Origin of the sequence: Streptomyces sp. TLI_55 (genome assembly GCF_900206255.1) — a bacterium.
GTDB lineage: Bacteria > Actinomycetota > Actinomycetes > Streptomycetales > Streptomycetaceae > Streptomyces > Streptomyces aquilus.
This window is the reverse complement of sequence record NZ_OAOJ01000002.1, coordinates 402,565-459,388: the sequence shown is the minus strand read 5'-3', so window position 1 is coordinate 459,388 and position 56,824 is coordinate 402,565. Positions and strand designations below refer to the sequence as shown.

Here is a 56,824-nt window from a genome sequence, read left to right as displayed (position 1 = left end):
GGTCGGCAAACCCGGTCCGGAAATCCCCGCCAGCAGTGCTTCCCTCAAAGAAGCACTTTCTATCTTAGGTGATGTTTCAGCGGCGCAGGGACGGTGCTGCTTGCTCGCGCCAGGTGATCTGCTGGGGCTGCGTTGCGCCCGGCCGAGCGCCGGCGCCTGACGGGTCCACGCTGGGAGCGCATCGATTGCGCTTCACGATGAACCGTCAAGCGGACGGAGCCTGGGGCGCGGCCGGATAGGGAAGCGCTCTTGGCGGGGAGGTTCAGCGGCGCGCCCTGCTGCGCCGGCTGCGTCCGGTGTCGAGCGCGGAGGCTCCGCCGACGCGCAACGAGAAGAGGACGGCGCCCTGATCCCCCGAGGCGCGCCCGCTCCCGTCCCCGCCCTTCCCTTTCCCTTTGTCCTTGTTCGTTCGGGGCGTGGGGGTGTGCAGAGGGGGATGTCGGGCTGCAGACCACGGCTGGTCAGGGTGGTGAGCTGCGGATACACCGTCAGGCCCGGTAGTGGCGCGGGCAGTTGTCGGCGGGGTTGTGGGAGGGGTTTGTGGTCGGGGTTATGGGCCCGGTTGTGGGAGGGGTTATCGCATCGTGACCGTGGTCGGGCTTTCGTGGTCGGTGGTCTGGTCGGAGGTGACTGCTGCCGTGGGTTCCGCACGCGACGCCGGACTCGGGGGGCGTCGCCATCGAAGTGGAGGCGCGGGGATGTTGGATGTGGATGCTGGCAGCGGCGATCGGCTGGCGCTGGCGGTACTGGCGCAGTATCGGATGGCGACAACCGAGCAGATGCATGTGTTGATCGCGCCGGATGTGCGGATCGAGCAGACCCGCCGTCGGTTGGTGAAGTTGAGCAAGGAAGGCCTCGTGGACCGGATCACGCTGCCTCGGGCGGGCCGTACCCGTGTCTGGTTCCTCACCGACTATGGCGCCGAGATCGCCTCGGAGTGGCCGGAGCTGCGTGAGTGGAAGTCGGCGAAGCTGGGTGCCGACCGCACCGCTGCCCGGCTGAAGGCCGCACACACGCTCACCGTCACGCAGACCGGGCTGGCGTTCGTCCAGGACGCCCGCCGCCGCGGGGGTGTGTGCCGGCCGCTGGACTGGATCCCGGAGGCGTACCAGCCGCTTGGTGGTGGGGAGGGGGTGATACCGGATGCGCTGCTCTACTACCGCATCGATCGAGACAGGAATGAGGACTGGCCGATGCTGCGCGCGTTCGTCGAGGTCGACCGAGCCACCATGGGCCCGGAACGCCTCGCTGCGAAAATTCACACCTATCAGCGGCTGTTTGAGTACGTGCCGGTGTCTGTGGGCCGGTCCCGGGCCGGGCAGGAGCCGCCGGAGGAGGGCTGGCAGCGCCGCTACCGCGTGTTCCCGCGGCTGCTGTTCGTCCTGGATGGCACCGGCCCCGCAGGCGTCGAGAACCGCGTCAGCGCCCTCGCCGCCGGGGCCGCAGTGGCCCGGCCTGCCTTCCGTGCCGAGGTGCCGATGCTGGCCGCCTCCCTGACCGACATCCTGCGAGACGGGCCCTCCGCGCCCGTCTGGCGGCCCCTTAACGCCCCGGAGCAGCGGGTCAGCTGGCACGTGAAGTGAGTGGCTGGGCGCCCACCGCCGCCCGGCGGGGCGCCCAGTCGTGCCGCGTCTGCTGCCTGGTGGCCCAACCCCGCGCCTTCGCGACAACCGCCCCCCGGCCCCGTTCGAGACCCCGGGGCGGGCGGCGGGGACCGTGCCTGGCGGATCGGGTTCAGGAGGTGAGTGCTTGGGCCTCGCCGACGGCGATGGTCTGGTCTGTGGTACGGGTCTCGGTCCACTCGCCTTGGTCGGCGATGGCGCCTTCGGCTTGCCAGGTGATGGTCCAGGTGGACGTCGCGGTCACGGTGTATCGGTGGGAGGGGGTGCTGCTCGAGGGCCGCTGGTAGAGGTGACCGCAGTCCGGAGATGCTGCCTTGCCCTGGGAGGGCTGGTAGCGGGTTCCTGGGCCGTGACAGACCACGGGGGTCTGGCCGTCGCCCATGTCCCAGCGGATGGAGGTCACTTCGGCGGTCGCGGTGACGGTCACGGCGCCTGCGGTGGCCGTGGCGGTAGCCGGACCGTAGGTGGTCTCGGTGGGCTCCACCCACATCCAGGTCGGCATCCCCACCAGGTAGACGCCTGCGGGGCGAGGGCTGGCGATCTTCGGGCCGGTGAGTTTCATGGAGTCGACCGCCTGCGCGGCGAGGACCTCGGGGTCGATGGCGGGTGCGGCGGGGGCCTGCTCGCCGTCGAGGATCCACACCACGCCGATGCGGCCGGTGTCGGGGCACAGCACCTGGTAGGCGGCTCCTGGCCCCTGTGCCAGACCGTCTTTCACCGCCTGGTTGGTGGCCGGGGGCTGCGGATCGAGTTTGGTGTACGTGCACTTCGGCGTCCCACCGCCCCCGCCCGCCCTGCTGTTGTCTGTGCCGGTGTCGGCGGGGGCTGCGCCGGTGCTGCCAGGCTGTGCAGCGTTGTCGGAGGCGCACACTGTGACCACCACGACCGAGGTCCCGCAGTCAGGGTCGGCGCCCGGCCCGTCCGCCGCCGTGGCCGGTGTGGTCAAAGCCGTGGTGTATCCGAGTAAGAGCGCGGCCGCGCCGGCCGCGGCGGCGGTGCGGGTCAGCATGTGCGGTCTCCGTGCGGGGTGTAGTCGGTCACCATCCATCGCCCCTGCCAGCGCTGCACGGTCGCGGTGGCCTGGTAGCGCAGCGGCTGCGCGGTCGGTAGCGGCAGTACGTCCCCGGTCTTGACGCGTTTGGTCTCCCAGCGGGACAGATCCAGGCAGTCCGTCACCGTCGCGGTGGGCTGCGCGGCTTTGAGGTCCAGCTGGCTCACCGCCGGGGTGTGGCCGAGCTCGCCGGTCACGACGGTGCCGGCCTTCTTCATGTGGGCCAGGTCCAGGCGGAAGGTGCCCAGCGCGTCCAGGGAGGCGTAGCGGGCCAGGTCGGTGCCCTTGTCGGAGGCCTTGCGGTAGGCCTTCATCTGTTCCTCCCACATGCGGCCGTAGGTGGTCAGCACGGCCTTCTTCGCGGCCGCGTCCGGCGCGGCGGCCGGCGACGCGGAGTCCGCGCCGGGCCCGGCGGTCGTGGGAGCGGGCTTCGGGGAGCTCCCGGCGTCGCCGCGATCGCCGTCGTCGCTGCTGCATCCCGCAAGAACTGTGGCGAGCATGAGTACGCACGCGCAAAGAGTGTGGGCGTGTGGTCGGGCCATCGTGCGCATGGATCCCCCTGTGTGCCAGCTACGCGGTGATCGTCACCGTAGCCGCTCACGCCCCCTTGGCCACAAGGAGATTCAACGCCAATCCCTGACCCGACCAGGGCTTACGCCACCCCCGACCACAGACCCGACCACGGCCCTGCCGACCCCGACCACCGACCAGACCATGCAGGTCACCGACTTGTGCAGTCGTCACGGCCGAAAGGCTGAGCACGTCGGCTGGTCACTGCGCAGCGCACGAAGCCAGCCACCCCCCTCATTGCGCAGACTGCGCACCGCCCCCACCGCCGGGCCTCTACGACGCACATGCGCAAGAGAGGCTATGCAGCAGTCGCAACAGCGAATGCGCAGCCCCCACAGCCACTGCGCAACAGCCCGCGGCCTGCAGTGCGCAGGCCCACCCGACGCCACACGCGCCATCGGGTGGGGCGGCTAACGGGATGGACGAATCGTGCCGCCCGCTCCGCGCAGCGCCAGCGGACGTGAGAGATGAACATGCCGGTCAATACCAGAGTCGGTTTCCGCATGTTGACTGTGGACTGGAGCTTTCCAGTTCCGCCTCATGGCCTGGCCCTGGCCGACTGTCAGACGGTCGAGACCCGTCTCACGGATTGTCTCCACCAGCAGGACCGAACCTGCCTGCGAGACCACCTGCCGGACGTCCCTCCGGACACGGACACGAGGGTAGGACGCGATAATCTCTCTCACCTGGAAAGTGCTCCTTTCCTTGCAGCTAACAGGACCCCCAGAAGGTCCTATCGTTGCAGTTCAGGCACACTTTCCGCGTCTGATCAGGTCTTGGACAGCCCACCTCGTGAAAGCGCGCGGCTAGTGGGCGTTGCGTCGCACAATTGATCAACTCCGGTCCCATCGATACCGCAGTCTCAGCGTTCGGAAGCGTCTCGCCAGTAGTCCGTCAGCATCTCGCTCGGCCAAGAAGGCTGCGTGACAGGGCCGCGAGGAAGCATCTCCTCGAACACCGCCACCAGGTCCACCACCTCCGTGCCCTCATCTGCATCGAGATCGGTCACATGCAGATCGCGCCCATCAACACGGAGAAGCCGAGGAAAGGATGTCGCGAGCCGAGCTGGCCGGCGGTGGTTGTGGTGCACGAAGGTCCCGGTCGCCGGCCACTCCGGATTGTCCCGCGGGCTGCGGGCATGCAGGGCTACGTCGTCAGGCGACCCGAAGTTGAAGAACCAGGTGACCTGGAGGTGCGAGAACTCCTCAATGCCCTGCAGGGTCTCCACGGGGTAGTCCGGCCGCAACCGAATGATGGATTCGACGCCGCCCTTGAAGTCGTCGAGTTTCCCGGAGTGGCCTCCAACGACGGTGGCGATCACAGGCACTTCGATGGACTTTGCGGGCACGACTTTCCCCTTCTCGGTTTCGAGCAGAGCGGGAGGCACGGCTGCACCGTGCTCGTCCTCGCCACCACGGCGCCGTCAGGCTACTCGTTCGAGTACGGCCTTCGCTCGCTCGTCGATCTCCAATGCCGCGTGGATCCCGCGGTTCCGGAAGGGAGACAACACCCTGCGCATGTTCACGACGGCCTCACGTGCTCGTCCCGACTGGACGCCTTCCATTGCGTCGAGTGCCTGTGCCCAGGTGTGGCAGGCTACCTCGACGTTGCCCTGCTTGGCCTGGACGGTGCCCATGTAGCCCAGTGTCACTGCGTGGGTGCGGCTGAACGTGTCAGCCTTCCTTGTCAGCACGCTGTTGTTGAACTCGCGGAGCGCTCCTTCGAGATCGCCGAGGGTCCACAGCGTGCGTGCCGTCTCATGAGCCAGCGAGGCTTGTTGGAAGAACCACACCCGGTGGGGATCTTCGTCTCCGGGCTGTGCCGCAGCGAGGTCCTCCTCAGCGCGGAGGAGGGCCGCGACCGCCGCGCGCCTCTGTCCGTCGGTCGCGAGGCTCCGTGCCTGCACGACACCGAGCAGCGCGCGCTCTCGGGGCGTGGCCAGGGTGTACCGCTTTCGGTCCACAGAGGCCGCCGCGAGTCTCACTCCTGCCCTGGGATGGCCCAAGTCGGTTGCCTGATGGGCCATGGCACGCAAAATGTGGCCCGCCAGCGGGGCTTCGTCGGCTTCGGCAGCGAGCTTCAGGGCAAGGGTGAAGTAGCGGCGCGCTGCCTCGTGTTGAGAGGCATCGAAGCTCATCCATGCAGCCACGTACACGGCTTCGGAGGCGGCAGCGAGAAGGTCTCGACGTGTCTCTTCGCTTGTGAAGACCCCACCCACGTATCCGGCGACGTCGTCGAGGATGTACTGCCGCAGGGCTGTGCGGCCGTCCATCCCGCCGTGTCGTTGGTCTCGCTTGGAGAAGAACTCGGTCATCTCGCGGACGGCGGAGACCTCGCTTGCGCCGATCCGACGGCTTGTTGCTGCTGGACGGGATCTGGCTTGTTGTGGGGCGTCGTCCCACCACTGCTGTCCGGGCAGCACCAGGCCACCTACCGAGTAGGCGGCGCCGGCCAGCAGTTGGCGGCGTTCCAAGTCCACGTCGCTTCTCCCGAGATCCACCAGCGCGGTCAGCGTATCGACGTGCCACTCGGATGCTGGGTCGGGGTCGCCGGGCGATGCCGAAAGCCCAATTTCCGCCAGGGTGATCGGGCGTTGCAGCCGTCGAGACAACGTCTCACACAAGATACGGGGTGCCCTGCCGCTGGGACGGGTGCCAGAGATCCACATCGCGATATGCGAACGGCTCGTGGCCAACAGCTCATCCGCACCCACCTCGGCGGCCACCCTGACCACCGCTGCGGCGAGTTTGGGCTGCGACCAGCCTGTCTCCGCGATCACGGCGGCCAGTTGTTCGTTTCTGTGTGCCATCCGGCGCCCCCGTTCACAAGAGAACGATCTTTGACGGGTTTGACGGCATCGCGGACTGGCCGGGGCTACCAACCCGTGGTCATTCGAGGTTCGCTCAAGGTCCAAGAAACCATCATCTGCCTTTGCCCGGGAGGAAATCCGGTGAAGACCAGCCACACGTCTGGTGCCGACGCCAGGACTTATCCCGGCGCTTCGACCACCGCTACGGCGGTCGCGGGGGCGTTGGAGGGCTGGGAACCACTGCCTGCCCAGGGACGTGCTGTCAGGAGCCGGGCATGAATCAGCCTCAGGTCCGCGACGACTGCGCCGACACACCGGAGCACCAGAAGAGTCTGACGCTGCCCGCTGACGACAGTGCCCCTCGGATGGCTCGTTCCTTCACCCGGGATGCGCTCAGCGCCTGGGGGCTAGAGGACCTCCTGGACAATGCCGTGCTCATCGTCAGCGAACTCACCACCAACGCCGAGCGGTATGGCCGGGCCTCCCAGGCTCCTGAGAGTGACCGGCCCAAAGGACAGGACGAGCGCGACGAGGAGATCACGCTGACGCTCCTGGTCCAGGCGGATGTGGTGACGATCGAGGTGGAGGACAACTCCCCTCACGTCCCGGTTGAGCGGGCTGCCGACGAAGACGCGATCAACGGGCGTGGCCTCCACCTCGTGTCGGCGATGGCCGACAGCTGGACTACCTGCCCCACCGAAGACGGAACCGGCAAGCGGGTGTTCGCCTTCATCAAGCGCCCCGAGCCGACTCCCGCTACCTGAACCTCGCCATCCCCTGTCCTCATTGGAGACCCTCGCCGTGCCCCCTCAATTACGTCCGTCTGCGTCGTCCCCTGTAACGGGGAGCAAGGCCGCCTCAGGCTCCGAGCCACCGCGTAGCCTCCTCTTCGATTTGGACGGCGTCCTCGTCCACACGCTTCCCGTGATGGAGAGCGCGTGGCACGCGGTGCAGGAAGCTCACGGTCTCGACGTGCCGTTCGCGGAGTACCGGGAGCACCTCGGCCGCCCCTTCGACGTCATCATGGAATGTCTCGGCCTGCTCAACGCCGAGGCGATTCACCGGACATACACGGAAGCGTCAACGGCCGCGGCACACCTGGCCCGAGGGTTCGATGGCATCACGGACGTGCTCCTCACCGCCGCTGACGCCGGCTGGTCGCTTGGGGTCGTTACGTCCAAGCCGTTGCTCCAGGCAAAGCCTCTTCTGGCGGAGCTGGGCTGCCAGTTCGCCGCGGTCCGAGGGCCCGACAGCCAGCGGCGGGGCAAGCCGGCGCCGGATCCCATCCTGCTCGCCTTGGTCGACCTCGGCGTAGACCCAGCCAACGCCACCTACGTGGGCGATATGGCGGTCGACCAGGAAGCCGCCTGCCGAGCCGGCGTCCCCTACATCCACGCGGGATGGGGCTACGGCCGCCCCATCGGTCCGTCACCCGTCGTCGCCGACTCGCCCAGGGAACTGTTGCACCTCCTTGGCATCGTCACCCCTGCGGCACCGTTCGTCGAAGGGGGGCTGCTGTGAGGGCAGTTGGACCAGCTGCGCTCGGCCTCGTCCGGACCGGCGGCGCTGACCAGCCGGTGTGGGCCTTGGTGGGAGAGGGCGCGCTCACACACCGTCGGGAGGAGCAGATCTCCGTACGAGACCTGGAGGCTGTACCTCTGGGCTCGGGCGAGGTGGACGAGCACGTCGAACGGGTCATGGACGCCCTGGAAGCCCACTGTGCGCATCTGTCGGCGACGCCGGGCGGCGCAGGATGGCTCTACCTGCAGCATGTCCCGGTCCGGCGTCTGGTGACGCAGCTGGTGCGCAAGCTGATGGCGCTCAGTGCCTGGGAGCCGTTCGAGACGGCCCCCGGACCGATTGCTCTCGTGCCGTATCAGGGGCTCGTCGGTGTGCGGTCGACCAGTTCGCGGGAGTACCGGTCCTACACCGTCAGCTGGTCCGGTGTGGCCTTCGTACTGGGTGCGCCGGCCCCGCACAACCCGCTGCGATCCGCACCGTTGCGCACCCTTCCCGCACCTCAGGTGGGACCCGGTGAACCGTCGGCTTCCGTGGGCCTGGGCTGTGACGTGGTGGCGGTGTCCTGGTCGTCTCGGCACGCGGCCACGTTGCTCCCCGTGCTCGACGCGCTTGCGCGTGAGGGGCAGCGGAGCCTGCTGATCGATCTCGCCACCGATGCGGCGGAGCGGAGTCCGGCTCCAGATTCCGAGGCAGTGGCGCTGTGCTCGCCGTCCCCTGATCTGTTCGGGCTCGACGGTGCCGTGGAAGGGCTGCGGTCGCAGGAGGACGGCGCCGTCGTTCGGGTGAGGGAGCACACGGTCCTGCTGGGCCGGCTGGTCCGGCTCCTTTCTGCGGTGCTGGAGACGAGCGGGGGGTGCACCCAGCCCTCGTGGAACTCCGTTGTGGCAGCGGAAGCCTGGCTGGACGACATCCTTGCCGCGGCCCGGCCGCACACGATGCTGGTCAGCAACGACACCAGTCCGCTGGGAGCGCTCGCCGTGCACGCGGCCGAGCGGCACGGCGTCACGACGGTGCACGTTCAGCACGGTGCGTGGACCGCCGAGTCGGTCGCGTGGCCCACCCTGCACAGCCGGCACATCGTCGTCATGGGGGAACGCGACGTCGCCCTCGCGCACACTTGGGCACAGCATCCCGACGCCGAGGTGCACGTCCTGGGCCAGCCCCGTTTCGACGGCCTGGCGCATCTCGACCGTGAGGCCCAACGGCGCTATCTGGCACAGCTGATGGAGACCGCCACGGGCAGCGAGCCCGCCCGGATCCTCGTGTGGGCCTGCCAGCCCCTCGGCCCTGACCGCCTGCGCGCCCAGACTGACCTGCTCATGGACGGTCTCCGTGACGCCGAGGGCGACTGGGGACTGGTCATCGCCCCTCACCCCGCGCAGGGCGCCGACGCGTTCTCCAGCCTGCCCCGGAACGATGACGGGCCGCTCGTGGCCGTGGCCGACCCGCACGTGGGTGCACGGGGGTGCTTGGCCGGTGCCGATGCTCTGGCGAGCGCGTACTCGACGTGCGGTATCGAGGCGGCGCTTGTGAACGTGCCGGTCCTCGAAATCGGTGCGGCCGGCGAGCGCACGCTCGGGCTGGCCGACCACGGCCTCGCCTCGCGCTGTACCAATGCCGACGCGGTCGCTGGCGCCCTCTCCTTGCTGGCCCGCACGGACCAGCCCCTGTCTCGGCCGGTGCCGGACGCGGTGTGCCGGTGGCGCGGCCACAGCGCCAGCGACATCGCGCACCTCATCCTCAGCCGCGCCCACAGTTCTACGGCAGGCCCCCATCCCGTCCACCACGATGTCCCGGGCGCTGATCATGCGCAGGCGCGGGGCGAAGGAGTCCGTACCCGATGACCCAGTTGACCGGCGACAGCGTGGCGGAACTCTTCGCCGGGGCCGTCACTCTGGCCAAGGCCGGGGAGAAGGTGGCCCCTCGCGGTATGGCCACCCGCGAAGTCCTCGATGTCCACATGCGGTTGACGCAGCCCCGGGCTCGTCTGCTGCACGCGCCCCCGGCCCGGATCCTCAACCCGGCGTTCGCGGTGGCGGAGACCGTCTGGCACCTGTCCGGGTCGGACGACCCGTGGATCTTCGACTACAACGCCCGGCTGCGGCGGTACGCGGATGACGGCGTCCTGCGGGGCGCGTACGGACCCCGGATGCGGCACTGGGCGGGCCGTGTGGACCAGCTGTACCGCGTCGTCGACATTCTCAAGGAGGACGCCGACTCCCGCCGGGCTCTGATCCAGCTGTACGACCCGGCCCTGGATTCCGCCGGGCACAAGGATGTGCCGTGCACGCTCGGCTTCGCCTTCCGCCTGCGCGCCGGCCGCCTGCACATGACGACCACGATGCGCGGCCAGGACGTGTGGATCGGCATGCCCTACGACCTGTTCTTCTACACCGTCCTGCACGAGCTGGTGGCCGGATGGCTCGGCGCCGACCTCGGCGACTTCCACCACCAGGTGGGCTCCCTGCACATCTACGACAACCACCTGGATGACGCCGAGCAGCTCACCTCGCTCGCCGCGAGCGAGATCATGCCCGACCTGACTACGCCGTGGGACGGCTTCGACCAGCTGCTCCGGCACGTCCAAGCCGGAGAACTGACGGGGCATCCGGGCTGGGACGCCATGTCCGAGACGATGGACAGCTACCGGTGGTGGAGGAACGGCGCGTATGGCGAGGCGTGGCGGCAGGCAGGCCGCGTTGGCGGCCCGCTCGGTCAGGCATTGACGTCCTGGTACAGCGAGTTGGAGCGCCGCGCCGGATCCCAGTCGTCCGCCGACGCGGCAGCAGGGGTCAGGTGAGCTGCGCCATGGATCACCTTCCGTCCGTCATCCTTGGCCTGTGCTCCTACACCCATGACTCGGCCGCAGCCCTGCTGGTCGACGGGGACCTGGTCGGATTCGTCGAGGAAGAGCGCCTGTCCGAGGACAAGCACACCAAGGCGTATCCGCGCCATGCCGTCGCATGGCTACTGAAGGAGGCCGGGCTCACCGCCGGCGACGTCGACGCGGTCGCCTACAACTTCCAGCCCTCCCGCTACCTCGCCGAGTCCCCGCTCGCACTGCGCCTGGTCCTGGAGGTGACGACCCGCGAGCGGGCGCTGCCCAGGGCCCACGGCTTCGCCAAGGTGGCATGGCGCACCCAGCACCGCGTCCACACCCTCGGCCGGATGTTCCCCTCCGCCCGCATCACACCGGTTCTGCACCACCGGGCTCATCAGATGGCCGCCTTCGCCGCGTCCGGCTGGGCGGAATCCGCAGTGCTGGTCGTCGACAGCCTCGGCGAACGGCAGACCACCACCTTCGGCCACGGTCACAGCGCGCTGCGCCCGCACACCCGCATCGTGGAGGCCCTCAACGATCCGGCGTCGCTGGGCTACGTCTACGGCGCGGTCACCGAACACCTGGGGTGGCGCCGCGGGGACGAGGAGGGCACCGTAATGGCCCTCGCCGCACTCGGTGACCCCACGCGGTTCCGGCACCTGTTCGCGCAAGCTGTCCGCACCACACCGACCGGCTTCGTCCTCGACCCGGCCTACTTCCCCCCGCGCACCCTGTCCTCCGGCCATCCCCGGACCTCGCAGCGCTTCATCGCCGAGACGTGCCCCGCGCGCCACCCGCAGGAGCCGATCGCGGACGTGCACCGGGATCTGGCCGCGGCCCTCCAGGAACGCACCGAGAAGGTCATGCTGCACCTGGCCCGGCGAGCCAGGATGATCACCGGTTCCCGCCGCCTGTGTGTCGGGGGCGGAGTCGCCACGAACTGCGTGAGCATCGGCCGGATCATCGAGGCCGGCATCTTCGACGAGGTCTTCGTTCCCCCCGCCCCGGGAGATGCCGGGACGGCGATCGGCGCCGCGCTCGCCCTGCACATGGACAGCGGAAACCGGCGCCCCGTCACCGGCGTCGCCCGCGCCTGCTACCTCGGCCCGTCCTTCGCCGACGAGGCCGTCGACCTCACCCCGTGGCCCGGGCTGCAGCAGAAGATGCTGGGCATCGAGACCGCCGAGTTCCTCGCCGACCAGCTCGCCCACAACATGATCGTCGGCCTGTTCCAGGGCCGGGTGGAAGCCGGCCCCCGCGCCCTGGGGAACCGGTCCATCCTCGCCTCGCCCCTCCAACCGGGAGTGGTGGAGCGGCTGAACGCCACCGTGAAATACCGCGAGCCGTTTCGGCCCTTCGCTCCGATGGTCCTGGCCGAGCGCGCCGCGGAGTTCTTCACGCTCGGCCAGGAGGCGCCCTACATGTCGATGGCCTCCGGCGTGACGGACACCGCGCGCGAGCGGGTGCCCGCCATCGTCCACGCCAACGGCACCGCCCGCCTGCAGACCGTCACCGCCACGCAGAACCCGTTCATGCACCAGGTGCTGACCGCCTTCGCCCGCCGCACCGGCATCCCCGTCCTGATCAATACCTCGCTCAACGTCAAGGGCAAGCCCATCTGCGGGACCCCGGCCATGGCCTTGAACTGCCTGGCCGACTCCGGTCTGGACGCCCTGCTGCTGGAAAGCCGGTGGATCACCAAATGAGAAACCTGACGATCGGATACAGCTTCTGGGGCTTCCTCGGCCACGGCATCACCGACACCCCGGACGGAGGCCGCAGCCACCGCCGCCCCTTCATCGACGCCCTCCGCGCCGCCGGGCACGAGATCGTCTTCCTCCAGGCCAACCGCGACCTGCTGGAAGCCGGCGACCCTCTCGGCGGCACCTACGTCTTCGACAGCGGACTCCCGCAGATCGATGCCCTGTTCCTCGAATGGCGCTGGGCGATCAAGGGACGCAACACGACACCGTGCCACGCCGAGGGCCACACCTGTGACCTGCACCGACAGGCCGAACTCCTCACCCAGTACACCGCGCGGAGCAGGACGCCGACCGTGATCTGGGACAAGGACCGCACACTGCGGCCGGGCAGCATGTGGCGTGCCACCCCGCAGACCGCCGTGTGCGAAGCGGCCCTGGACCCCTCACCGGGCGCCCACCGCCTGCTCTTCCCGATCGACGACCAGCTCCTGGAGTGCGCTGACCCGGCCGCACTCGCCGCCCAGCCGCGTGACCTGGCACTGGCCTATGTCGGCAACCAGTACGACCGCGACGAGCACTTCGACCGCTACTTCGCCCCGGCCGCCGCCCAGGTGGCGCACCTCGTCGGCGGCAAGTGGACCCAGACCAGCCGCTGGCCGCACGTCCGCTTCCTCGGACGCATCCCCTTCCCCGCAGTCCACCGGCTGTACGGCAGGTCCCTGGCCACCGTTCTCCTGCTGCCCGAGCGCTACGCCGCGGTCGGCCAGATGACCCAGCGGATCTTCGAAGCGGTGCTCGCCGGCTGCCTCCCGCTGGCCCCGGCCGACATCCACCGCATTGAGGAGTTCGTGCCCGCCGAGCTGATCGTGTCCTCCGGCCGAGAGGTAGCCGAACGGCTCACCGTGCTCCAGGAGATCGCAGGCAGCCGACAGCACGCGGACCTGATCCGGGCCTGTCTCGACCGCCTGGACCTGTTCCGCCTCAGCCGACAGGTCGACGCGCTGGAAGGCGTACTGGGCACGATCACCCGTGACGCGGCCGGGCAAGGAGCGGCCTGATGCGACAGATCCACCAGGCGAGCATGCCTGGATCACCCGGAGGCGTCCCGGCGGCCGGTCCGCTCAGGCACGCACGCGACTCTAAGCTGGAGCACCATGAAGAAGGTCGCCATCGTCGGCTGCGGAGGCAGCGGCAAGTCCTACTTGGCCCGGGAGCTGGGGAAGATCCTCGACGCCCCGGTGACACATCTGGACGCCGCGTACTTCGACGACGAGTGGAACGCGCTGCCGATGGACGCGTTCGCCGAACTGCAGCGGAAGCTCGTGGCCGAGCCGCGCTGGGTGATCGACGGCAACTACAACTCCACGCTCCAGATCCGGCTGGAGTCCTGCGACACCCTGGTCCTGATGGACGTGCCCACGATTTCCGCGCTGTACGGGATCTTCTCCCGGCAGCTGCGGCACGGAGCCGGTCACAAGGGCAACGGGGTGCACAACCGGATCCACTGGGGTGTGATCAAGTACGTGGCAACGTACCGCCGCAAGATGCGACCCCGCGTCCTGGCCAAGATCGACGAGTTCGCTGCCGGGCGGGCCGACGTCGTGCTACTGACCGGCCGGCGACAGACACGCCGCTGGCTGAACCAGGTGGCCGCCGACCACAGCTGAGCCCTCCGCGCCCCCGAGGGGAGGGCGCGGCATGATCCCGGTCAATCCCTTCCTCGATCCCGCACGGCAGGCCGAACTCTACGGCGATCCCTCGCGCCTGTCCGGCCGGTCCAACGCCCTGATGCGAGCCAAGACCTCCGGTTGGCCCGTGCCGGACACGATCATCCAGCTCGTGAAAGCGCACCATCGGCGAGCCGAGCGTCTCGGCGTGGTCCTGGACATCGGCTGCGGCCGAGGAACGAGCACCAAGGCCCTCGCCGAACTCCTGGCCCCGAGCCGCGTCGTCGGTCTCGACGCCTCATCGGCCCTGATCGAGCAGGCCCGCACCCGCATCCGGCACCTGCCCGGCGTGCAAGTGAGCTTCCTCCAAGGCGACTTCCACCAACTGCCCCTACCCACCGCCTCGTGCGATCTGGCCGTCGCCGCGTTCTGCCTCTACCACTCCGCCTGCCCGCAGACCGCGGTCGCAGAGATCAACCGAGTACTCGACGCCGACGGACTGGCCGTGCTGGTCACCAAGTCCCTCGACAGCTACCGGGAGTTGGACCAGCTGGTCGCCGCCGCCGGCCTCGACCCGCGCGCCGAGCACCGCGAGAGCCTGTACGTTGCCGCACACAGCCACAACGTCACCAGTCTCGCCGCGACGGCCCTCGACGTGGTGACCACCGAGAGCGAAGAGCACCAGTTCACCTTCGACGGTCACGACCACGTCGCGGAGTACGTGGCCACCAACCCGAAGTACCACCTGGCTCCCAGCCTGTACGGCAATCCGCACGCGGTGGCCGCTTTCCTGCACGAGTTCTTGCCGGATCGTCCGCTGACCACCCGCTCCACCATCACCTACGTCGTGGCCAGGCCGGGAGGTGAACCAGTGTGAGGAGCAGGTATTTCACCAAGCACTACACGGACTCCACCCGGGTTTCCGCTGCCGTACGTCACCACTGGTGGCTCGTCGAGCACGCCCTCCCCTTGCGTCTGCCGACGCTGGGGGTGACCGGGCCGTACAGCGTGAGCTACCAATGGATCGAGGGGCGTCCGGCGCGGCCGAAGGACCTGCCCCGCCTGGCGCAACTGCTGGGCAACGCCCACGGCGCCGCCTGGACCAGGGACCTGCATGCGGCCGACCTCTGTGAACCGCATCGCTTCGAGGACGGCACAGCGTTCGCCGACTACGTCACCCCGCGCCGCGCCGCGCTGCAGCGGCGGCTGGAGCAGGGGCACCTGCCCGGCAAGGCCGCCCTGCACGCGATGTGGTCGCTGCTGGACAAGACCGCTGAGGGACCAGCCGTCTTCTACAAGGACAGCAACCCCCGCAACTTCCTCATCACCGAAACCGGCACGGTGTTCACCATCGACACCGACGACCTCACCCTGGCCCCGCCGGCGTACGACCTGGCGAAGCTGGTCACGACGCTCGTGATGACCTACGGGCCGCTGCGGCCCACCGCCATCGACGCCGCCCTGGTCCTCTACAACGAGGCCGCCGCGCGCCACAACGTACGGCTCGGTGGCACGGACCGCGACCGCCTCGACGACTTTCTCGCCCTGCACGCCGTACTGACCGCCCCGTACCTGGGGCGCCACGGCTACCTCCACAGCTGGCCTGCCGACTTCCCCCGACTCCGAGGCTGATCATGATCACCACCGAACTCGTCTTCGTCCGTCACGGCGAGGCCCAGTGCAATGTCGACGGTCTGGTCGGAGGGCCGCGCACCTGCACCGGGCTGACCAACCGCGGCTACGACCAGGTCGAGCGAGCCGCCCACCGGCTCGCTGCCGAGCACCACCAGCGGCCGTTCGACGCGCTGTACTGCGGACCGCGCCTGCGCCTGATCCAAACCGGTGAGATCTTCAGCCAAGCCCTTCGCCTCCCCCTGTCCACGGACGTACGGCTCGACGGGCCCGTCCACGGCGATGCCGACGGCAAGCCCTGGCCGGAGGTGAAGACAGCCGCGGACGGCGGACCACACGCCCACCCCGACACCCCCTGGGCTTTGGGATCCGACACCTGGAACGGGTACCTCGCCCGAGCCGGCGGCCTCCTGTCGCAGCTGATAGCCGAGCACGAAGGCGACCGCGTCCTGTTCGCCGCACACGGGGAGACCGTGATCGCCGCCCACACCCTGCTCCTGGGCATCCCTCTCGGCGCTCCGGCGGGTTTCACCGTCACCCACGGCTCGATCACCTGCTGGCAGCATCACCGCAACCGGCTGGACCAGACCCGATGGATCCTGGACCGGCACAACGACACCTCGCACCAGCTCCTCCCAGCGACCGAGGAGGCTTCGTGATCACGGCGTTCGTCGATCCGCGCCTCGACCTGGCCCGCCACACGGTCGGAACTGTCCGCGTTCAGCCCGATCCCAGCCTGCCGCCCCGGATACTCCAGTTGGTGGACGGCCGGGGACGCCGCTACTTCGCCAAACAGCACACCGACCGCACCCGGTACGCCCAGGAGGTCAAGGCGTACGGCACCTGGGCACGCCACCTGGCCATCCATGCACCGGAGTTGGTCGGCTGTAACAACGGTACGCACACGCTGCTGGTGACCGCGCTGGCCGGCACCCGGGCCGATGCCGTCGCCCCCGGCTCCCCAGACGAGGAGCGTGCGCATCACGAGGCCGGCCGCGTTCTGCGTCTGCTGCACCAAGCCACCCTCGTCCCGCGCTCCGGCGCCGTCGGCCCCGACCTGGCCGGCCGCCTGGCCCGCTGGATCGACCGGGCCGAGCAGGCCGGCCTCCTCTTCCCCAGCGAGCGCGCAGTCCTGTCCGCACACGAAGAAGTGCTGACGAACACGCTCATGGACAGTGCCGCCTGCCACCTCGACTACCAGCCACGGAACTGGATCCTGGGCGAGGTCTTCGGCCTGTGCGATCTGGAACACATGCGCCGTGACGCCCGGATCAGGGACTTCGCCCGCATGGAGTTCCGCCGCTGGCAGGCAGATCCCCGCCTGCGGGACGCGTTCTATGCCGGATACGGCAGACACCCCACCGACACCGAGCAGCGCCTCCTCGAATCCTTCGGAGCCATCGAGGCCGTCACCGCCCTGGTCCGAGGCCACGAGCAGGACAATCTCGCCCTCCTGACCCACGGCCGCACCGTGCTGGCCCGGCTGCACTAAACCGTCAACATCACCGCTCCTGGAGACTCCCCGTGACACAGCAGCTAAGCCCGCAGCACCCCAACATCCCGCGCCGCGCCGTCGTGACCGGCGTTGCCGGTTTCATCGGCTCCCACCTCGCGCACGCCCTCTCCCAGGCGGGGACCACCGTCATCGGGGTCGACCGCCGCGACCCCGCCACCGACCCGACCGCCGCGGCCAACCTCGCCCAACTCCGGTCGTTCCCGGGCTATGTGCACGTCACCGCCGACCTGATCGGCTGCGCCATCGAGCCCCTCCTGATCGACGCGGACGCCGTCTTCCACCTCGCCGGGATCCCCGGCGTCCGTCCCTCGTGGGGGCCGAAGTTCACCGACTATGTCGCCTCCAACATCATTGCCACCAAACGGCTGTTGGACGCCGCCGCCCGCCAGGGCGTGCCCCGGCTCGTCGTCGCCTCCTCCTCCAGCGTCTACGGCGCAACCGACGGCAGCCACAGCACTGAGAGCGACCACCCACGGCCCGTATCGCCCTACGCCGTCACCAAGCTCGCCGAGGAACAGCTCTGCCTCGCCCACGCCGCCCAACTCCACAACCCCACCAACGTCGTCGCCCTGCGCTACTTCACCGTCTACGGCCCCCGCCAGCGCACCGACATGTTCACCCACCGCGCCCTGCTGGCCGCGCTGACCGGACAGCCGCTGCGCCTGTACGGCGACGGCCACCAGCGCCGGGACTTCACCTACATCAGCGACGCCGTCTCCGCGACCATCGCCGCGGCCACCACCCCCAAGGCAGGCGGAGTGATCAACGTGGGCGGAGGCGCCAACGCCTCCCTCCTCGAAGTCATCGGCATCGCGAGCAGCCTCGCCGGCCGCGACATCGATCTGCACCACGAAAGTCCCCGGCACGGCGACGTCCACATCACCCGCGCCCACCCCGGCCGCGCCCACGAGGTCCTGGGCTGGAAGCCCCAGGTCGACCTCCCTACCGGCATGCGCTCCCACATGGAGTTCCTGGCATCCGAAGCCGCCGTGTACGGCCGAGCCGCCTAATTCGGCGCGGTCAGAAGGGAGTTGCTATGGAGAGTCCTGAGCGAGCACGGCTCGATGCCTTCTTCCGGCACGTCATCGAGCAGTTCCCGGCCGGCGGTCCGGTCACGACGCTCATCGTCACGCACCTGCTCTGCGAGCGACCGGCGTTCCTGCGCGCGATGGCCGCCACCTCGACGATCGCCGCCGTGCTGCCCAAGCCCAAGTCCATCGACCAGCACACCCTCGAAACGGTCCAGGCCCTCTACCCCGTCTACGACCTCAGCCGCGATCTGTTTGCCGACCCGACCCGCGCCCTGGACTACATCGAGGAGAGCGCAGCCGGGCAGGACCTCGTCCTGGCAGACATCGGCGGCTACTTCGCCCCCAGCATCGGCACGCTCGTCGAGAAATTCTCCGGCCGCATCCTGGGCGTGGTGGAGGACACCGAGAACGGACACCAGCGCTACGCGGCCCTCGACCAGCTGGACTGTCCCGTCATCTCGGTGGCCCGCTCACCGCTGAAGGACTGCGAGGACCACCTCGTAGGCAGGTCCATCGTCTTCTCCACCGACGCTCTGGTCCGCGCCCGTGGCGACATCCTGACCAGCCGTAACGCCTGCGTCTTGGGCTTCGGCAAGGTCGGCCGCTCCATCGCGCAGACTCTGCGCGGGCACGACCTGAGGGTCACGGTCTACGACAAGGACCCCATCAGGCGCGTGCAGGCCCGCTCGCACGGCTTCCGTACGACCGCGACCACGACCGAGGCAGTCAGGGACGCCGAACTCGTCCTGTGCGCCACCGGAAACCTCGCCCTGCGCCAGCACGACTTCGAGGCACTGCGCAACGGCGCCTACCTCGCGTCGGTGACCTCGTCGGAGGACGAGCTGGAACTCGCGCCCCTCCATGAGATCTACCAACGCAACCCCGTCGGAGAGCACCTGACGCGCTACGAAGTCACCGGCCACTACTTCTACGTGCTCGCCGCCGGCGGCGCCGTCAACTTCGTCCACGGGGCCGCCGTCGGCACCTACATCCACCTCGTCCAGGCCGAGATCCTCGCGGCCACCGCTGCCCTCACCCACGGCCGCTTCCGGCCCGGCCTGCGCACCATGCCCACCGCCGCCCGCCAGACCATCGCCGGGATCTGGCTCGACCACTTCGACAGGTGACCCCCATGCCGCCATCCCCCCACCACATCCGCGCCACCGCCGAGGCGTACCTCAGCCGCCACCCTGGCGAGCACCAGCTCCTCGACCCGCTGTTCGCCGCCCTGGCCGACGCCCAAGACCCCACGCACCGCAAGACCTTCCCCGCTCACGTCACCTGCAGCGCCATCGTCCTCGACCACGCCGCCCGCGTACTCCACATCCATCACAACGCCACCGGCAAGTACCTCGCACCCGGCGGACACATCGAACAAGAAGACCAAGACCTCCTCCACGCCGCGCTCCGTGAACTTCGCGAGGAAACCGGCATCCCCCATGGCGCGGTCACTCCGCTGCCCGGGTTCGAGACGGTTCCGCTCGACATCAACGCGCATGACATCGACGCCAGCCCCGCCAAAGAGGAACCGGCGCACCAGCACGTCGACTTCCGCTTCGTCTTCCAGCTCGCAGGGCCACGTGCCATGACGCTCCAGACCGAGGAAGTCAGCGGCTACGCCTGGCGGCCGTTTCCGGAGACCGCCTCCCCGACTGTCCGCGCCAAGCTGACCCTCCTTCCACGTCCTCAGCGTTCCTGAGACTCCGACCGCCCGGGAGATAGCCCATGTCTGCCGCCACACCAGCATCATCACGCACCACGCGCCGCCACATCGCGGTCATCCCCTGCCGGTGGGGAGCTTCGCGCTTTCCCGGCAAGCCCTTGGCCCTGCTCGGAGACAAGCCTCTGCTGTGGCACGTGCACCAGCGCTGCCTGGAGGCCACACGCCTCGACGGTGTGCTGGTCGCGACGGACGACGAACGCATCGAGGCGGCTTGCCACGGTCTGGGGATCGAATGCCTGCGCACCCGGGAACACCTCACCGGCACCGACCGAATCGCGGAGTGCGCCGAACGCGTGCCCGCCGACGGCTACATCAACGTGCAAGGCGACGAGCCGTTCATCACGCCGGCCGCGATCGACGCCGTCTCCGAAGCTCTGCACCACCTCCCGGCCAGCACCCTCGCGGTCAACGCCTACGCGGACCTGGGCGACATCGGCGCCGCCCTCGACCACAATGTGGTGAAAGTGGTGCTCACAACCGGTGGGAACGCCCTGATGTTCTCGCGCCAGCCGATCCCTTACCCGCGAGCAGCGCTTCCAACGTATCTGCGACAGCTCGGGCTCTACGGCTTCACGGGGGAGGCCCTGCAGCAGTTCCGAAGGCTCCCGCAGGGGCCGCTGGAGCAAACCGAGGGCGTGGAGATGCTCCGCTTCATCGAGCACGGGTACGGCGTTCGGATGCTGCCCGTCACCGACGAAGGAGTGGCAGTGGACACACCCGAGGATCTCGCCAGGGCGCTCCGCCTCCTGCCATCTCATGCCGAGCGATCTCTTTCCGGGTGAGACACAGGAGCTGGCGGCACCTGTGGCACACGAACCCTCTAGACGGCGCACCCCACGTACGCGCGTCGCTCCCGCGACCTGCGCGCGGCAGCGAGCGCCTGCACGCTCACGCCACCGTCTTCACTGGCCTGTTCTTCCGCCACGAGATCAAGGCGCGTACTACGAGAACCACGGCATGCCGGTGCCGTATGACGACACGGCCCGGCGGAAGATCATGCCGGAGCATGCAGAGCAGCGAATCCTGGACGCCTTCGACCTGCACACGGCCGTCGGCGACGCGGAGTGGGGCACGTTGTTCCGCAAGACGAGCTGCGGAGTCGCCTACGCCTGGGGCGAAGCCGACTACAACGGCCACTACGGCATCCGGGAACTGTGCGACATCTGCCCGCCCGAACAGGTCGCGCTGTGTAAGAACGCCTGGGTCAAGCCGCCCTTGGACGCCGTCGTGCAAGAAGCGCGCGCCCTCGGAGCGGTGGGCGAAATTGAGGTCAACGACCGTGCCATCGTCGTCGAGGGACTGGACGAGCCGCCCCGCTACTACCTGCAGCACGGGTTCGGCTACCAGTGCCACGACCGGAAAAAACCCCACCGCTACCGCCAGCACGGCCGGGCCCCCATCGGCTGGGAGGCGGAGGACGGACCCGACACGCCATGAACCTCGCCACCTGGCCCGCGCTGCTCGTCGTCGACGTCGAAGGCAACGGCACCAACCCGCCCGACCTCGTCGAAGTCGCCGCGCTGCCCGTCCGGGATGGCCGGCCCGACAAGAGCACCGCGGGCTGGTGGCTGACCCGCCCGAACCGCCCCGTCACCCCCTTCGCCGCAGGGGTGCACGGCTGGACCAACGACCACTTGGCCGACAAGCCAGAATGGGCCGAAGTCGCCGACCAGGTACGCGCCTTCCTCGGCAACACATGGATCTGCGCGCACAACGCGCACACCGACTACCGCGTGCTCAGCGCGCACCTGCCCGGCTGGGAGCCCGCCGGCGTCCTGGACACGCTCCGGCTGGCCAAGGACGCCTACCCCGACCTCGGCAAATACAGCCTCGACCGGCTCATCGAGCACGTGCAGCCCGACCTGAGCGAAGCCCCCGGCGCCCGTCACCGGGCCACCTTCGACGCCTTCGCCACGGCGCAGCTCCTCATCGCCATGGCATCCCACTACGACACCTGGGACCAGTTGGTCGCCGCGGCCGTGCCGCCCGGCCTGCCCGGCGCCCCCGAACCAGAAAAGGACCCCACCCTGTGGTGACTTCCACCGCCCAGCCCCGGCGGATCGCCGTGCTCGGCACCCACTCCACCGGCAAGACGACGCTCCTCAAGCGCATAGAGATGGAGCTGCGCGGCCATGGCCTCACCGTGTCGCGCACAGGACAGCTCGGTAAGCGTGCCGCCGCTGCCGGCCTGCCCAAGATGCAGCACCACACCGCCCTGTCCACCGAGTGGATCATCGCCCAGGGCATCCTCGACGAGACCAACGCCGTCGCGCAGGGCGCCGAAGTGGTACTTATCGACCGTGCCAGCCTCGACGCCATCGCCTACTTCGAGGCAGCGATGGCGTTCCGGGCCGAAACCCCGCACCGGCTCGAACGTGAACGCCTGCTGGCCCTGGCCGCCACGCAATTCCCCAAGTACGACCTGGTGTTCGCGACCTTGCTCGACCCGGACATGCCCGTCGACACCAGCCACGACTACGACCCCGCCTTCCGGCGCCTGGTCGACGACCGCGTGCACCGTCTCCTGGCCAACGACGTCATCCACCACCAGGTGGTAACCAGCGACCCCGACAGTCAGGCCCACGCCGTGGACGTAGCCGTCCAACCGTGCCTGAAGGAGGAGCTCGTATGACCCCCGCTCCCCCCGCCGGCAGCATCACCATCGCCGGTAAGAGCGTCTCCCGGCTCGGCTTCGGCACCATGCACCTAACCGGCCCCGGCACATGGGGTGACCCGCCCCGACCGCGACGCCGCCCTCAGCCTGCTGCGTCAGGCCGTGGGACCCCCTCAACGGCCGGCAGCGCACCAACTCCGGTGGGGCGTACCGCCACCGGCTGGCGAGCCGTCGAGTGCTCGGCCGACGCTCCCCGCTCGGTGCAGAGAGAGGCCGTGGCGGACGGACGGCGTCGAACCGTGGAGGTGTCTGGTGAGGTGAGCTGGGCAAGTTGATTGACTCGATGCTCAGCCATGCGCTGGAAAACCGACCCACAATCTGGGAGGTGGGCCAAGCCCTGAGCTGATCCCGAAGCGTCGGTTCATCGGCGCCACTCGCACGGTTACGGCCGGGCACACGAGGACCGGACCAGCCCTCAGGCTGGACATATTCCGTCTCTCGGCCCCGGTTCCGCCACCCACGGCCTGATGGGCCCAGGCGGGGCGACCGGCCCTGATCCAGGGTAGGCACTGTGGCCTGGGATTCTTCCGGCTTCGGCGCATCCACCCAAACGGAACGGCGTTCGCCGGTACTTGTGACGTTCGCGTCATCCGCGCCTCGCCTGGAGGGTGGCCGCGTTGCTGGCGGTCCCCCTCTGCCAGGGAACTGAGGGCGAGCAGTTGGATGTGGCTTCTGGAAAATGCACTGTGCGTGCCTTGCTCATACTGGCCAGTGCGAGTGCCGCTGTCACGAGGACAACGGCAGCGAGAGCCCCTCCGGGGGCATTTGCCCATGCGGGGGCAGTGGAGTCGGGAGGGCCGCTGGAGACCAGTGCGGGGAGGCAGGCCAGCAGCGCGGCGCCGACGACCCACCGTCGCCGCACGCGATAGCCGGAGCCTGACGCGGTAGCAAGGACGGCAAGGATGAAGCTGGCGAGCAGGGGAGCGCCGGGCGAACGGACACCCCAAGCCGGCTGGAGACCTGACAACATGGCCAACCCCAGGGCTCCGCAGAATGCGAACACGGCACCGATCGCCAATGCCAGCGTCGCAGCGGTCCTGTGCTTGGGGACCACGATCCTGACGGGCGGCGTTGGCTGCGGTTCGCCTCTCAACTCGGCGTCGAGCATGGCAACGAGCTCCCGGTGACTCTTGCGACCTCGCCAAGTGAACAGGGCACTGAGCAACACCGTTGCCGTCGCCAGCAGTTGCCAGCTGTCGACAACCGCCTCCACGAGGGTCGCCCCACGTGCCACGCGGGGAATCAGGCAACCCGCTGCCACCCACAGCACGAGAACTCCATGGAGGCAGCGCCGTCGATCATGTTGCTTCCGTAAGGCTCGTTCGTATCGGGCCACCGTCTCCGCCCACCGGCGTGCGTCGAGGCTTCTGGGCGTTGAGGACTCGATGTCGGCCAACAACCTGGCTGCCAGGTGGCGTGTAAGCAGTCCATCGCCGTCGAAGTACTTCGTGTGATCGCCCAATGGGTGGCCGAGTACCGGTGTGGCCTCCTGCTCTACGCCCTCTGGGAGCGTGGGGAACAGCATCCTGCCCACCATGTCGTGCTGGCTGCTGTACTCCTCCCACTCAAGCTGCTGCGCGCCCTTGGACGGCGGTAGAACAAAGAGCGCATCCGCATCGGGGCGGATGCGGAACCTGATGATCAGTCCGCACACGAGCGTCAGTGCCGCGCTCACCACAATCGCGGTCCACCGTTCCCAAGGCATGTCACCGAGGAGGAGAGGCCGGAGTGAACTCGCTCCGTCGATTCAGCCATGCTGTTCAGCATGGCTGAGGCGAATTCGGGGGACTGCGTGGCCAACGGTGCTGCGAGGGCAGGCATTGTCGCCTCAAACTGCATCAGCGTGCCCGCCGCGATCTCGGAATTGCTCGGCTCGAAAAGTGGCGAAGTCCCCCATGCCAGACAGAGGGATGCAAGAGGCAGCATCCATGCCACCGCCCAGACAAGCGGGCGCCGGATCTGCTGAAGGAGCCGGATGGGCTTGAGCCCCGATCCGACTCCCACCAGCCGAATCACTTTCGACTGGTTGCGGCCTCCGTTGCGGGCCATGAGTTGGTGGGCGAGGAAGCCCCCCTGCGAGTGAGCGATGATCACGATCTTGTCGCAGTGCTCTTGCATCCACCGCAACCGCTCTTCCAGGAAGTCGAGCAGTTTTTCTCGCTCCTGGTCACGTGCGGCGGCCATGATCACGTGGTCTGCGACATTCATCCGTGTGCACAGCAGTCCGATCATGACTGCTGTACATCCGACGGTCCACCACGGGTGCTTCATGAATAGCGCCGTGCACGCGGCAAGGAGCACGAGCAAAGTCAGGAACCGCCAGCTCATTCGGGCCACGTGTCGAAATTCTGGACTAATGAGAAACGCACCAGGCCGCAGGCCGTCACGAAGGGAACTCATGAACGTGCGCTTGAACGAGGCCCCGGTGGGCTCCCAGAGGCTGCGGTCGCGGCGGTCCGGGCCGACCAGCAGAAGCACTGCGGGCAGGCTCAACAAGGCGTAGCCCACGGTCAGCAACCACCGTAAGTACCACGAAGGGCGGCGGAAACGGTCGGCCCACACGGCCTCTGCCACGAGGATGGTTCCCGCTGCCTGTTCGGGGCCGGTGATACGGACAGTGGCGTGGGCAGGGGTTCCTAACGGCCACTCGTTAGAGCTCTCTCTGCACTCTGGCGTCTCGGTCCAGGTAACCGATGGCGAACCATGAGCTTTGGCGATCGGGTCCACGATGGCCCGTCCCATGTGGTGCAGGACAGAACGTCCCGAGCCGATACGCCTGTGCTGGTTACCGACCCCGTGGAGGACGAGATACCCGAGGCAGGCTGCGCCGTTGCTCCGGCTGCGTGTCGTCAGCTCTGGGGTGGCCTTCGCCTTTCTCCCTTTGTGTCCTGGCTTACGCGCACGATCCCGACCGCGCCGCCGCTGTGACTGTTTCACTCCACGCTCCTTGCCGTTCGTCTCGAACCGGAGCGATCATGCAGCCTGTTGAGCACCTTCCGCATCCGTACAGATACTCAAGGTCAACATCTGGGTCAGGTCGGCAGGAAGATTCAACGGAATTCGGTGACGCTCGCACGGTGTCCAAGGGGGCTCGGGGGGTAGCCGGCTCCCCGAGCCCGGCACGTATGGGGATCTTCAGCCATACAGCGCGGATACGGCGGCGGTGAGCCCTTGCAGGATGGCGATGACGGAGGCCACCGAGCCGACAGCCAGGCCGAGGTCTTCCAGGTTCTCGTTGATGCGTCGCCGGTCAGGGGACGGGCTGTTCAGTTCTTCGCCGATCCGGGATGCGGTGCGGAGGGCAAGGTTCGGGTTGCTCAGCTCGGCGGCGTGCTCCTCAAGGGCGGCGTTCAGCTCGGCCAGCTTTGTCTGCGCGGTCAGGAGGAGTTTGGTGTCCTCGGTGTTGCCGCTGACGTAGACCTGCCGTTGGTCTCCGCCGACCCTTCCTGTGTTGATCTGGTTGCCGCTGCCGGTGATGTGCATCCCGCCGCCGCTCGCGTCGCGTCGCATGGTCATCCCTTCGCCTTCGCTCCGTCGGTCTGGTTGGTCTGCGTCTGGTCGCCTTGCACGGTTCCGGTGTTGACCTGGGCGTGGTCGCCGCTGATGAAGAACTGGGTGACCTGGTCTGCCTGGCGTCTGAACTCGCTGGTGGCCACACCGTGATCGTCGAGGAAGGCGCTGACGGTGCTGAACATCCGCGACTGAAGGATCGAGATGTGCCGCGCAGCGTCCTCGGCCTGGTGCATGTCCTCCGGTTCGATGTGAGCGCAGTACTCCCGCAGACTCACTGGTTTGCCGTCGTCCTTCGTGGGCTGGTCCAGCGCCGCCGCTACCTGCCGGCGCACGGCGTGACCCAGGGCGTGGGGCAGCAGGATGGCCAGGGCACGTATGAGGATGCCGTACGACCGGTGCGCCAGGGCGACCGTGTCGCCGAGGGCGTGTACGGGCTCGGTCACGCATTTGCGGACCAGTTCCCATCCCTGTGCGGACTCGACCCTGACCTCGGCCCTGAGGGGGGCCAGGACATGCGGCCGAGTAACGAAGTGCAGGGTTTTGCCTTCTAATGCGGCATGGGCGAAGACTGTGACGACGATGTCGCCTTTCCAGGCAACGACTTGGGCTGCGAGATATCGACGAGACGGGTGCCCGGAGGGAGCCTTCCTGCCCTCGTTGATCATTTCCTGCGCTTCCGGCCAAGGGGCACGGCGAGCCTCGTTCTGGACGCCTGCCGCTGGACCGAATTTCTCCGGACTGTTCTCGGGCCGCTCCGGTGCGCGCGGGAGTTCCTTCCACCGGCCCTGCGGGACAGCGAGCGCCTCGAAGACATCGCAGTTCGGCAGGGCGTGGGTCTCCACAAGGACACCGCTGAGGGCCTGCAGTTCGTCGCGCACCTTGTCGAGCAGCTCGTCGGCCTCGAACATGCGGATGCCTTCGGTGTCCGGTTCGTGCGACGCAGCGGTGGCTGCGTGCGGCTCGTGATCCGGCTCTGTGTCCTCCTCGTCGGCGGCGCGGCGGGCGGCGGTGAGTTGGATGCGGGTTGCGCCTTTGCGCCAGGCATCGAGACCGGCTCCCACGAAGCGATCGATCCGATCCTGCTTCCGGTACGGAGTGCTCTGCCACACCTCGGTAATCTCGCAGTCAGCGATCCTCGCGGCGGCACGCGGCGCGAAGCGCGGACGCCTTGCGATGCGCTCGCGCCATGGCCCCAGGGAGGCCAGGTAGGCCAGGGAGATCCAGCGATCCAGGATGTAGACGATGGTGACCAGCAGAGCCAGCCAGACGGCGGCGGAGACGGCGTCCTGCGCCGCGAACTTGAGGGCGGCCGAGTGAGGCCGTAGTTGAGTCCAGGCGACGAAGACGCCTGCGGCCAGCAGGATCATCGGCAGCAGGGAACTGACACCCCAGCGCAGCAGCGAGCGAAGTCCGCCGGTGGCGAAGAAGAACTGGTACGCCATTGCCGCTATCGCCAGCGCCCCCGTTCCCAACGGATGACGGGCCGTGATCAGCCCTGCGACGCATGAGGACGAGGCCGCGTACCCGGCGCTGACGGTGGGCCGCGACGCTGTGGGTGAGGACCGCAGCAAGACCGAAGCCGAACGAAGGAGTCGGCCGCTTCCGGGTGTTGAGTACGTTGTCCAGAGCCCACTTGGCCAGCGACTCCCCGGCGAGCGGGCTCAACTGCCGGACCTCCCGCTCGGGTCGCCCCAGCGTTCGGTCCTGCCAGCGCCCCATCAGGTCACGCGCCTGACCGATTCGGTTGACGCGCGCGTGCACGCTGCCGGCCAAGTGGCGTGTCACCTGGTTCATGGCGGGTACGGGGTCGCGTTCGGCATAGGTGGTGCGCCATGGCCAGTGGCCGTTGGAGGACCCGAACCCGCTCTGCACTGCCTCCAAGGGAACGCCTGGCACGGATTCCGGGGTGCCTGACCCGTTCCTGCCGTTGCCGGTCGACCCACCCGGCGGCGAAGCCCGCCAAAACAGCAGGGACATTCGCACCTCCCCCCGGAAGCCCCACTCTGAGCGGGCTCATCCTGCCCACGGCGCACAGGAATAACCAGGGTGCATATGAGCACGAAAACGCGGCCGAACAGTGCCATGGCTAGATCCATTCAGCAACGCGGTTCTCAATTCCCAGGTGAGCAGCCTGATGCGTGGCCTTGATGCCGAAGCGAGAACGCGGCGATGATGGCTTGATCCTGGTTGGGTGACGCCCGCCGCAGACCCGGCCCCGGTCGCTGAGGGTGCGGCGACTGAGCCGGTGGAGGGGCCCGTCCCGGCCGATCCGGCCAGTCTGAACGCCTTATATCGGGTAGGAAGGGATTGCCGCGCAGCTGCGCGATCCCGCGCTGCTGGCTCAGCCACCCGCCCGCCCCGACCGGCGGCAGGCTGCGGACTGGGCATTGCGCAGGGGGAGTCCGGTGCAAGATGGGTGTGGCGGATCCACTCCAGCGGCTGCTGGGCGTCTATCTCCTGGCTCACAGCGATTTCTGGTCAGGAGCGGGACTACGCGAATGCGACCAAGTCCTGCGTAACTGCGGTATGCCTGCTCAAGAACTGCTCGGTGCGATAAGCCGCCTGACGGACAACGGTGTACTGGAAGCGTGGCAGATCTGCCCGAGCTCAGGCGACCTGCACCGGACTCTCGTACCGGCACAACGATGACACCGTGCAAACGGCCTCGCTTTTCCCCGCCCGTCCGGTGAAGCGGGGGCCTCCCGGCTGGACGGACCTTCACAGCTCGCCGCGTGCCTGTTGCAGCCGCGCCAGAACCTTACGAGTGGCCCTGAGGCTCCAGGGGAGCCGCCGACAGTACAGCTCTGCGCTTGTTCAGTCCCCTGTGTGGGCGGGCGCAGGGGTTCGAGCGTGTCGGTCACGTGGTTCGAGAAGGCGCACTCATTGTCGTAGCAGGCGACCGCCTTCGCGTGGCGGTCAGCGATCCAGGTGAGAGCCGAGCCGGTGATCGAGGAGTCGCTCAGTTCTGGTGAAGGGGCACACGCGAGCGAACGGACCGGCGGGGATCTTCTCTCAGAAGATCCTGGAGGTGAATCTTGTCGGCGTGCATGGCCATGTACTGACGCACCATTGCGTTCCGGTCTTCGGCGAGAACCTGGCCAGTGACGGGGTCGGCATCCTGGGTTTCGCACCACAGGCCTGCCGCCAGAAGGCGGATCAGGTGATCAGAGTGGATAGCCAGCGGTGCCGGCTCCAGGTGCACGTCTTGCCGCTGCAGTTGGAAGAGGGCGCGCACGAGTGTCTCCCTGTCCCCGTCATGGGTTTGGAGGATTTCGAGTGCGCACGCAGACACATCGGCGGCCTGCTGGCCCGGGAACGCGAGGCAGGCAGCGGCAAGAAGACCGTCCGGTCGTAGCGTGGTCGGGCCGAGGTTGAAGCGAAAGCGGTCGAATGGTTCGTTGGGAAGATCGTCATCTGCGCTGCCGTCGTGGTCACCGCGGGCGAATTCCAGGGCCGTCGTGAAGTGGCGGGCACGCGTGTCGTGATCAAGGAGTGGTGCCAAGGCTGCTAGGGCATGCAGGGCGTCCCGGCGCTGGAATGCCGCGTCCTCGCGGTGCAGCGCGTGCGCGATGAGACTGTCGGACAAGGTTTCGCGTTCAGGTGCTCCCACGGCGGCGGCCAGCAGAGCCAGCGTGCTGAGGTCCTTGCGCGGGTGCTCCTCGGAGCCGCCGCCCGGAGGAGGAAGAGGAAGCTGGCTTCGGGCCGCCGTCGCGGCTTCCGCGATGTTGGTCTCGACGAGGACGAGTGCGAGAGCGGCGTTGGTGTTGCCTTCGCGGGCTGGGGGTGTGCACTGCTCGGCCACGATGTCCGGACAGAGAGCCAAGACCGCGACACCTCGGTTGAGGATCGATAGGGCGAGGTGGTCTGCGCAGAGTAGCGCCCGGCACATCGAGCGGATGGCAGTCTCACGCAGAGCGGGGTGGGTGTGCGCGATGACGATGAGGGCCTGCATGTGCTCCCGGTCGGTTCTGCGATGGGTTCCGGGCTCGCGGTCCAGGAGAGGGCCGGAGTGGGTAAGGAAGCGTTGCGCCTGTTCCGGGGTGGAGGCGCTGAGGAGGGCGGCCACCGCGGCGAAGGCCGCGTGGACGGCACTTGCGGTGCGGGGCAGGTCGGGACGGTCCAGGTCAAGTTCTGCCAGGGCTGCGTCGAGCCATTCCCTGGCCTGGTCGTCGGGCAGGAGGTCCGCTGTCACTGCCGCCGCGCGGAAGGCGCTCACGCGGTACCAGTTGGCCAAATCGATCAAGTTCTGGTGTGGCGGGAAGTCCAGGGGCTTTTCCCGCAGGAGCTTGGCAGTGGTCGCCAACTCGTCCACGTCACCGGCGGCGAGGTGGTGGAGCAGGGCCTGCTCGGGCTGCTCCGCCTTTTGGTGCAGGAGTCCGAGAAGGTGCTCGGCCTCCTGTTCACCGGACCAGTCTGCGGTCACCGTGGAGCGCGAGCGGTAGGCGCCGACGGCCTGGGCGGCATCGGCGAGCCCTCCCCTCTGCATACGGGACAGCGCCCTCTCCCTGATCCGCACGCCGGTGGGCAGGACGCTGCCGCCGTCCCCAGCGGCCCGCAGGGTGAGGATCCGGCGATAGCCCTCATTGATGCTGGAGGGCTGGGCCAGGCCGAAACGAATGCGGATGAGGTCCTGGGTTTGGAGCCAGTTGACTACATCGTCGATGGCTCCTTCCTCGGTGGCCAGGGCAATGGCATCGGTGTATCGGGAGAGGGCGGCGGGTGCCTTCTGGCGCTGAACAAGGTGCCGGCCGAGCCGGGCCAGGAGCAATGCGGCCAGCTTGGGGGGCCAGGTCGTGCGGAGGGTGTACTGCAAGTCCTCCCAGAGCTCCCCGACGCCGGCGTCTGCCAGACAGGCCCGCAGGCGGGCGTGTTCCTGGGAGCCGGGACGGGCCGCTTGAGCGACGGTTTCGAACTGTTCGGCGCGGTCGGTGATGAAGTCGAGTCGGCCTTCGGCGACCGCGTATTCAGCGAACATCATGAACGCTGAAGCACGTGAGGGGTCGCCCTCCTCGAGCGCGTCGACAGCTTGGGCGACCTCGTCCAGGCTGATGTCGTGATCGTGCTCGTACGAGGCGAGCGCGCCGAGCGCCCCTATGGCGCGAACGAGCGGGTCGGGAGCCTCTGTCTCTGTTGCCTCCAGCCGCCTGATGACGGTGAGCGCCAGTCCGGGTTCGCCGGTCTCCAGTTCCCCTGCCATGACCTGGAGGTCTACCGCCACAGCCGCGGCAGTGTCCTGGGCTTCGTGCAGGGCTGCTGCCTGGGCGCGGCGGATCTGCAGCGCGTGCGCGACGAATCCCGCAGCGTCCAGCGCGTCGGCCAGTCGCTGAAAGTCCTGTGCGGCCTGCGCGGGTTGTTCTTTGCGCAGTTCACGTGCTGCTTCCAGGTCCTCTTGCAGGCCGAGATGCTCTACCGGTCCGCGGACCATCGCGTCGGAGGCGATGGCAACTGTCTCGGTCGTGATGCTCGGTTGCTCAAGGACCCGGCAGAAGGCGCGCGCGGTTTCCGGGCCGAAGAAGCGGGTGACGATGCGTGAATGGGTTGCCAGTTTGTCGGAAAGCTGCTGCCTGCCCCAGAGGTCGATCTTGAGCTGCTGGTTCGCCTTCCGCAGGGCATGGAGCTTGTTGTCGATCTTCGTGTCGCTGACGTCGGCTGTCGTCATCACGATGAGGTGCTCGGACTCGAAGGGCCGATTTCCCGTGGTGAAATCCTTGACCGCCTTTTCCAGATTGGCGGCAGTGTAATTCTTGTAGTCCTTGGCCTGGTAGACGCGCGCCTTCTCGTCGTCGAAAAAGCCGACCACATCGATGCCTTGCTGCTTCTGGCCGCGTCGTCCGTAGACGCGTGCTTCGAAGGCGCCCTCGACCTCGCGTACGACCGCGGCCACGAGATGCTCGAACGACTCCCAACTCAGATACTCAGTCGGCAACGTGAGCGGCGCCGTCGTCGGCAGCGCCCTCGCAACCTCAGGCGGCGGCTCGGAAAGCCGGTGACTGTCGTCGAGCTGCTCCCAGTCCGACTCACCGACGTTCACGTCGTACCTGGCCTTGGCCATCGGGTACCTCCTGCCATGCGTCCCCGTCCCCAGCCGAGGCCGGACGGCCATTCTGCCGCCGCAGAGCCAACCACGTGCGAGCGTCGCGACGGCGTTTCGCACAGCATGTTGATTCCCAACAGCCAGACCGCCGCGGGGAGATGCTGCCGGCCCGCATGGGGCGCAGGATAATTGTGCGGCGCCTGCGATGCTCTGCTGGAAACATGGTGACCCACGGGCACGACGCTGGTCAGTTCGGCCAGGCGGCACCGTCTCGCCCGCCCAGCGCGTCACACACATTGCGCGGCGCGGAGAACCAGGAGACGCCGATGACAGAGGCTGCCGACTCGCCGAACCTCCACATGGCCGCGCCGTCGGTCTATCTCGACCTGTGGGTGTGGATCCGGCTGGCCCGCGCGGCGAACGGAGCACCGCGCGAGACATTCGACACCGCCGTGCTCACCGCCGTCAGGGACGCTTCCGCGGCAGGTGTCGTGTTCCCGCTCTCGGCCACCCACTACACGGAGATCGGGAAGATCACCGACCCTCGCCAGCGGGCGGACGTGGCCCGGATCATGGCATCGGTCTCCCACTGTCGCAGTATGCGTTCACGCCGTGTCTTGCTCCGGCACCAGATGCTGCACGCCATGCATGTGAGCTTCGGCAGGCCGGCGTTCCGGCCCAGCCCACCGCGGGTGCTCGGTATCGGGGCCGCGTGGGCGCTCGTCGGGGAGCGCGCCCCGCTGGTCTTGCGTGGTCCCTCCGGCCGCGTCGACATGGACACGGTCCCGGAGCTTCGGGACGTGCTGCGCAAGGCCAACCAGTACGCCGAGTTTCAGCTGCTCGCGGGTCCCAGGGACGAGGAGATCGAGGACCTGCGGCGGCTTGGTTACCGCCCCGAAGCCATGCGCGAGGTCACCCGGAGCAGGCTTGAGTGGGAGGAGACGTATGCCGGGATGCTCGCAGACGATCCGATCAGCCGGCACGAACTGCGTGTACGGATCCAGGCACGCGAAATCCTGCACGAACACTTCGAACTGCTCCACGAGCTACTGGCCGAGTACCGCATCGACCTTCACCGGGAGATCGGACTCAACCCGGATCGCCCGCGGTCGGGACGGCCGCGCATGACCGCGTTCGCGGACCGGATGCCGTCGGTGCGCATCGCCGTGGACCTGAAAGCCGCGCTGTTCAGCAACCAGATCAAGCCCTGGACGGTGAACGCACTGTTCGACGTCGACGCCTTGAGCATGGCGGTGCCGTACTGCCACGTCGTCGTGCCGGACCGGGAGATGGCGCATCTGCTGTCGCGGTCCAAGGTCGGTACGCGCACCGGCACCCGCATCGTCACGCGACTGCGGGACCTGCCCAGCGAGCTGGCCGACCTCCAGGCCCGGATACACCCCGTTGACGGTGGCTCATGGGACGCGGACTGGGGCGCCCCTGACGAAGACTTCTGCACCGACATGGAGGATCTGCGCGCTCTCGCACCGTGTCGCCCTGGTGATCGGGTGAAGGCGCGTTGAGCCCTCACGGCTCAGGAAGCCGCGCGGGCCGTTGTGCAACCGCCCCGAGAGCTGTAGGTGGACTCCATCTGACGGATGGTGCCGCTCTTGAAGCGCATGACCAGCGAGCTGGTGGTGGCCCGTTCGCCGCTGTAGCGCACGCCGCGCAGCAGCTCGCCGTCGGTGATGCCGGTGGCGGCGAAGAACACGTTCTCCCCGGTGACGAGATCGTTGGTGGTGAGCACCCGGTCCAGGTCATGGCCGGCGTCCAGCGCCTTGGTGCGCTCCTGATCGCCCTTGGGCCACAGCCGGGCCCCGGATGACGCCGCCCAGGCCTTTATGGGGCAGGCCGCGATGATGCCTTCGGGGGTGCCGCCGACGCCCAGCATCAGGTCCATGCCGTTGCCCTCGCGGGCGGCGCGGGTGGCACCGGCCACGTCGCAGTCCGAAATGAGCTTGATCCGGGCGTCGGCGTCCCGTACCTCCTTGGCCAGGTCTGGTGGCGGGGGCGGTCGAGGATGACGACGATGACGTCATCGACCGTGCTGTTCTTGGCCTTAGTGATCTGGCGAATGTTCACCGCGGGCGAGGCGGTGATGTCGACGTAGTCGGCGGCCCGCGATCCGGTCACCCGCTTGTCCATGTAGAAGACCGCGCTGGGGTCGAACATCGTGCCGTGCTCGGCCACGGCGAGGACCGAGATCGCGTTTGTTCGTACCCTTGGTGGTGAGCGTGGTCCCGTCGACGGGTCCACGGCGACGTCGCACTCGACGCCGGTCCCGTCGCCGATCCGCTCGCCGTTGCCCCGGCCAGTGAAATGGATAAGGGGGTCGGGGATCTCCGCCGGGGTGACCATGACGAACAGTGGCAGGCCCTTGGTGTCCACAACCAGGTGGCGCTTGCAGCCGTTGTCGAGGTGCTGGGTCTCACGACTGCTGGAAGATCGGCGGGAGTAAACCGTCGCCGGGCCAGAAGGCCCGCTCAGCAACGAGGCCTGTGAGGAACTTGTCGACCTCGGCCAAGACGGCGGCCCGCTCCTGTGGCCCGTAGATGATGACTTGGTTGGAGGCGGCGTCGACAACGCGGACTTGGCCATGAGGGCCGGCGCAGAGGAGGGCGCGTCCGATCTCGGGCAGGCCTAGGCTGAGGGCGTCGCACTCGCCTGCGCGGACGAGGTGCACAAGGTCGTTGGTGACCGTCTCCCAGTCGCCGACCTGGGGCCAAAGGGTTCCGCCGTCCAGTTCATGCGTGAGCGTGGAGAGAGGGATGATCTCGCCTGGTGTGCGTCCACGGGTGAGCAGGTCGTGGATTCGGGCGCCGTCGGGCTGTTGCACCTGAGGGTGGAGCAGGGAGTCGGCGGCGACCACGGTGGTGTTGATCTCCTGGGCGCCGGGGCCGGGGTAGTACGGCTCGTGTGCGAAGAGCAGGTAGGTGCCGGTGGTGCGGGCCGGAACGCCGGTCTGGTGCTGGGGCATGGGGTGGGGTTCCTTCAGCGGAGAGGTGCAGGGCGGACGTGCTGCGGTGGGTCGCGTCGCTGGTTCGAAGCCGGGCGGGAGGGGGCCCAAGGGGCCGTGCCCGCGGGGGGACTGGTTGGCTGGGTTGGGCGTGGGGTCGGCTCGGGTGCGTTCGAGGATCTGGGCGACCTGGTCGGCGAGCTGGACCATCAGCCGTTCGAGATCGATGAGCCGGGCCGAGACCGACTTGGTGTCGGTGGTCTGGAGCAGTTCGGCGGCCTGCCACAGGAAGGTGTGGCCGAGCTCGGCCGAGCGGCGTAGTTCGTAGCGATTGCTGCTGGCGGCGGCCTGCACGAGCGGGGTGTGCAGTGTGGTGAGGCGCTGAAGGTAGCGGCAGGCGGGATCGCCTTCGGCTATGCGGACGTACTCGCGCGCTCGGGTGTCCAGCAGGTGGGGCAGGTGTTGGGCGAGCAGTGGCATGAGCAGCATCGGCGGCAGGACGGTGTCGAGGGAGATGCCGTGGCTCAGGGCGAAGAGTCCTGCGAGGAGGCTGACGAGCGCGACGACCACGGTCGCCAGGCGCAGTGATCGCGAGGTCCCCAGGGCGATGCGTTGGGCGGGGCGTCTGGTCAGCCATCGCAGCGCTTGGCGTTGGGCGCCGGTCGCGGATGGGGTGAGCACCCCGATCTGGTGAGGGATTTCGGGCAGAGTCCCGTCGCCGGGGATGGTCCAGGCGAGCCAGCCCCACGAGGTGCGTTCGTGGATGAGCACTGGCTGGCAGGTGGCGGAGCAGGTGCCGTCGCAGACGTGGCCTGTGCGCAGGGCGCGACGGAGCTTCTTCTCCCAGCGTCCCGGGTCGGGCTGTGCGGCTGCGGCTGGCGGTGGGGTGCGCCGTGCGTCGGTCAAGGGAGGCTTCCTTCCAGGGGGTCGGTGAAGGCGGAGGCGCAGGTGGTGCAGCGGCCGTCGCCCTGGGGGTGGGCTCGGCGAGGGGTGGGGCCAGGGCAGGTGCGGCACGGCGGCCAGCCGAGGCAGGTCGGGCAGAGGTCTTCGCCGGGGGCGGTGCCAGGCACGCCGCAGCCGGTGCATTCGACGAGGGCCCGGTAGGTCAGGGCTTCGCTCACCGTGCGCGAGGCTGCGGAGTTCACCGGTGGGAGCGGCGGTTCGTCGTGGGGGTGCGCGGAGTGGTTTTCGCCCGCCGTGGCGGGTGGCGGGAATGCTTGGGCCGCTCTCAGACGTGCGGCGATGATCGCGCCGACGGTGGTTCGGACTGGGTGCGGCAGTGGGCGGTCGGCGATGACGTGCGTGAGCTGCTCGCGCGTCCAGCCGGCGGCGAGCATCGCGGTGACGGTTCGGCCTTGCTCGGCAAGGACCTGGTCGGTGAGAAGGAGCCGGGGGGCCCGGGCACCGAGCGCCAGCAGGAGGCGGACTCCTGGTTCGAGGTCCTCGGGCGCTGGTGGGGTGGGGGCCGTCCGTGCGGCGGCGTGCTCGTGGCGCGTGCGCGTGGTTCTGGCACGGGGAGGGAGGGGGCTGGTGTTCTGCTGAGTGGTCTTCTTTCTGTTGGTGTTCTTAGTGGGCGGATCAGCCAACGTAGGGTCAACCACTGGTGGAAAACCCGACTCTGGCTGTGAGCTGGCGTTTTGCAGGGCGGGCAGGTCGGTGATGAAGTAGGCGGCCGCGCCGAGGGTGCCGTCCGCCTCGCGCTCGCGTTCACGGACGAGGAAGCCGTGCTTCTCCAGCTCCTTCAGACCGCTCTTGACGGCTGATTCGCCGTCGCGGCCGCGACGTGCGATGTCAGCGACCGTCATCCGCCAGCCCTCCTGGTGTGTGGAGAGCAGTCCGAACAGCCCCTTGGCCTTGAACGACAACTGCGGGCTTCTGAACAGGCCGTTGGCGACCTGCGTGAACTGATCGGCCGCCATCACGCCCCGGCGGATGCCTGCGGGGAGCGCGTCACTGGCTACGGTGTCGATGCCCAGGGCGTCGGGAAAGGAGCCGACCGGCGCGAGGCCGAGGACAGCCGGACGGTCGGTGATGCCGTAGACGATCTCGCCCAGGGTGCCGTCCGGGCGGCGCAGGCGTTCGCGGATCAAATAGCCGTGGACTTCCAGTTCCTGCAGACCGGTCCGGACGGCCTCCCGGCCGTCCGGTCCCAGGCGGACGAGGTCGGCAATCGTCACCTGCCAGCCGTTTCGGTGCGTGCTGACGTACCCGAAGATCCCCTTCGCCTTGAAGGACAACTGGGCGTCGCGAAAGAGTGCGTTGGCGATCTGCGTGAACTGATCCGCCGCCATCACGCCCCGGCGGATGCCTGCCCCGAAGCGGCTCACCGCCGCGCCCCGGCACCGGCCGCGCGCGGGCCACGAGGCACCGGGCGCGTCGCCGTGTGGCGGCGGCCTGTCGTCGAGGGCGTCAAGGCGTGCATGCGGTCCATGCCGTCAGCTCACTCGCCGACCCCGACCAAACGGACGGCCACCAGCCCCGACCATCTGTCACGATCCGGCAACGCGCCCTCTGGTCTGCCGTGGTCGGGCTCATGGTCGGGCCGACCACGGCCCCGCGGCCGCACGCGGTGCGCAGCCCGGGTGCGTATCCCCGGATGAGCACTGCGCACCCCGGGCTGCGCACCGCGTGCGGGATCGTGCGCAGTCGGCATGTGCGTATCGGCTGCGCAGTCAGCCCGGATCTTCGCGCCTTCTTCGTGCACAGGTTCGGATGCGCATTGCGCAGGCTTGGTCGCGGGCCCGGGTGAAGGCCGGTGCGCAACGCTGAGCGGTCCCATTGCCGGGTGGCACGAGCGGGTCTCGAAGCACCCCCACGCGTTGTTATGTGCTGGACGAGAAGAGCGGCCGCCGGCTCGCGGTCAGGGGCGTGGTTGGGGTCATGGTCGGGCCGACCATGACCCCAACCACGGACTTCGTGGCCCTTTCGTGACTGTGGTCGGGCCTTCGCGGTTGGTGGTCTGGTCGGGGTCGGCGGGTTTGCTCAAGGTCAGCAACATCCGTTCTGACCTGGGAGTTTCACCATGTCTCGTCGCAAGCAGGCCTCGGAGGACGAGGTCGCTGCTCCGATGGCGGCAGGCGCGCGCCTGGAGGCGATGCGGCGGCGTGTCCGTCTGTCGCGTGTGGCGGTGTGGACCGTCATCGCGGCCGGCCCGATCGCCCTGGGCCTCGCCGTCACTTCCACCCCGACCACGGTGGTGGCGGCTGCGCAGGACACGCCCGCCGCCTCATTGCGCAGCGGGTCGGCCGCTGCCGACCCGGCTGGCTATGCGCAGTTGTTCCTCGGCCTGTGGTTGCGCAGCAGCACCGATGACGCGTCGACTGCGCAAGCCGCCTTTGCGCAGTCGATGGCGCCGAACGTCGACCTGCCCGACCTGGCGCCCGATGCGCAGTCACCGCTGGCGTCCGTGACTGCGGTGCGCAGTGCGCAGCGGACGGCGGGCGCGTGGTCGGTGACGGTAGCTGCGCAGTACGGCGACGGGCGGGTGCGCTATTTCGCCGTGCCCGTCGCCGCTGATCGCCAAGGCGCCTCGTTCACTGTGACTGGCGCACCGGCAGTCGTAGCGGGCCCAGGCCGCGCCGAGGTGTCGACGTCGGTGTACGGGGTGAGCGTTCCCGAGGGGGATCTGTCCTCTGCGGTCGAGGAGTTCCTTGGCGCCTACCTGACCGGGGCCGGGGAAGTGGACCGCTACCTCGCGCCCGGTGCGCAGCTCACCGCCGCCACCCCCGCACCGTATTCAGCCCTCTCCGTGCGACAGCTGGAGGCCGGCGAAGAGGCCGCGGCCGCTGAGAAGGTACCGGCCGACGGCACGGCGGTCCGCGTTCTGGCTCAGGTGGAAGCCCGGGACGCCGACGGTCGGTGGCCGCTGGCCTACGAGCTCGTCCTCACGGCCCGCTCGGGCCGCTGGGAAGTCTCGCGCCTCGAGTCGGGTGCGGCTGCCGGCAACGGAGGTGCCCGGTGAACGGGATGAACAGCTGGCTGCTCGCCGGAGATCTGGACAACCTGGGCGACTCGTGGATCGACATGTTCGGGGACTGGGCGTCTAAGGGATTGCAGGTGGGCCTGCTCGTCGTCGTCGTTGTTGTCATGATCCAGAAGTTCAGCCTGAAGGCGGGGATCGGCGCCCTGCTGCTGATGATCATCGCGTTGGGGTTGTACAACTCCCGCGGCGACCTCTCGAACATGTTCGAGGACGAGATCAAGAACCCTGCCAAGGGGGCGCCCGTCGTCCCCGGCCCGGTGCGCGGCGCTGATCCGGCCTTGCGGGACCACGTGGCGGGCGTGGGGGGTTGGCTGTGAGCGCCGCTGCCCGCGTGGGGCGCTTCTACACCGGCGCTCGTCGTCACCCCTGGGTGCTGGGGAAAGTAGCGGACTGGAAGATCCCGCTCGGCCCTTACACGCCCGCGCAGATTGCGGTCGCTGTCGTCGGTGGCTTCCTTCTGGAGAAGACTGTCAGCTGGTGGTCTGTGCTGGGGCCGGTACCGATCGCGACGTGGGTGCTGGCCATCTGGGCTGTGCGCCGTCAGAAGATCCATGGCCGCGCCCCGCTGCAGGCGGCGCTGGGCTGGGTGCTGCTGGGGTGGCAGCCGCGCGGCGGACGGATCGGCGGGCGGGCAGCCCGTGACCGCGCTGCCCGAGCGCTGCTCGGCGGTTTCACCATCGAGGGCATCCCTGAGGCTGACCGGTTGCCCGCAGGGCACGGCCCTGCTCGCTGGCACAACAGCCGCAGGCGCCCGGCACATCCTCCCGTCGAAGCGCGGCCGTCGACGCCGCTGCGCACCCACGCGGCCACCCCTGCAGCGCAGCGTGGCGGGCCCGCGTCAGGAGTGCAGCAGCTCCTTGCGCTCGCCGTACAGGACGGGGGTGCGCGATGAGGGTGCCGATCCGGCACATCGCCGGCCACCTGGTCTGGTCGACGCAGGGCAGCGTGTGGGCCGTCTACCGGCTCCACCCGGGACCGGACGCCCGCGGTCAGGTTGAGGAGAGCGTGCAGGGCACCTATGTGCCCGCCCAGGTCCGCGACGAGCAGCTCGCCAAGATCACGCACATGGTGCGGTCCCTGACCGGGGCGCCGCGGCTGTTCGGACTTGCCGCCCAGGTCGACCCCGGCGAAATCGCCCTGAAGATGATCGAGGGGATCGAGCCCGCCGACCAGGAGCCCGGCGCTGATCATCCGTGGGTGGAGAACGTCGAAGCCATGCTGGACCTGCTGGACGAGCAGGAGATGCACCGCCGCACGCTGTGGCTGGCCGTGCCGCTGCACACCGAGTCCGCGGGCCTGCAGATGTCAGCCCAGCTCGGTGCGGTGTGGGCCGAGTTCGCGCCGCTACTGGGCCTGCGTCCGGCACCGGTGACCCGCCGCGAGGTGGACGGCTACCGCGAGCAGGCCGCCAGTGTGGAGGCAGCGCTCGCTGGCGGGATCGCGTTCCGCCCCGCCCGCCCGGCAGAGATCGTGTGGATGCTGCAGCATGCCCTGCACCGCGGCCTGGCCGAGCCGCTGCTGGCCGAGGCCGAAAGCAGTGACCTGTACGGCGGGCATGTACGCCAAGGAGTGCTGCACTCCCCTAGTTACGCCGACCTCGGGCAGGTGCGCCTCCAGGAGGGCGGCATCGACCCCGACCTCGACGGCGCAGACGAGCTCAGTAGCACGGGCCGCCCTGCCCGGTCGAGCCGGCTCTCCCGGTCGGGGCGCACAGCGTGGTGGCGGCTGAACAGTGGCTCGCCGCTCGGGCGGCGCTGGCTGCAGGTGGAATCCGACGCCGGGGTGGGCTACCAGGCGCAGTTGGCGCTGGCCGAGTGCCCGCCCGCGGTCAGCCAGGACGCCGCTGATCTATTCGCGCAGTTGGAGAGCCTGGATTTCCCTGTCGACTACACCGTCGATCTCACCCTCGTGCCCGCGGAGAAGGCCCGCGCGCAGGTGCAGCGCAAGAAGAACGAACTCATCGACCAGGCCGACCAGTACGACGCCCGGCCCACCGGTATGCCGGCGTCGCTGAGTGAGGCTGCCCGCGACCTGGGCGAGCTGGACGCCCGGCTGTCGCGCACCAGCGTGGAGGTGGAGGTGCAGTCGGTGACGGTGCTGACGGTGTGGGGGCCGACCGCCGCCGTCTGCGATGCCCGCGCCCGGGCGCTGGCCGCCCTCCTGGCCGGCGCCGACTACCGGGCCGTGCGTCCGGCGGGACTGCAGGAAGCCCTCTTCACTCTGGGGCTGCCCGGCACCGTGCGGCCCGGTGTGGCGCGGGAGTTCACCCAGCATCAAGTCAGCGAGGACTGGGCCCTTTCCGGAGCCTTCACCCTCGCGGAGGTCGGCGATCCGAACGGCATGTTCCTCGGCATCGACCTGGACTGCGGCACCACCCGCCCGGTCATGATCAACGTGGCGGACGCGCCGAAAGTCGACGCCTCCGCCTCGATGGGCATCGTCGGCGATCTCGGCGCCGGCAAGAGCGTGCTGCAGAAACTGATCGGCGAGGCGGTGTGGGCGCGCGGCGGCTGCGCGATCTGTATCGATCGCACCCCGGTGCGCGAGTGGGCGACCTTCGCCCGCAGTGCCGCCGGGGGACGCGTGCAAATCATCGACGCCGCGCAGGCCGAGGTGTCGATCGACCCGTTGCGCATGTTTCCCGGGCCCGAGGGCCAGCACTACGCCCTGTCCTACCTGACACTTCAGCTGGGTATCGGACCGATGAGCACCTCCGGCGAGGTCCTGCACCACGCCGTCGAGCGGGCATCCGCCGGCGACAGCCCGTCGATGCACCGGGTCCTTGAGGTCCTGGAGGAGATGGCCGCCCGGGAGGCGGGCAAACGGCAGGACGCGGCCGCCACCTTGGCCGGCCTCATCCGGGTGGTGGCCACCCACTCCCTTGCTGCGATGGTCTTCGACCCCGCGCTGCCTCCGGTGCGGCTGGACGCCTCCAGCGCCCACGACATGATCGTCATCACTACGGCGGGGCTGAAGCTGCCCCCCAAGGCCGCCTTCGCCAACCCGGAGGTGCTGCACCAGCAGCCCCTGGAAGCGCTGATCGGGCGCGCGGTGCTGTACTTGATCGCGGCGATCGCCCGGCAGACCGCCTTCGAGGATCCCGAGCGGTTCACCGCCGTGGTCCTGGACGAGCTGTACTGGCTGACCTCGTCGGCCGAAGGCACCGCGCTGGTCCACGAAATCCTCCACGACGGCCGCAAGCACGGCGCCGGCCTGCTGGCCGGCTCCCACGACGCGGCCGAGCTCGGCCCTGACTGCGGACTGATGGCTTACCGGGCGCTGGCCCGCACTGTGGACCGCGAACGCGCCCGTCGCGGCCTTGAATTCATCGGTCTTGATGCCGACGACGCAGAGCTGCTGCGGCTGGTCACCGCGGGCTTGTCCCCGGTCGGCCAGAAGGGCCGGGAGGGCGAGTTCCTGCTGACCTGCCCCCGCCAGAACACCGGCCGGATCAAAGCCGTCATCCCCCGCATCGGGCGCATCGCCTCCTCCATCACCACCACCCCCGGACGCCGCACCACGACGGCAGCGCATGCCGCGGCGGAGCCGGACTCCGGCGTCGGCGCAGGCGAACGTCCGAAGGAGCACATCTGATGCCCCGCTCTTCGTCCTTCTCCCCTTCCCGCTCGCGTCGTCTGGCGGCCTGGGTGAGCGGGCTGACCGTAGTCGTCGTCGCGGCCGCCGTTCTCGCCCTGGCTGCGGGAACGAACCTTCCGGAGGCGTGGTGGCCGCGCACCGGCGCCGCGTTCACCGCCGAACCCTCCGCCACGAGCCAGGACTCCTGCGACCTGATCAAGGGGCCGGCCAGGGAGTACTGCGAGCACGGCGTCACCACCTCTGCCTCTATAACTCCCCCCGCTTCCGGCGGCGGGCAGGATGCCGCCGGCGCGCTGTGGCCGCTGGTCTCAGCAGGAACTGCACTCGCGGCCCTGATTGTGTGGCGGCGCCGCGCCGCCCCGGCGCGAGAGCGGGTCTGAATGTTCCGTCCAGACCGTTGCACGCTCCGCTCAGCAGGCTTCGTGGTGCTCCTCGCCGCCGTGTTCGTCATGGTCAACACCCAGGTCGTGTATGCGGCGAGCGGATCCAGTGACACTGGCGATCTGCTGTCTCCGCTGAACATCACTTCCAGCGAGGGCGTTCCGATCGACGGCTACGAACTCGGCGCGCAGGGCGGCTCGATCTTCAGTTTCCAGTCGCAGTCCCTGGCGTTCACCCTGTCCGGTCTGTTCACCGTGATCCGGCTGCTGGTCGGCCTGGCCGGGTGGGCGATCGAACTCGCCTTCCGCTTTCCCCTGCTGGACATCCTCATCAAGCCTGCGCAGCGGGTCGCTGACGCCTACAACACCGTCGTCGTCGACACCCTCGGGCTGAAGGGGCTGTTGCTGGCCTGGGCTTTCGTGTTTGCCGGATTCATGATCGTGCGGGGGCGGGTCGGCCGCGGACTGGGCGAAATCTTCCTCACCCTGACCATCGGCGCGTTCGCCGCGTCCGCGTTCGTCCGCCCCGACTATCTGCTCACACCGAACGGTCCGCTCGGACAGGCGCAGCAGGTGGCCGCCGAGGTCGCCAAGGAGAGCGTCAACTCCTACGACTGGGGCGGCAAGCTCGCCAGCCTCAGCCCGTGCGACCGGATGGCCGGCCAGCAGGAGGCCAAGTGCCTGCAGGAGGAGGCCGCGGCGCCGGTCGCGGCCACCGAGGTGGCCCGCCCGCTGCAGGACTCGATCACCAACGCGCTGATCGTCAAGCCGTACATGCTGCTGGAGTACGGGCGCATCCTCGACCCCGCCAAACCCTCCGACCGCAAGGCCTACGCCGTCCACCTCAAATGGATCACCGGCGGCTACAAAGCGGGCAGCGGCCCAGTCAGTGAGGAACGCAAGGACGCCTGCAGCAAAATCAAGGGCCCGGCCAAGAAGTACTGCGAGCACGACGGTCCCTCCGGCGACGACGCTGAGGATCCCACCGAGGGCGTAGGCGGTTTCGGGCTCGCGCCGGGCCAGTCGCTGGCGGACATCGACAGTGCCGCCTTCAGCGACGAGGGACGGCAGTTCGCCGCCTTCCTCGACGACCTGAAGAACTCCGGCGAGGTGGGCAAGGCGTGCGCCGCCTACGCCGCAAAGCCCACCTGGTGGCGGGTGGGAGGCGCGTTTCTGCTGCTTGTTGCGGCGTTCTTCATCTGCGGCATGCTGCTGTCCAGCGCGATCGTGCTGCTGGGCACCCAGGGCATCGGCGCCGCGGCCGCGGCCAGCGGGGCGATGACGTTCATCGCGGCCATGCTGCCCGGCCCGCCCCGCCAGTCGGTGTGGAAGTGGCTGTCGATCTGGGGTGTGGCCATCTTGGCCATGGTCGGCATCTGCGCGTTCGTGCCGTTCTTCGGTATCGCCGTGGACGCCACCATCACCAACGGCCCCGACCTGATGGTCGAACGCATCCTCCTCATCGACGTGCTGGCCATCGCCGCGGCGGCCGGGCACCGTCGCCTGCTGGCCGGGATCAGCTCCTTCGGACGGCGCATGGCCATGCGGATGCGCTACGCCAAGGTCGGCGGTACCCACATGCCGGGCGACACCTCCGAGCTCGGCGCCGCGCTCGCCATGAACTCCCCCGCCGGGTTGGGCGGCTTCGGCGGCGGTCTGCCTGCTTTCGGTGGCGGTGGGGGCCGGTTCGGAATGCTGGGCACCCGCCAGCGGCTTATGGGGGCGCTGTCCTCGCTGTTCGACGGGGCGGGCATGCCTGTCGACACCGGCCGCATCCTTGCCGACGCCACCGCCGAAGCCGGCCGCGGGCTCGCGCCGGTCACCGCGGCCGTCGCCGCGGGTGGACTCGGCGCCCGCCTCGGCCTGAGTGGAGCCCGGCTCGGGGCGAAGGGTGCGCACTGGCTGCTGATCGGCCGCCGCCCCGACCGGGACAAGCTCGCACAGTGGCAAAAGCCCACCGCCGACGACGGCCCGAGCACCGGCCCGTACGGGGGCCCGGGCGCGGGGCCTGGTGGTGGAGGCCCGCGGCGGCCGGGCGGGCCACCGGACCGCTACCGCGACGAGGATGGGCAGGTCGTCGACCGGCGCACCGGCCAGGTGCTGCACGACCAGAACAGCGACCGCACTCTGTTGTCCACGCGCGCCCACAACCGGCTGGTGCGCTACCGCGGTTACCGCATCCTGCACCGCGGCGGCCGCGTGGTGTACGGGGCGACGGTCGGCTTGCCGGCCAATGCCCGCCGGGCCCGTCAGGGTGGTTCACGCCTCTCCCAGGACGCCCGCCAGCAGCTGCAGGTGTGGCGTAACACCGGCCGCGAGGACCGGCGTGCCTGGGGTGACACTGGCCGACACGTCGGCCGGGTCATGCGCGAGGACCGTGACGACCGCGGCGGCACCGGTCCGTTTACCAGCAGTCGCCGCCTGCCTGCGAGCCCTTCGGCGGCCGCGCCGCGTCCCGACGGTGCGGCGGCCGGCGCGGCTGTTCCACTCAGCCGGGAAGAGGTCCGGCGTCGCTTCGGCCCGCAGGAGAGCACGGGATCGGGTGGGCTGTCGGACAGCTCGTCCTCCCGTCCTTCACCGCGGCCCGCCCCACCTGAATCGCCCCGGTCTTCCACGCCGCGGGTTGCGCGCGGCTCGGGACGGTCAGAGGCCGCCGAGATGATCCAGCGGATCATGCGGCGCAACGAGGAGCGGGCTCGTGGGCAGGCGGAGGACGGTGAGGAGGAGTGAGGCCTCATCGCCGCCGCGTCGGGCGATGGGGATGCGTGGTTGTGGTGCTGTTGCTCGGCGCCGTTTGCTGCGCTGCCCCCATCACGGGCGCGATCAGCGCCTACGTCGCGATAGAGACAGGTGCCCAGAGCGATTCCGGGATCGCCGAAGGCGGCACTTCCGCGGACATCCCGGCCCGGATGCTCACGGCGTACAAGAAGGCCGTACAACAGGTCGGCCGGCATGCGCGGAAGTGCCGGGGCATGCGGTGGCCGATCCTCGCCGGGATTGCCAAGGTCGAGTCCAACCACGCCACCGGCCACGCCATCACCGCGAGCGGCGACATCCGGCCCAAGATCTATGGCGTTCTGCTCAACGGGTCCGGGGCCGGCGGCAACACCACCTCCTTCCCTGACACCGACGGCGGCCGCTGGGACGGCACCGCGACCGGCGAACGGGCTGTTGGCCCCTTCCAGTTCCTGCCCTCCACCTGGAACAGCATCGGCGAGGACGCCAACGGTGACCAGGTGGCAGATCCGCACAATGCCGACGACGCCGCGCTCGGCGCCGCTCTCTACCTGTGCGGTGACGGACGCGATCTGACCCGACGCTCCCAGCTCAAGGCGGCGATCTACCAGTACAACCACTCCACCGAGTACGTGGCGAACGTGCTGGGGTGGATCGACCAGTACAGCGCCGCTGCCACCGGCCCCGGCCTGGGGAACGTTTCGGGGGATGTCCGCACGGTCATCGAGGCGGCGCTCTCCCAGCGGGGCGTGCCCTACTCGTGGGGCGGTGGCAACGCTCAGGGTCCCTCCTACGGGATCTGCTGTTCGCCCAGTGGCAAGAGCGGCGCGGCCATCAAGGGGTTCGACTGCTCGGGGCTGACGACCTACGCCTATGCCCGGGCAGGCATCCGCCTGCCGCGCACTGCGGCCGCCCAGGCCGGGGTCGGCAAGCGCATCCCTGCCCGTCTCGGCACGGGCGCCCTCGAGGCGGGTGATCTCGTCTTCTACGCCTACGCTCCTGGCCGCGATTCGACGATCTATCACGTCGGGATCTACCTGGGCGGCGGGCAGATGGTGAACGCCGCCCGCCCGGGCACGGTGGTACGGCAGGACGCGGTGGATGCCATGTCGGGCTATGCGGGGGGTGCTCGGCTGCTATGACCGTCCCGCCGCGCTCGCCTCGGCTTCTGGTGCTGAGCACCGTCATCCTCATCGTCGTCGGTGCTTTGCTGCTGGCTGTGCCCCAGGGGCAGGAGCCGCCGGTGTCCGCCGTGCCCCTGAACTCCGGTGTGCCGACGGGCTGGCGGTCGCCTCCGGCAGCGTCTGCATCTGTCCCGGCGACCAGCAGAACTGCTGCGCCGGCCACGTCGTCGGCGTCGCCGTCATCGCCGCTCATGCCGTCCGCGCTGCCTCCGCATGGCGAGGGCCCGGCCGGTGACCGCTCTGTCCAGCAGTCGCTTGAGGCGGCCTGGCCCGCGGACCTTCCCGCCGCCGATGTCCGGGAGTTGCTTGCTGCGGGCCGGGCGCTGCTGCGTGCGGACGCGACGGGAGTGGGCCGTGCGCGGTGGCCGGGGGTCTTTCCCGCCGCGGGTGCCGTGGCGCCGGCGTTCGCGCGGGCTGGCTTCCGTATCCAGGCCGCGATCGCCCGCCGTGACGGCAGCCCGGGCAAGGCGGTGGTGCATCTGGTGTGGGCCGGCACGGACCGCGGCGGCACCTTCACCGATCTGCGCATCACCGACTGGCATTTCACCCGCAGCAGCAAGAAGGGAGCATCGGCATGGATTCCGCAGTCCCCTACCTGAGCGGCAGGGCTCCGGAGACGGCCTCGGGACAGGTAGTCGCTCTGATCACCGGCCTGTTCGACGCCGCTGACTGGCTTTACGACCACTGGTATCTGCTGGCTCTCGCGGTCGCTGCGTGCTGGGGGCTGGCCGAGCTGGTGATTCGGCGGCTCGCGGAGCGTGCCTCGGCCGAGCGGATGGCCCTGGAGCTCACCCCGAGCCGGCTATTCGATCCTGGTCTCGAGGAGATCTTCCGGCGCGGTGTGCAGCTTGCTCGCGCGTCCACGTCCATGCCGTGGTGGGCGCCGCGCCGGTCCAAGGCCATACAGATCCGGTTGCGCGCCGACGGCACGGTTCCTTTGCGGTACCGGATCGAGGGCCCTGCAGGCGGGGAGCGGCTGTTGTCGATCACGCCGTTCGGTCCGGGTGTCAGCGTGGAGCGAGGTGAACCGATCAGGGACGAGCCACGCGAGCACGTGGTGCGGGCGGAGTTCATCTTGCGGGGCAAACTCACGGCTCCCCTGCGCGAGGTGCCGCTGGATCCTGATCCGCTGCAACCGCTGGTGGACGCCGTCTCTGACTTGCGCGTCGACTTGGGAGACTTGGCGGAGGTGCGGCTCGACATCCAGCGGGCGCCCAGGTGGGCGCTGCGCGCGCGGCGTACGCAGCTGATGTCCCTCGCGCGCCGAGCTGAGCGCCGGGAGTCCGCACGGGCTGCGCGCTGGATACGGCAGGATGCCGCCGGCATCGAAGACTCCCTGCTCGGGCAGGTGCAGCAGTTGGTGAGCGGCTCAGACCATCCGTCTGCCGGGCGGCGGCTGGTGATGCCTCCCGTGCCCCGCCGGGTAGACCGCGACGAAGCGCTCGGCAAACTCGCCGAGGACGACCACCTGGTGCGGGTGCAGCTGTTGGTGATGTGCGCGTCCAACACCGAGGGCCGCGCCCAGGCCCGGCTGGCGCAACTGCAGGCCGCGTTCGACGTGTTCGGGGGCCGCTCCCGGTGGGCGATGCGCGGGTGGCGGATCGGGCCATGGCGGATCGGTGCTGATCACTGGCCCACCCGGCATGCCTTCGAGCGGCGCTGGAATCTGGGTCAGTGCCAACCGCCGCGCGCGAACTGGGTGCGGCTGGAGGAACTGGCGGGGCTGCTCAAACCCCCCACCGTGCACTGCCGTCTGCCGCTGCTGGCGAGAGATCTGCCGGACTTCGAGTTCGGGGATCCGGAGCTGCTGCTGCAGGGCTACTACCGTGGACCGGACGGACGGCGCCGCCTGGTGGCCACGTATGCGGCGGAGACACTGTTCGAGTGCGCCGTCGGCAAAGCTGGTGCCGGCAAGACTGAGCGGGCGCTGGCACAGGCGGTTGGCTGGGCGCATGCCGGCGGCGGCCTGATGTTCGTCGACCCCCACCGTGACTCGTGGCCGCGCGCGCTACCTTTCCTCGCGCACGACCATCTGATGGAGCGGATCGCGTTGATCGACCTCAACGCCTTCGGGTCTCGCCCACTGTTGAGTTCGTGGAATCCGCTGGCCATGCATCATGGGCAGGCTGCGCACGAGGTCGTCGAGGCGGTTGCCGACGCGTTCGCCTCCGCCCTCGGCTGGGACGACGCCGCGGCTCCCAGGGCGCTGACGATTTTCACCGCTGCCCTGGCGGTGCTGACCGCCGTCAATCAGGCCGCTTGCCTGGCCGGCCGCCCCACAGACCAGGCCACCCTGTTCCAGGTGCAGTCGCTGCTCACTGACTCGGACTTTCGCAGCGCGGCGCTGGCCGCCGTGGCGGAGCGGCTGGATGAGGAGACGCTGGCCTGGTGGAGGACGGTGTTTCCGACGTTTCCGGCCGACGCCTTCGGTGTGGTGCTCAATCCGATCGCCCGCCTGGCTGCCAACCCGGTCACCCGGGCTTTCCTCGGCCAGCCCGTCGGCGTCTACAACAGCCGGGCGGCCATGGACAACGGGCTTGTCGTGTGGGTGTGCCCGGCGGGGAATGGGCCCACCGACCGGCTGCTGACCGCGCTCATCGCCCGCGATCTGCTGCGCGCGGTCCGCTCCCGCAGAGATACACCTGAGGAGCAGCGGCGCCCGTTCCGGTTGTACTTCGACGAGCTGATCACCCTCACTGGGGCCGCGCCGGAGACCATCGCGGCGATGTTCGAGGACTTCCGCAAGTACAAGGTCACCGTGCACGGCATGACCCAGCTTTTGGGGCGGCTCCCGGCTCCGGTGCGGATGTCGCTGACGCAGAACGCCTCCACGCTGGCCTCCACCACCGGCTCGAGGCTTGCTATCGCGCCGATCACCGCGGAATGGGGTGACAAGCCCAGCCCGGAGGAGGTTGCTGCGCTCGACAGGTTCGAGCACTACGTGTCGCTCAGTGTCGGCGGCCGCCGCATCGGCCCGGTCCGCCTCACCGGCCCGCACTTGGACTCGGTCTTCGCCAACTGGGCCCGCCCGGACAACGTTTCTGCACTGGAACGCGCCGCCTGGTCCATGGCCCGGGCCCGGCCTCTGGAGGAACTGACGGCTGCCGCCACCGCACAGCAGGCGTGCGTCACGGCTTTCCTCGCTCAGCATGCGCCAACGGCTAGCGCTGTCCGTCTGAGCAAGCAGGAGGGTTACCAGTGACCGCTGCCGGCGTTCCTGTATCCGGAGATGCCGCGGGGTGCTGGAGTTCTCAAAGCCCTGAAAGAGCACGCTCTCGCCTCCCCTGTGTGGGTTCTGTCGAGGCGCGGCGCCCGCCAGCCGGCGGAGTTGATGCGGCGGCACGGTGCACTCCGGGCTAATGCTGCGGCTCTGTAACCACCCGCGAAACCCCTTGCTCTTTGCTTAAGTGAACCAATAGGTTACTTCCTCACGGCAAGCACCACAGGACACAGAACCCTATTTTTCCCGCAACTTGGAGCGATGCACGTGACGCACCCATCGGAATTGCTTCGCACAAACGAAGGCCAAAAGCGGGCCGCGCGGCCAGTGCGGACTGGAGCTGTCTCGCGCGTCGCCGCCCTGGCTCTAGCCTTCGCAGCCATACCGATGCTGGTCGCCGCCGCCGGCTGCGAGCAGGAGGCCGGTGAAAGCGCCGCCCCTTACGGGCAGGGCTCTGCGTCTCCCGCGCCGACCTCCGGCCGCCCGCGAGAGGCCGGCCTCGCACTGCGCACGGGAGCCACGCCTGCACCTCCCAAGGTCCTCGACATCGGTGCCGCCCCGCTCAACATCATTGAGGTGGTCACCGGACTGAACGGCCTCGAGCGGCCGCATGGCCCGGGACCGAGTTGACGCTCCGACAGGGGCTCGTCACCCCAGCCGCGCAGGGCCGGAGTCCGGCGCGTGCAGGCGTCATGCCCGGCAGAGCACTGCGGCCCGTTCGCGACCGAATCGAGCGAATACACACGACTACAAATCGACTTCCGGTCTCAAATGTGACCGGGTACGTCCCGAGTTGTACGAGTGAACTCAACTATCACACTGGGAAAGTTGACTGGCATATGCGTAACCTTGCGATCACGCAGAATCATTTCCGCAGCTCGAAGCGGCCGTGCGCCCACATCGCCAAACAGCGGCGGGCCGAGGCAGCGGTCGTGTCGTACGCGTCGTACGGGGAGACAACGTGACACGAGCAACACGAGCCAAGACTGGGCGCCGCGGTGTTCGCGCCAGCACGCACGCAACCACCCTGCTCGTTATGGGCTGCCTGGTGGCACTGGCCGGATGCAGCTCCTCCAACAGTGACAGTAAGGGGGGCTCCGCGCAGACCTCTGCCCCCGGGGCATCGAAGCCTGCTGCGACACCCTCTTCAGACCCGCAGGCTGCAGAAAAGAAGGACCTTCTGAGTGTGTACGACACCTTCTGGGCCGAGCAGGTCAAGGCCTACGCGCAGGGCGACACCAAAGGCACTGAGCTGAAGAAGTACGCCACGAAGGAGGCCCTCGGCGGGGTGCTAGGCGACTTGCTTGTGATGAAGAAAGCGGGCACCGCAACGAAGGGCGCCCCCACGCACCGAGCAGAGGTCACAGCGCTCGTGCTCTCCGGCAGCACTCCGACAGCGACCGTGGAGGACTGCCTGGACATTTCGAACTGGAAGACCATCAAGAAGCAGTCGGGGCAGGTGCAGCCGTTCCCCTCAAATCAGCCCTTGCGCTACATCACCACGGCGAAGGCTGAGAAGTGGGGGAAGCAGTGGATGATCACAAAGCTGACTCCGGAGGGGGATCGCAGGTGCTGAGACGACTTCAGCTCCCCTTATTAGCCGCGGTCACCTCGGTCGCGGCGCTCGCCGGGCCAGCGTCCGCGGAGGACGATCCCGTCATCGGTGGCGACTGCCAGGGCACGAGCAAGTGGGTGACGGTTTGCCGACAAGAGCCCGGCACTTCGAAGGACTCTCAACCACAAGGCGGCAGTTCCTCCAGTGACGACTCGGGGAGGGCGGACAGCAAGCCCGCACCACAACTCTGCACGGTCGAGAAACTCGATCCTCAGCCGCCCGCCAGCGATCCTGTGTGGGGCGCACACAAACCGGGCGACGGGGCCATATACGTCCGGATGTGTATCAGCGACACCCTCGGCGCTGCCGTCGGCGCACAGATAGTCCCGCAGGTGTTCTGGGCCGCGGAGGATCCAGCGGTGAATGTGGATCCCGAGCAGCTGGCCCGGAAAGCCGTCGACCGGATGCTGCTGACTGGCCCGGACATCGCCAGCCCGCGAGCGGGCGGCACGTACGTGGTCGGAATGCCGATGTGGATGTGGGTCAACGAGAGCCCCACCACCTACGGCCCGAACTCGGCCTCCGCCTCGCTGGCCGGTGTCACGGTCACCGCGACGGCGAAGGTCACAAAGATCGACTGGGCCATGGGCGACGGATCGACGGTCACCTGCCAGGGGGCGGGTACGGCGTACGCGGCCTCCTACGGCAAGCAGGAGTCACCGACCTGCGGTCACACCTACGCCCGCACCTCGGCCTCGCAGTCCGACGGCAAGTACGCGGTGAACGCCATCGCCACCTGGACGGTCGACTGGCAGGTCAACGGTGGCGGTGAGGCTGGCCAGTTCACCGAGGTCAGGCAGACCAATGTGGCGGTGGCGGTCGGTGAAGTCCAAGTCGTCAAGTAACGGTGCCGGAAGGACAGAACGGTGAGCAGGACCCGAGAACGTGTGGACGCGACCCCGAACGGCGCCGCTCAGCAGGGACGCGTGCCCCCTCCGGTGGCACCGCCCCGGGTGTCGGCGCGCCGTCGGCGACCAGGTGTCATCGCCCTATCGCTGGCGCTGATCGCCGCTGGGGGCGCCGGCGTTGCCGTGCTGTTGCTGCAGGTCGGCGATCGCACGGATGTGGTGACGGTGGTCCGGGACGTCCAGGTCGGCCAGGTGCTGACCGACGAGGACCTGGGCAAGGCGTCCGTCGCGTTAGATCCGGCCCTCAAGGCGGTGCGCGCCGACGATCTGAAGTCGGTGGTGGGCAAACGGGCCGCGGTCGAACTCAAGCCAGGCTCGCTGCTGGCACCTTCGCAGGTGACGAAGGATTCGCTGGTGAAGGCCGGCGAGCAGCTGGTGCCGATCGGTCTGGAGCCCAAGCAGATCCCGGCGACCGCGCTGGTGCCGGGCCAGAGGGTCCAGCTGGTGCATGTCCCGGCTCAGGGAGCGGCGGACACCGGCAAGACCGCGGATGCGGCGCCGCAGACCATCGACGGCCGGGTCGTGAAGGCCTCAAGCGCCGCGCCTGGAACGGGCGTTGTAGTCGTCGACGTCGCTACCTCGGCCACCGACGGTCCCACGGCCGCGGCCTGGGAAGCAGCGGGCGCACTGCGTCTGGTCCTGTCTGCTCCGGACGGTAACTGATGGCGGTGATCGCTCTCGCAGGTTGCAGCGGTGCTCCTGGCGTGACCACGAGTGCTCTCGCCCTGCTGCTGTCGTGGCCGCTGGAGGCGGGCCGCAGGATGATCCTGACCGAGTGCGACCCGGACGGCGGAGCGGTGCTGCACGGCCTGCTGCAGGGCACCCTCGGCGATCGGTACGGGCTGCGGAATCTGTCTGTGGCCGCGCGCAAAGGCGAGTTCAGCGACGCCTTCTGGCGGCAGCTGATCGACCTGAGCGACGACAGCACGCAGGACTCCCCGCGCGACCGGCTGCTGCTGCCTGGCATCACCGACCCCACGCAGGCGGCGAGCCTGACGGAGGTATGGAGGATCCTCGCGCAGATGTTCCGCGGCATCGAGGCCGACAGCGGCCACGACGTCCTCATCGATCTGGGACGCCGCGGAGCGTACGGGCCTTCTGGAGTGCTGGCCGAGCAGGCCGACGCCACATTTGTGGTGGTCCGCAACACGCTGCGCTGCCTGCAGGCAGCTGAGGGCCGGGTGCGCGCGCTGGAGGAGCGGGTCGGCGACGTCGGCGTACTGCTGATCAACGAAGGCCCGTATCCCGCGGGAGAGGTGCAGCGCGTCCTGCAGGTTCCGGTGATCGCCACCTTGCCGTTTGCGCCGAAGGAGGCCCGTGTGCTGTCCGACGGAGCCGAGCAGCCACGCCACTTCACCAGGTCGCCGCTGATGAAGGCGGCCCGCACAAGCAGCACCCTGATGGTGCAGCAGGCTGCCGTACGCCGGGCCCGTCTCGATCCGCGCGGCCTGCTCGCCTCGGGTGGGGAGGTGAGCCGTGCGCGCTAGGCCCCTGCACCACGACCCCACGGTGGCTCCGCTGCCCCACTCATGGACCCAGCAGGCCAGCGGCGCCCCGGCTGCTCCTGGCGCCGCGTCGGGCACTGAGGTGCTCGGTAGTGCTCCGCAGGTCACGGTGGACCACCGGGTGGCCCGGGAGATTGCGTCTCAGGTCGCCAAGCAGCGCGAAGAACTCCTGAAGTCTGCGCCCGACATGGACCGGGCCAGTGAGGAGCAGCGCTGCCTGAACTGGATCGCCGAGGCGGTCGCGCTGTGGTCAGATGCCCAGGCCATGACGCCGCAGGAGGACGAGGCGCTGCGGCGGGCCGTGTATGACCTGCTGTTCAGGGCCGGCCGACTGCAGCCGTATCTGGACGATGACCGGGTCGAGGACATCATCATCCAGGGCCCGCACGAGGTGTGGCTCGACTACGGTGACGGCGAGCGCCGGCGGGTCGGCCCGATCGCGGACTCCGAAGAGGAATTGCTCGAACTGCTGCGGGAGTTGGCCAGGGGGTCCGGGCACAGCGAGCGGACCATATCCACCGCGAACCCCACCCTCGCCTTGTCGCTGGCCGACGGCTCCCGTCTGCAGGCCATCACGGGGCTGGGGCCGATGACGTATGCGGTCATCCGCCGTCACCGGGTCTCCCACGCCACCCTCGACGACCTCGTGCGGCTGGGCACCATCGATCCGATCCTGCGCGAGTTCCTCGGCGCCGCGGTACGCGCCGAGAAGAACATCATGATCGCGGGGAAACAGAAGGCCGGGAAGACCACCTTGATGCGGGCTATGCTCCGCGAGTTCGACCCGGAGTGCCGGTTTGCGACCATCCAAACCGAGGACGAACTGTTCGCCCACACCAACGGCTACCACCGACAGGTTGTCTCCCTGGTCGGCCGTGAGTCCAATGGGGAGCGGGACGTCACCGGGCGCGGCGCCGGTGAGGTCACGCTGCTGGATCTGATGCACCCGGCGCTGCGGATGTCGCTGGAGCGGATCGTGGTCGGCGAGGTCCGCGGGCCCGAAGTCGTGGCCATGATGCAGGCGTTGACGAACGGCTCGGGCGGCAACCTGTGCACGATCCACGCACGCCGCCCAGACATCATTTTCGACCGGATCGCCGAGCTGTATGCCCTCGCCCAGGAGAACCTGTCGGAGCAGCTCGCCTACCGGCAGACCGCGAACGGCCTGGACTTCGTCGTCTACGTCGACATGACGGACGAGACGCAGATCGGCGGCCGCCGCCACCGCTATGTCTCCCACGTGCTGGAGCTGACGGGGATCGGCGAGAACGGGCGGCCCGCCACCAACGAAATTTTCTCCCCCGGCCGTGAGCGGGGCGAGTTGCGGGCCGTTCCCCGGATGGATCCGGGATGCGTCGATGACCTGCGCCGTGTCGGCTTCGACTCGGCTCTGCTCCAGCAGACCTACGGCGCCTGGCAGGCCCCGCTGCCGCTGAAGGTGACGGTGGGCCGATGACACTGCTGCTGGGATTGTTGTGCGGCATGGCCGTGGTCGGTGGGCTGATCGGTGTCGTCGCCGGCGTGGTGGGCACCACGGCCCCGCGCCGGGCGTCGCTGCGCCAGCGCTGGCAGACCGCCGCACGCGGGGGCCAGCGCGACAGCGAGGACGCGCGGATGCGGCGGCGCACCTTCGCCGTGGCGGCCGGCATCGTGTTCGTCACCGTGTGGCTGGTCTCGGGCAATTTCGTCGGGGGTGCGCTGCTGGGTTCGGCCGTCATCGGCGTGCCCTGGCTGACCTCTTCGGCGCAACTGGCGCAGGAGCGCATCGGCCAGTTGGAGGCGCTGAGCGAGTGGACGCAACGCCTGGCCGGTCTGCTGCGGCTGGGCATGGGCCTGGAACAGGCGATGATCACCAGCCGTCAGGGGGCTCCGGACGAGCTCTCCGCGCAGATCATCAACCTGTCCGACCGGCTGCGCCTTGGCTGGCGCCCGGATCAAGCGCTGCGTGCCTTCGGTGACGAGCTGGACGACATCACCTCGGACAAGGTGGTCGCCGCGCTCATCCTGTCCGTCAACGACCGCGGTCCGGGCCTGGCCCAGGCGCTGGAGGACTTGGCGGGAACAGTCCGAAGCGAGGTCGCGGGCAAGCGTGCCATCGAAGCGGACCGGGCCAAATCACGCACCACAGTGCGGTGGATGACGCTCATCACCGTCGGGATCGTGGTCGCCGGCTTCTTCGTACCGTCGTACACCAAGCCCTACGCCACGCTCCTCGGCCAACTGGTGCTCGCCTTCCTGACCGCCGGTTTCATCGGCGTGCTCGCCCTGATGCGGCAGCTCGGCCTGTTTCGCCGCATCCCGCGCTTCCTCATCACTGACCCGGCCAGCACCGTCCGCCTTCCGGCGCCCGCTGCGGAGCCGGAAGGACCCTCTGCTCCTCGACAGCCGCAAGGAGCCGCATCGTGAACCTGCTTCCCGTGGTGCTGACCGGCGGCACGGTCGGCGCAGGCGCCGCTTTGCTGATCCGTGAACTCCTGCAGCCTCAGCCTGCGTTGGAGCCCGCGCTGCAGCGCAGCGCCCCGGCCACGTTGACGATGCCCGAGCCTGAACTGGACCGCGAGGAGGTCTGGGGCCGGTGGCTGCTGGCCCGCCTCGACCGGGTGCCGGGCGTGAGGGTCCCGGCCACGAACCTGGCCCTGCTCGGGCAGGGTGCGGGCCAGTTCATGCTGAAGAAGGTCGCGCTCGCCGCCCTTGGCCTGCTCTGCCCGGTGATCGCAACGATTCCGTGGATCATCGCAGGGGTGGGTCTGCCCTTCTACCTGCCCGCCGGCGTCGGCCTGGTCGTCGCCGGCCTGCTGTTCATCACCCCGGACCTCGCGGTGCGGGACCAGGCCAAGCGGGCGAGGGAAGAGTT

The 56,824-nt window shown here is 68.9% G+C and carries 47 protein-coding genes and 2 pseudogenes (1 of these 49 cut by a window edge); 37 read left to right on the top strand and 12 right to left on the bottom strand.

Going from position 1 to position 56,824, the window contains the following annotated elements:
* The first annotated feature begins 698 nt into the window (after positions 1-698).
* A complete protein-coding gene (locus tag CRP56_RS44870) occupies positions 699-1,583 on the top strand; it encodes a replication-relaxation family protein (RefSeq protein WP_097275711.1) in 885 nt (294 codons plus the stop codon).
* A gap of 151 nt (positions 1,584-1,734) precedes the next feature.
* On the opposite strand, the gene CRP56_RS44865 is transcribed toward CRP56_RS44870, so the two are convergent.
* From CRP56_RS44865 to CRP56_RS44845, 4 genes are all read right to left on the bottom strand, one after another.
* Positions 1,735-2,631, bottom strand: coding sequence for an ATP/GTP-binding protein (locus tag CRP56_RS44865; RefSeq protein WP_097275709.1), 897 nt, complete (start codon positions 2,629-2,631; stop codon positions 1,735-1,737).
* Positions 2,625-3,173: a hypothetical protein gene (locus CRP56_RS44860; RefSeq protein ID WP_097275706.1), complete on the bottom strand. Its 549-nt coding sequence runs from the start codon at positions 3,171-3,173 to the stop codon at positions 2,625-2,627. Before CRP56_RS44860 ends, CRP56_RS44865 begins: the two co-directional genes overlap by 7 nt.
* Positions 3,174-4,105: 932 nt before the next feature.
* Complete coding sequence (locus CRP56_RS44850) at positions 4,106-4,591, bottom strand: TrmO family methyltransferase domain-containing protein (protein ID WP_097275799.1); 486 nt, start codon at positions 4,589-4,591, stop codon at positions 4,106-4,108.
* Positions 4,592-4,666: 75 nt separating this feature from the next.
* Positions 4,667-6,052 carry a Tat pathway signal protein gene (locus tag CRP56_RS44845; RefSeq protein WP_257042339.1) on the bottom strand — a complete coding sequence of 462 codons (1,386 nt, stop codon included), beginning with the start codon at positions 6,050-6,052 and terminating at the stop codon, positions 4,667-4,669.
* A gap of 275 nt (positions 6,053-6,327) precedes the next feature.
* Here CRP56_RS44845 and CRP56_RS44840 point away from each other — a divergent pair, with 275 nt between their 5' ends.
* The 19 genes and pseudogenes from CRP56_RS44840 to CRP56_RS48890 form a co-directional block, all read left to right on the top strand.
* Positions 6,328-6,816, top strand: a complete 489-nt coding sequence (locus CRP56_RS44840) for an ATP-binding protein (RefSeq protein WP_097275700.1) — start codon at positions 6,328-6,330, stop codon at positions 6,814-6,816.
* Positions 6,817-6,946: 130 nt separating this feature from the next.
* Complete coding sequence (locus CRP56_RS44835) at positions 6,947-7,573, top strand: HAD family hydrolase (RefSeq protein ID WP_257042337.1); 627 nt, start codon at positions 6,947-6,949, stop codon at positions 7,571-7,573.
* A 152-nt stretch (positions 7,574-7,725) separates the two neighbouring features.
* Complete coding sequence (locus CRP56_RS44830; protein ID WP_257042336.1) at positions 7,726-9,417, top strand: hypothetical protein; 1,692 nt, start codon at positions 7,726-7,728, stop codon at positions 9,415-9,417.
* Complete coding sequence (locus CRP56_RS44825; protein WP_097275696.1) at positions 9,414-10,373, top strand: thymidylate synthase; 960 nt, start codon at positions 9,414-9,416, stop codon at positions 10,371-10,373. Before CRP56_RS44830 ends, CRP56_RS44825 begins: the two co-directional genes overlap by 4 nt.
* Before the next feature lie 8 nt (positions 10,374-10,381).
* Positions 10,382-12,100, top strand: a complete 1,719-nt coding sequence (locus tag CRP56_RS44820) for a carbamoyltransferase family protein (RefSeq protein ID WP_097275694.1) — start codon at positions 10,382-10,384, stop codon at positions 12,098-12,100.
* The gene (locus CRP56_RS44815; protein ID WP_179851397.1) at positions 12,097-13,155 is read left to right on the top strand and encodes a glycosyltransferase family protein; all 1,059 of its coding nucleotides are present in this window, start codon (positions 12,097-12,099) and stop codon (positions 13,153-13,155) included. The genes CRP56_RS44820 and CRP56_RS44815 overlap by 4 nt, the downstream gene beginning before the upstream one ends.
* Before the next feature lie 96 nt (positions 13,156-13,251).
* Entirely contained in the window at positions 13,252-13,764 is a 513-nt protein-coding gene (locus tag CRP56_RS44810; RefSeq protein ID WP_097275690.1) for a topology modulation protein, read from the top strand.
* Between the two features lie 31 nt (positions 13,765-13,795).
* On the top strand, positions 13,796-14,641 hold the full coding sequence (locus tag CRP56_RS44805) for a class I SAM-dependent methyltransferase (protein WP_097275688.1): 846 nt from the start codon (positions 13,796-13,798) through the stop codon (positions 14,639-14,641).
* Positions 14,638-15,396, top strand: coding sequence for a phosphotransferase (locus CRP56_RS44800; protein ID WP_097275686.1), 759 nt, complete (start codon positions 14,638-14,640; stop codon positions 15,394-15,396). The genes CRP56_RS44805 and CRP56_RS44800 overlap by 4 nt, the downstream gene beginning before the upstream one ends.
* Before the next feature lie 2 nt (positions 15,397-15,398).
* Positions 15,399-16,055, top strand: coding sequence for a histidine phosphatase family protein (locus tag CRP56_RS44795; protein ID WP_097275684.1), 657 nt, complete (start codon positions 15,399-15,401; stop codon positions 16,053-16,055).
* Positions 16,052-16,888: a phosphotransferase gene (locus tag CRP56_RS44790; RefSeq protein ID WP_097275682.1), complete on the top strand. Its 837-nt coding sequence runs from the start codon at positions 16,052-16,054 to the stop codon at positions 16,886-16,888. The genes CRP56_RS44795 and CRP56_RS44790 overlap by 4 nt, the downstream gene beginning before the upstream one ends.
* A gap of 32 nt (positions 16,889-16,920) precedes the next feature.
* Positions 16,921-17,922: an NAD-dependent epimerase/dehydratase family protein gene (locus tag CRP56_RS44785; RefSeq protein ID WP_257042334.1), complete on the top strand. Its 1,002-nt coding sequence runs from the start codon at positions 16,921-16,923 to the stop codon at positions 17,920-17,922.
* A gap of 26 nt (positions 17,923-17,948) precedes the next feature.
* On the top strand, positions 17,949-19,070 hold the full coding sequence (locus CRP56_RS44780; protein WP_097275680.1) for an adenosylhomocysteinase: 1,122 nt from the start codon (positions 17,949-17,951) through the stop codon (positions 19,068-19,070).
* Between the two features lie 5 nt (positions 19,071-19,075).
* Positions 19,076-19,642, top strand: a complete 567-nt coding sequence (locus tag CRP56_RS44775) for an NUDIX hydrolase (RefSeq protein ID WP_257042331.1) — start codon at positions 19,076-19,078, stop codon at positions 19,640-19,642.
* Positions 19,643-19,668: 26 nt separating this feature from the next.
* Complete coding sequence (locus CRP56_RS44770) at positions 19,669-20,448, top strand: 3-deoxy-manno-octulosonate cytidylyltransferase (protein WP_097275676.1); 780 nt, start codon at positions 19,669-19,671, stop codon at positions 20,446-20,448.
* 175 nt (positions 20,449-20,623) lie between these two features.
* Positions 20,624-21,103, top strand: a complete 480-nt coding sequence (locus CRP56_RS44765) for a hypothetical protein (RefSeq protein WP_257042328.1) — start codon at positions 20,624-20,626, stop codon at positions 21,101-21,103.
* Positions 21,100-21,702: a 3'-5' exonuclease gene (locus CRP56_RS44760; protein ID WP_097275674.1), complete on the top strand. Its 603-nt coding sequence runs from the start codon at positions 21,100-21,102 to the stop codon at positions 21,700-21,702. The genes CRP56_RS44765 and CRP56_RS44760 overlap by 4 nt, the downstream gene beginning before the upstream one ends.
* A complete protein-coding gene (locus CRP56_RS44755) occupies positions 21,699-22,298 on the top strand; it encodes an ATP-binding protein (RefSeq protein ID WP_257042325.1) in 600 nt (199 codons plus the stop codon). The genes CRP56_RS44760 and CRP56_RS44755 overlap by 4 nt, the downstream gene beginning before the upstream one ends.
* Positions 22,299-22,489: 191 nt before the next feature.
* A pseudogene (locus CRP56_RS48890) lies at positions 22,490-22,686 on the top strand (protein kinase family protein); the annotation flags it as partial.
* A 240-nt stretch (positions 22,687-22,926) separates the two neighbouring features.
* On the opposite strand, the gene CRP56_RS44740 reads toward CRP56_RS48890, so the two are convergent.
* The 5 genes from CRP56_RS44740 to CRP56_RS44720 form a co-directional block, all read right to left on the bottom strand.
* Positions 22,927-24,015, bottom strand: coding sequence for a hypothetical protein (locus CRP56_RS44740; RefSeq protein WP_143665023.1), 1,089 nt, complete (start codon positions 24,013-24,015; stop codon positions 22,927-22,929).
* Positions 24,012-24,914 carry a hypothetical protein gene (locus tag CRP56_RS44735; RefSeq protein WP_097275669.1) on the bottom strand — a complete coding sequence of 301 codons (903 nt, stop codon included), beginning with the start codon at positions 24,912-24,914 and terminating at the stop codon, positions 24,012-24,014. Before CRP56_RS44735 ends, CRP56_RS44740 begins: the two co-directional genes overlap by 4 nt.
* A gap of 561 nt (positions 24,915-25,475) precedes the next feature.
* Complete coding sequence (locus CRP56_RS44730) at positions 25,476-25,850, bottom strand: hypothetical protein (protein ID WP_257042323.1); 375 nt, start codon at positions 25,848-25,850, stop codon at positions 25,476-25,478.
* Positions 25,851-25,852: 2 nt separating this feature from the next.
* Positions 25,853-27,295: a hypothetical protein gene (locus CRP56_RS44725; protein WP_257042322.1), complete on the bottom strand. Its 1,443-nt coding sequence runs from the start codon at positions 27,293-27,295 to the stop codon at positions 25,853-25,855.
* A 1,517-nt stretch (positions 27,296-28,812) separates the two neighbouring features.
* On the bottom strand, positions 28,813-31,905 hold the full coding sequence (locus CRP56_RS44720; RefSeq protein WP_179851396.1) for a restriction endonuclease: 3,093 nt from the start codon (positions 31,903-31,905) through the stop codon (positions 28,813-28,815).
* A gap of 203 nt (positions 31,906-32,108) precedes the next feature.
* Here CRP56_RS44720 and CRP56_RS44715 point away from each other — a divergent pair, with 203 nt between their 5' ends.
* Positions 32,109-33,410 carry a hypothetical protein gene (locus CRP56_RS44715; protein WP_179851395.1) on the top strand — a complete coding sequence of 434 codons (1,302 nt, stop codon included), beginning with the start codon at positions 32,109-32,111 and terminating at the stop codon, positions 33,408-33,410.
* An 11-nt stretch (positions 33,411-33,421) separates the two neighbouring features.
* On the opposite strand, the pseudogene CRP56_RS44710 reads toward CRP56_RS44715, so the two are convergent.
* The 3 genes and pseudogenes from CRP56_RS44710 to CRP56_RS44700 all read right to left on the bottom strand — a co-directional run.
* Positions 33,422-34,191 (bottom strand): annotated as a pseudogene (locus CRP56_RS44710) (fructose-bisphosphatase class II family protein); the annotation flags it as partial.
* A gap of 124 nt (positions 34,192-34,315) precedes the next feature.
* On the bottom strand, positions 34,316-35,749 hold the full coding sequence (locus CRP56_RS48880; protein WP_257042321.1) for a hypothetical protein: 1,434 nt from the start codon (positions 35,747-35,749) through the stop codon (positions 34,316-34,318).
* Complete coding sequence (locus CRP56_RS44700) at positions 35,746-37,170, bottom strand: hypothetical protein (protein ID WP_097275662.1); 1,425 nt, start codon at positions 37,168-37,170, stop codon at positions 35,746-35,748. Before CRP56_RS44700 ends, CRP56_RS48880 begins: the two co-directional genes overlap by 4 nt.
* Before the next feature lie 695 nt (positions 37,171-37,865).
* Between CRP56_RS44700 and CRP56_RS44695 the strand changes: the two genes are divergently transcribed.
* The 16 genes from CRP56_RS44695 to CRP56_RS44620 form a co-directional block, all read left to right on the top strand.
* The gene (locus CRP56_RS44695) at positions 37,866-38,804 is read left to right on the top strand and encodes a conjugal transfer protein (RefSeq protein WP_097275660.1); all 939 of its coding nucleotides are present in this window, start codon (positions 37,866-37,868) and stop codon (positions 38,802-38,804) included.
* 5 nt (positions 38,805-38,809) lie between these two features.
* Positions 38,810-39,142: a hypothetical protein gene (locus CRP56_RS44690; protein ID WP_097275790.1), complete on the top strand. Its 333-nt coding sequence runs from the start codon at positions 38,810-38,812 to the stop codon at positions 39,140-39,142.
* The gene (locus tag CRP56_RS44685; RefSeq protein ID WP_179851394.1) at positions 39,133-39,717 is read left to right on the top strand and encodes a hypothetical protein; all 585 of its coding nucleotides are present in this window, start codon (positions 39,133-39,135) and stop codon (positions 39,715-39,717) included. Before CRP56_RS44690 ends, CRP56_RS44685 begins: the two co-directional genes overlap by 10 nt.
* On the top strand, positions 39,714-42,419 hold the full coding sequence (locus CRP56_RS44680; RefSeq protein WP_097275656.1) for an ATP-binding protein: 2,706 nt from the start codon (positions 39,714-39,716) through the stop codon (positions 42,417-42,419). The genes CRP56_RS44685 and CRP56_RS44680 overlap by 4 nt, the downstream gene beginning before the upstream one ends.
* Positions 42,419-42,802: a hypothetical protein gene (locus CRP56_RS44675; RefSeq protein ID WP_097275654.1), complete on the top strand. Its 384-nt coding sequence runs from the start codon at positions 42,419-42,421 to the stop codon at positions 42,800-42,802. The genes CRP56_RS44680 and CRP56_RS44675 overlap by 1 nt, the downstream gene beginning before the upstream one ends.
* 42 nt (positions 42,803-42,844) lie before the next feature.
* Positions 42,845-45,532 (top strand): hypothetical protein, encoded by a 2,688-nt coding sequence (locus CRP56_RS44670; protein ID WP_306459482.1) that lies wholly within the window; start codon positions 42,845-42,847, stop codon positions 45,530-45,532.
* A gap of 41 nt (positions 45,533-45,573) precedes the next feature.
* Positions 45,574-46,680 carry a C40 family peptidase gene (locus CRP56_RS44665; protein WP_257042318.1) on the top strand — a complete coding sequence of 369 codons (1,107 nt, stop codon included), beginning with the start codon at positions 45,574-45,576 and terminating at the stop codon, positions 46,678-46,680.
* Positions 46,677-47,321, top strand: coding sequence for a hypothetical protein (locus CRP56_RS47910; protein WP_179851393.1), 645 nt, complete (start codon positions 46,677-46,679; stop codon positions 47,319-47,321). The genes CRP56_RS44665 and CRP56_RS47910 overlap by 4 nt, the downstream gene beginning before the upstream one ends.
* Positions 47,297-49,924, top strand: coding sequence for an ATP/GTP-binding protein (locus CRP56_RS44655; RefSeq protein WP_097275647.1), 2,628 nt, complete (start codon positions 47,297-47,299; stop codon positions 49,922-49,924). Before CRP56_RS47910 ends, CRP56_RS44655 begins: the two co-directional genes overlap by 25 nt.
* Before the next feature lie 1,204 nt (positions 49,925-51,128).
* Positions 51,129-51,518, top strand: coding sequence for a hypothetical protein (locus tag CRP56_RS44650; RefSeq protein WP_257042317.1), 390 nt, complete (start codon positions 51,129-51,131; stop codon positions 51,516-51,518).
* A gap of 317 nt (positions 51,519-51,835) precedes the next feature.
* Complete coding sequence (locus CRP56_RS48875; protein ID WP_257042316.1) at positions 51,836-52,402, top strand: ATP/GTP-binding protein; 567 nt, start codon at positions 51,836-51,838, stop codon at positions 52,400-52,402.
* An 81-nt stretch (positions 52,403-52,483) separates the two neighbouring features.
* On the top strand, positions 52,484-53,128 hold the full coding sequence (locus tag CRP56_RS44640) for an SAF domain-containing protein (RefSeq protein WP_257042355.1): 645 nt from the start codon (positions 52,484-52,486) through the stop codon (positions 53,126-53,128).
* Complete coding sequence (locus CRP56_RS44635) at positions 53,128-53,952, top strand: hypothetical protein (RefSeq protein WP_097275641.1); 825 nt, start codon at positions 53,128-53,130, stop codon at positions 53,950-53,952. Before CRP56_RS44640 ends, CRP56_RS44635 begins: the two co-directional genes overlap by 1 nt.
* Complete coding sequence (locus CRP56_RS44630) at positions 53,942-55,426, top strand: CpaF family protein (RefSeq protein WP_097275639.1); 1,485 nt, start codon at positions 53,942-53,944, stop codon at positions 55,424-55,426. Before CRP56_RS44635 ends, CRP56_RS44630 begins: the two co-directional genes overlap by 11 nt.
* Positions 55,423-56,376 carry a type II secretion system F family protein gene (locus tag CRP56_RS44625; protein ID WP_097275637.1) on the top strand — a complete coding sequence of 318 codons (954 nt, stop codon included), beginning with the start codon at positions 55,423-55,425 and terminating at the stop codon, positions 56,374-56,376. The genes CRP56_RS44630 and CRP56_RS44625 overlap by 4 nt, the downstream gene beginning before the upstream one ends.
* Positions 56,373-56,824, top strand: partial view of a type II secretion system F family protein gene (locus tag CRP56_RS44620; protein WP_097275636.1) — the 5' portion only. It continues 433 nt past the right edge of the window; only the first 452 of its 885 coding nucleotides appear in the window; its start codon is at positions 56,373-56,375; the stop codon falls past the right edge of the window. Before CRP56_RS44625 ends, CRP56_RS44620 begins: the two co-directional genes overlap by 4 nt.

Bases quoted from the DNA above. Each gene is read 5' to 3' on its own strand.
- CRP56_RS44825 (WP_097275696.1), top strand. From the start codon at position 9,414: ATGACCCAGTTGACCGGCGACAGCGTGGCGGAACTCTTCGCCGGGGCC.
- CRP56_RS44720 (WP_179851396.1), bottom strand. From the start codon at position 31,905: ATGGCCAAGGCCAGGTACGACGTGAACGTCGGTGAGTCGGACTGGGAG.
- CRP56_RS44725 (WP_257042322.1), bottom strand. From the start codon at position 27,295: ATGGCGTACCAGTTCTTCTTCGCCACCGGCGGACTTCGCTCGCTGCTG.
- CRP56_RS44795 (WP_097275684.1), top strand. From the start codon at position 15,399: ATGATCACCACCGAACTCGTCTTCGTCCGTCACGGCGAGGCCCAGTGC.
- CRP56_RS44865 (WP_097275709.1), bottom strand. From the start codon at position 2,631: ATGCTGACCCGCACCGCCGCCGCGGCCGGCGCGGCCGCGCTCTTACTC.
- CRP56_RS44820 (WP_097275694.1), top strand. From the start codon at position 10,382: ATGGATCACCTTCCGTCCGTCATCCTTGGCCTGTGCTCCTACACCCAT.
- CRP56_RS44675 (WP_097275654.1), top strand. From the start codon at position 42,419: ATGCCCCGCTCTTCGTCCTTCTCCCCTTCCCGCTCGCGTCGTCTGGCG.
- CRP56_RS44860 (WP_097275706.1), bottom strand. From the start codon at position 3,173: ATGCTCGCCACAGTTCTTGCGGGATGCAGCAGCGACGACGGCGATCGC.
- CRP56_RS44765 (WP_257042328.1), top strand. From the start codon at position 20,624: ATGCCGGTGCCGTATGACGACACGGCCCGGCGGAAGATCATGCCGGAG.
- CRP56_RS44680 (WP_097275656.1), top strand. From the start codon at position 39,714: ATGAGGGTGCCGATCCGGCACATCGCCGGCCACCTGGTCTGGTCGACG.
- CRP56_RS44625 (WP_097275637.1), top strand. From the start codon at position 55,423: ATGACACTGCTGCTGGGATTGTTGTGCGGCATGGCCGTGGTCGGTGGG.
- CRP56_RS44635 (WP_097275641.1), top strand. From the start codon at position 53,128: ATGGCGGTGATCGCTCTCGCAGGTTGCAGCGGTGCTCCTGGCGTGACC.
- CRP56_RS44655 (WP_097275647.1), top strand. From the start codon at position 47,297: ATGGATTCCGCAGTCCCCTACCTGAGCGGCAGGGCTCCGGAGACGGCC.
- CRP56_RS44770 (WP_097275676.1), top strand. From the start codon at position 19,669: ATGTCTGCCGCCACACCAGCATCATCACGCACCACGCGCCGCCACATC.
- CRP56_RS44805 (WP_097275688.1), top strand. From the start codon at position 13,796: ATGATCCCGGTCAATCCCTTCCTCGATCCCGCACGGCAGGCCGAACTC.
- CRP56_RS44870 (WP_097275711.1), top strand. From the start codon at position 699: ATGTTGGATGTGGATGCTGGCAGCGGCGATCGGCTGGCGCTGGCGGTA.
- CRP56_RS44845 (WP_257042339.1), bottom strand. From the start codon at position 6,052: ATGGCACACAGAAACGAACAACTGGCCGCCGTGATCGCGGAGACAGGC.
- CRP56_RS47910 (WP_179851393.1), top strand. From the start codon at position 46,677: ATGACCGTCCCGCCGCGCTCGCCTCGGCTTCTGGTGCTGAGCACCGTC.
- CRP56_RS44730 (WP_257042323.1), bottom strand. From the start codon at position 25,850: ATGCGACGCGACGCGAGCGGCGGCGGGATGCACATCACCGGCAGCGGC.
- CRP56_RS44760 (WP_097275674.1), top strand. From the start codon at position 21,100: ATGAACCTCGCCACCTGGCCCGCGCTGCTCGTCGTCGACGTCGAAGGC.
- CRP56_RS44715 (WP_179851395.1), top strand. From the start codon at position 32,109: ATGGTGACCCACGGGCACGACGCTGGTCAGTTCGGCCAGGCGGCACCG.
- CRP56_RS44815 (WP_179851397.1), top strand. From the start codon at position 12,097: ATGAGAAACCTGACGATCGGATACAGCTTCTGGGGCTTCCTCGGCCAC.
- CRP56_RS44780 (WP_097275680.1), top strand. From the start codon at position 17,949: ATGGAGAGTCCTGAGCGAGCACGGCTCGATGCCTTCTTCCGGCACGTC.
- CRP56_RS48875 (WP_257042316.1), top strand. From the start codon at position 51,836: ATGTGTATCAGCGACACCCTCGGCGCTGCCGTCGGCGCACAGATAGTC.
- CRP56_RS44810 (WP_097275690.1), top strand. From the start codon at position 13,252: ATGAAGAAGGTCGCCATCGTCGGCTGCGGAGGCAGCGGCAAGTCCTAC.
- CRP56_RS44690 (WP_097275790.1), top strand. From the start codon at position 38,810: ATGAACAGCTGGCTGCTCGCCGGAGATCTGGACAACCTGGGCGACTCG.
- CRP56_RS44695 (WP_097275660.1), top strand. From the start codon at position 37,866: ATGTCTCGTCGCAAGCAGGCCTCGGAGGACGAGGTCGCTGCTCCGATG.
- CRP56_RS44840 (WP_097275700.1), top strand. From the start codon at position 6,328: ATGAATCAGCCTCAGGTCCGCGACGACTGCGCCGACACACCGGAGCAC.
- CRP56_RS44775 (WP_257042331.1), top strand. From the start codon at position 19,076: ATGCCGCCATCCCCCCACCACATCCGCGCCACCGCCGAGGCGTACCTC.